This is a genomic window from Herbidospora daliensis (genome assembly GCF_001570585.1).
Taxonomy (GTDB): domain Bacteria; phylum Actinomycetota; class Actinomycetes; order Streptosporangiales; family Streptosporangiaceae; genus Herbidospora; species Herbidospora daliensis.
In genome coordinates, this window is record NZ_BBXF01000003.1 from 35,353 (window position 1) to 91,494 (window position 56,142).

58 protein-coding genes and 1 tRNA gene (1 of these 59 only partly in view) are annotated in these 56,142 nt (G+C 71.0%); 39 read left to right on the top strand and 20 right to left on the bottom strand.

Annotation, left to right across the window (positions count from 1 at the left end; genetic code table 11):
• Nucleotides 1–1,283: tetratricopeptide repeat protein (locus AW274_RS41290; RefSeq protein ID WP_500786071.1), on the bottom strand; the 1,283-nt coding region annotated here is incomplete at its 3' end.
• Between the two features lie 100 nt (nt 1,284–1,383).
• Here AW274_RS41290 and AW274_RS15565 point away from each other — a divergent pair.
• Both AW274_RS15565 and AW274_RS15570 read left to right on the top strand, forming a co-directional pair.
• Complete coding sequence (locus tag AW274_RS15565) at nt 1,384–2,634, top strand: S8 family peptidase (RefSeq protein WP_062432129.1); 1,251 nt, start codon at nt 1,384–1,386, stop codon at nt 2,632–2,634.
• Between the two features lie 55 nt (nt 2,635–2,689).
• On the top strand, nt 2,690–3,142 hold the full coding sequence (locus AW274_RS15570) for a hypothetical protein (RefSeq protein WP_062432131.1): 453 nt from the start codon (nt 2,690–2,692) through the stop codon (nt 3,140–3,142).
• Here the strand turns inward: AW274_RS15570 and AW274_RS15575 are convergent.
• On the bottom strand, nt 3,115–4,686 hold the full coding sequence (locus tag AW274_RS15575) for a dolichyl-phosphate-mannose--protein mannosyltransferase (protein WP_063813380.1): 1,572 nt from the start codon (nt 4,684–4,686) through the stop codon (nt 3,115–3,117). The genes AW274_RS15570 and AW274_RS15575 overlap by 28 nt on opposite strands.
• A 124-nt stretch (nt 4,687–4,810) precedes the next feature.
• On the opposite strand from AW274_RS15575, the gene hisD reads away from it, so the two are divergent.
• Genes hisD through hisF form a run of 9 tightly spaced genes read left to right on the top strand, consistent with a single transcriptional unit; the run spans nt 4,811 to nt 10,771 of the window.
• Complete coding sequence (gene hisD / locus AW274_RS15580) at nt 4,811–6,115, top strand: histidinol dehydrogenase (protein WP_062432133.1); 1,305 nt, start codon at nt 4,811–4,813, stop codon at nt 6,113–6,115.
• On the top strand, nt 6,115–7,191 hold the full coding sequence (locus AW274_RS15585) for a histidinol-phosphate transaminase (RefSeq protein ID WP_062432136.1): 1,077 nt from the start codon (nt 6,115–6,117) through the stop codon (nt 7,189–7,191). Before hisD ends, AW274_RS15585 begins: the two co-directional genes overlap by 1 nt.
• Nucleotides 7,188–7,778, top strand: a complete 591-nt coding sequence (gene hisB, locus AW274_RS15590; protein ID WP_062432138.1) for an imidazoleglycerol-phosphate dehydratase HisB — start codon at nt 7,188–7,190, stop codon at nt 7,776–7,778. Before AW274_RS15585 ends, hisB begins: the two co-directional genes overlap by 4 nt.
• The gene (locus AW274_RS41295) at nt 7,775–7,927 is read left to right on the top strand and encodes a CG2302 family histidine operon protein (RefSeq protein ID WP_169806249.1); all 153 of its coding nucleotides are present in this window, start codon (nt 7,775–7,777) and stop codon (nt 7,925–7,927) included. Before hisB ends, AW274_RS41295 begins: the two co-directional genes overlap by 4 nt.
• Complete coding sequence (hisH, locus tag AW274_RS15595) at nt 7,924–8,562, top strand: imidazole glycerol phosphate synthase subunit HisH (RefSeq protein ID WP_198169300.1); 639 nt, start codon at nt 7,924–7,926, stop codon at nt 8,560–8,562. Before AW274_RS41295 ends, hisH begins: the two co-directional genes overlap by 4 nt.
• Complete coding sequence (locus AW274_RS15600) at nt 8,559–8,894, top strand: hypothetical protein (RefSeq protein WP_062432141.1); 336 nt, start codon at nt 8,559–8,561, stop codon at nt 8,892–8,894. Before hisH ends, AW274_RS15600 begins: the two co-directional genes overlap by 4 nt.
• Before the next feature lie 4 nt (nt 8,895–8,898).
• Nucleotides 8,899–9,621 carry a bifunctional 1-(5-phosphoribosyl)-5-((5-phosphoribosylamino)methylideneamino)imidazole-4-carboxamide isomerase/phosphoribosylanthranilate isomerase PriA gene (priA, locus tag AW274_RS15605; RefSeq protein ID WP_062432144.1) on the top strand — a complete coding sequence of 241 codons (723 nt, stop codon included), beginning with the start codon at nt 8,899–8,901 and terminating at the stop codon, nt 9,619–9,621.
• On the top strand, nt 9,618–10,004 hold the full coding sequence (locus tag AW274_RS15610; protein ID WP_062432148.1) for a RidA family protein: 387 nt from the start codon (nt 9,618–9,620) through the stop codon (nt 10,002–10,004). The genes priA and AW274_RS15610 overlap by 4 nt, the downstream gene beginning before the upstream one ends.
• The gene (gene hisF / locus AW274_RS15615) at nt 10,001–10,771 is read left to right on the top strand and encodes an imidazole glycerol phosphate synthase subunit HisF (protein WP_062432150.1); all 771 of its coding nucleotides are present in this window, start codon (nt 10,001–10,003) and stop codon (nt 10,769–10,771) included. The genes AW274_RS15610 and hisF overlap by 4 nt, the downstream gene beginning before the upstream one ends.
• Before the next feature lie 130 nt (nt 10,772–10,901).
• Here the strand turns inward: hisF and AW274_RS15620 are convergent, their stop codons facing one another.
• The 7 genes from AW274_RS15620 to AW274_RS41305 form a co-directional block, all read right to left on the bottom strand.
• Nucleotides 10,902–12,101 (bottom strand): RNA polymerase sigma factor, encoded by a 1,200-nt coding sequence (locus tag AW274_RS15620; RefSeq protein WP_062434496.1) that lies wholly within the window; start codon nt 12,099–12,101, stop codon nt 10,902–10,904.
• The gene (locus AW274_RS15625; RefSeq protein WP_062432153.1) at nt 12,098–12,451 is read right to left on the bottom strand and encodes a YciI family protein; all 354 of its coding nucleotides are present in this window, start codon (nt 12,449–12,451) and stop codon (nt 12,098–12,100) included. The genes AW274_RS15620 and AW274_RS15625 overlap by 4 nt, the downstream gene beginning before the upstream one ends.
• Before the next feature lies 1 nt (nt 12,452).
• Nucleotides 12,453–13,028, bottom strand: coding sequence for a dihydrofolate reductase family protein (locus AW274_RS15630; protein ID WP_062432156.1), 576 nt, complete (start codon nt 13,026–13,028; stop codon nt 12,453–12,455).
• A 1,018-nt stretch (nt 13,029–14,046) separates the two neighbouring features.
• Entirely contained in the window at nt 14,047–14,211 is a 165-nt protein-coding gene (locus AW274_RS40320) for a hypothetical protein (RefSeq protein ID WP_157520305.1), read from the bottom strand.
• A gap of 200 nt (nt 14,212–14,411) precedes the next feature.
• Entirely contained in the window at nt 14,412–15,248 is an 837-nt protein-coding gene (locus AW274_RS15635) for an NmrA family NAD(P)-binding protein (RefSeq protein WP_062432159.1), read from the bottom strand.
• A gap of 105 nt (nt 15,249–15,353) precedes the next feature.
• Entirely contained in the window at nt 15,354–15,518 is a 165-nt protein-coding gene (locus tag AW274_RS41300; protein ID WP_169806250.1) for a hypothetical protein, read from the bottom strand.
• Between the two features lie 122 nt (nt 15,519–15,640).
• Nucleotides 15,641–15,802: a hypothetical protein gene (locus tag AW274_RS41305; RefSeq protein ID WP_169806251.1), complete on the bottom strand. Its 162-nt coding sequence runs from the start codon at nt 15,800–15,802 to the stop codon at nt 15,641–15,643.
• Between the two features lie 174 nt (nt 15,803–15,976).
• On the opposite strand from AW274_RS41305, the gene AW274_RS15640 reads away from it, so the two are divergent.
• Genes AW274_RS15640 through AW274_RS15655 form a run of 4 tightly spaced genes read left to right on the top strand, consistent with a single transcriptional unit; the run spans nt 15,977 to nt 20,170 of the window.
• Entirely contained in the window at nt 15,977–17,194 is a 1,218-nt protein-coding gene (locus AW274_RS15640; RefSeq protein WP_062432162.1) for an NAD(P)/FAD-dependent oxidoreductase, read from the top strand.
• The gene (locus AW274_RS15645) at nt 17,191–17,808 is read left to right on the top strand and encodes a DUF1365 domain-containing protein (RefSeq protein ID WP_062432166.1); all 618 of its coding nucleotides are present in this window, start codon (nt 17,191–17,193) and stop codon (nt 17,806–17,808) included. The genes AW274_RS15640 and AW274_RS15645 overlap by 4 nt, the downstream gene beginning before the upstream one ends.
• The gene (locus AW274_RS15650; protein WP_062432169.1) at nt 17,805–19,001 is read left to right on the top strand and encodes an SAM-dependent methyltransferase; all 1,197 of its coding nucleotides are present in this window, start codon (nt 17,805–17,807) and stop codon (nt 18,999–19,001) included. Before AW274_RS15645 ends, AW274_RS15650 begins: the two co-directional genes overlap by 4 nt.
• A complete protein-coding gene (locus tag AW274_RS15655; protein WP_062432172.1) occupies nt 18,998–20,170 on the top strand; it encodes a class I SAM-dependent methyltransferase in 1,173 nt (390 codons plus the stop codon). Before AW274_RS15650 ends, AW274_RS15655 begins: the two co-directional genes overlap by 4 nt.
• A 45-nt stretch (nt 20,171–20,215) precedes the next feature.
• Here the strand turns inward: AW274_RS15655 and AW274_RS15660 are convergent, their stop codons facing one another.
• Nucleotides 20,216–20,524, bottom strand: a complete 309-nt coding sequence (locus AW274_RS15660; protein ID WP_062432175.1) for a hypothetical protein — start codon at nt 20,522–20,524, stop codon at nt 20,216–20,218.
• Between the two features lie 79 nt (nt 20,525–20,603).
• On the bottom strand, nt 20,604–21,239 hold the full coding sequence (locus tag AW274_RS15665; RefSeq protein ID WP_062432178.1) for a TIGR03085 family metal-binding protein: 636 nt from the start codon (nt 21,237–21,239) through the stop codon (nt 20,604–20,606).
• A gap of 207 nt (nt 21,240–21,446) precedes the next feature.
• On the opposite strand from AW274_RS15665, the gene AW274_RS15670 reads away from it, so the two are divergent.
• The 15 genes from AW274_RS15670 to AW274_RS15740 all read left to right on the top strand — a co-directional run bounded on the left by AW274_RS15670 (nt 21,447) and on the right by AW274_RS15740 (nt 34,896).
• Nucleotides 21,447–23,216 carry an ABC transporter ATP-binding protein gene (locus AW274_RS15670; protein WP_062434499.1) on the top strand — a complete coding sequence of 590 codons (1,770 nt, stop codon included), beginning with the start codon at nt 21,447–21,449 and terminating at the stop codon, nt 23,214–23,216.
• Between the two features lie 26 nt (nt 23,217–23,242).
• The gene (locus tag AW274_RS15675; protein WP_062434501.1) at nt 23,243–25,036 is read left to right on the top strand and encodes an ABC transporter ATP-binding protein; all 1,794 of its coding nucleotides are present in this window, start codon (nt 23,243–23,245) and stop codon (nt 25,034–25,036) included.
• A 58-nt stretch (nt 25,037–25,094) separates the two neighbouring features.
• On the top strand, nt 25,095–25,445 hold the full coding sequence (hisI, locus tag AW274_RS15680) for a phosphoribosyl-AMP cyclohydrolase (protein WP_062330155.1): 351 nt from the start codon (nt 25,095–25,097) through the stop codon (nt 25,443–25,445).
• Complete coding sequence (locus tag AW274_RS15685) at nt 25,442–25,975, top strand: Trp biosynthesis-associated membrane protein (protein ID WP_062432181.1); 534 nt, start codon at nt 25,442–25,444, stop codon at nt 25,973–25,975. Before hisI ends, AW274_RS15685 begins: the two co-directional genes overlap by 4 nt.
• 66 nt (nt 25,976–26,041) lie before the next feature.
• Nucleotides 26,042–26,644, top strand: coding sequence for a DUF4190 domain-containing protein (locus tag AW274_RS15690; protein ID WP_062432184.1), 603 nt, complete (start codon nt 26,042–26,044; stop codon nt 26,642–26,644).
• A gap of 14 nt (nt 26,645–26,658) precedes the next feature.
• Nucleotides 26,659–27,063, top strand: coding sequence for a DUF2752 domain-containing protein (locus AW274_RS15695; protein ID WP_062432187.1), 405 nt, complete (start codon nt 26,659–26,661; stop codon nt 27,061–27,063).
• A gap of 115 nt (nt 27,064–27,178) precedes the next feature.
• Nucleotides 27,179–27,991 carry an indole-3-glycerol phosphate synthase TrpC gene (trpC, locus tag AW274_RS15700; protein WP_062432190.1) on the top strand — a complete coding sequence of 271 codons (813 nt, stop codon included), beginning with the start codon at nt 27,179–27,181 and terminating at the stop codon, nt 27,989–27,991.
• A gap of 14 nt (nt 27,992–28,005) precedes the next feature.
• Nucleotides 28,006–29,247: a tryptophan synthase subunit beta gene (gene trpB, locus AW274_RS15705; protein WP_083974507.1), complete on the top strand. Its 1,242-nt coding sequence runs from the start codon at nt 28,006–28,008 to the stop codon at nt 29,245–29,247.
• Between the two features lie 13 nt (nt 29,248–29,260).
• Nucleotides 29,261–30,055: a tryptophan synthase subunit alpha gene (trpA, locus tag AW274_RS15710; protein ID WP_062432193.1), complete on the top strand. Its 795-nt coding sequence runs from the start codon at nt 29,261–29,263 to the stop codon at nt 30,053–30,055.
• Between the two features lie 314 nt (nt 30,056–30,369).
• A complete protein-coding gene (locus AW274_RS15715; RefSeq protein ID WP_083974341.1) occupies nt 30,370–30,894 on the top strand; it encodes a MauE/DoxX family redox-associated membrane protein in 525 nt (174 codons plus the stop codon).
• Nucleotides 30,894–31,652 (top strand): thioredoxin domain-containing protein, encoded by a 759-nt coding sequence (locus AW274_RS15720; RefSeq protein ID WP_062432199.1) that lies wholly within the window; start codon nt 30,894–30,896, stop codon nt 31,650–31,652. The genes AW274_RS15715 and AW274_RS15720 overlap by 1 nt, the downstream gene beginning before the upstream one ends.
• Before the next feature lie 89 nt (nt 31,653–31,741).
• A complete protein-coding gene (gene lgt / locus AW274_RS15725; protein ID WP_062432202.1) occupies nt 31,742–32,722 on the top strand; it encodes a prolipoprotein diacylglyceryl transferase in 981 nt (326 codons plus the stop codon).
• Entirely contained in the window at nt 32,719–33,435 is a 717-nt protein-coding gene (locus tag AW274_RS15730; protein ID WP_062432205.1) for a VIT1/CCC1 transporter family protein, read from the top strand. The genes lgt and AW274_RS15730 overlap by 4 nt, the downstream gene beginning before the upstream one ends.
• A complete protein-coding gene (locus tag AW274_RS15735) occupies nt 33,432–34,238 on the top strand; it encodes a hypothetical protein (RefSeq protein ID WP_062432208.1) in 807 nt (268 codons plus the stop codon). Before AW274_RS15730 ends, AW274_RS15735 begins: the two co-directional genes overlap by 4 nt.
• A gap of 88 nt (nt 34,239–34,326) precedes the next feature.
• Entirely contained in the window at nt 34,327–34,896 is a 570-nt protein-coding gene (locus AW274_RS15740) for a hypothetical protein (RefSeq protein WP_157520308.1), read from the top strand.
• On the opposite strand, the gene AW274_RS15745 is transcribed toward AW274_RS15740, so the two are convergent.
• A complete protein-coding gene (locus AW274_RS15745) occupies nt 34,861–36,042 on the bottom strand; it encodes a bis-aminopropyl spermidine synthase family protein (RefSeq protein WP_232320135.1) in 1,182 nt (393 codons plus the stop codon). The genes AW274_RS15740 and AW274_RS15745 overlap by 36 nt on opposite strands.
• Nucleotides 36,043–36,420: 378 nt before the next feature.
• Here AW274_RS15745 and gltB point away from each other — a divergent pair, with 378 nt between their 5' ends.
• The 4 genes from gltB to AW274_RS15765 all read left to right on the top strand — a co-directional run bounded on the left by gltB (nt 36,421) and on the right by AW274_RS15765 (nt 44,542).
• Nucleotides 36,421–40,920 carry a glutamate synthase large subunit gene (gltB, locus tag AW274_RS15750; protein WP_083974343.1) on the top strand — a complete coding sequence of 1,500 codons (4,500 nt, stop codon included), beginning with the start codon at nt 36,421–36,423 and terminating at the stop codon, nt 40,918–40,920.
• Between the two features lie 12 nt (nt 40,921–40,932).
• Nucleotides 40,933–42,399, top strand: coding sequence for a glutamate synthase subunit beta (locus AW274_RS15755; RefSeq protein WP_062432219.1), 1,467 nt, complete (start codon nt 40,933–40,935; stop codon nt 42,397–42,399).
• 111 nt (nt 42,400–42,510) lie between these two features.
• Nucleotides 42,511–44,094, top strand: a complete 1,584-nt coding sequence (locus AW274_RS15760) for a S8 family peptidase (protein WP_083974345.1) — start codon at nt 42,511–42,513, stop codon at nt 44,092–44,094.
• A gap of 58 nt (nt 44,095–44,152) precedes the next feature.
• On the top strand, nt 44,153–44,542 hold the full coding sequence (locus AW274_RS15765; RefSeq protein ID WP_062432224.1) for a DUF2784 domain-containing protein: 390 nt from the start codon (nt 44,153–44,155) through the stop codon (nt 44,540–44,542).
• Here the strand turns inward: AW274_RS15765 and AW274_RS15770 are convergent.
• Nucleotides 44,506–45,228 (bottom strand): hypothetical protein, encoded by a 723-nt coding sequence (locus AW274_RS15770; RefSeq protein WP_062432228.1) that lies wholly within the window; start codon nt 45,226–45,228, stop codon nt 44,506–44,508. The genes AW274_RS15765 and AW274_RS15770 overlap by 37 nt on opposite strands.
• A 217-nt stretch (nt 45,229–45,445) precedes the next feature.
• Between AW274_RS15770 and pyk the strand changes: the two genes are divergently transcribed.
• Nucleotides 45,446–46,882, top strand: coding sequence for a pyruvate kinase (gene pyk / locus AW274_RS15775; RefSeq protein ID WP_062432231.1), 1,437 nt, complete (start codon nt 45,446–45,448; stop codon nt 46,880–46,882).
• A gap of 167 nt (nt 46,883–47,049) precedes the next feature.
• The gene (locus tag AW274_RS15780) at nt 47,050–47,400 is read left to right on the top strand and encodes a hypothetical protein (RefSeq protein WP_198169243.1); all 351 of its coding nucleotides are present in this window, start codon (nt 47,050–47,052) and stop codon (nt 47,398–47,400) included.
• Between the two features lie 8 nt (nt 47,401–47,408).
• Here the strand turns inward: AW274_RS15780 and AW274_RS15785 are convergent.
• Nucleotides 47,409–47,481, bottom strand: a tRNA-Leu gene (locus tag AW274_RS15785).
• A 36-nt stretch (nt 47,482–47,517) separates the two neighbouring features.
• Between AW274_RS15785 and AW274_RS15790 the strand changes: the two genes are divergently transcribed.
• Nucleotides 47,518–48,123: an ANTAR domain-containing response regulator gene (locus AW274_RS15790; RefSeq protein WP_232320136.1), complete on the top strand. Its 606-nt coding sequence runs from the start codon at nt 47,518–47,520 to the stop codon at nt 48,121–48,123.
• 211 nt (nt 48,124–48,334) lie between these two features.
• Nucleotides 48,335–49,630 (top strand): ABC transporter substrate-binding protein, encoded by a 1,296-nt coding sequence (locus tag AW274_RS15795; RefSeq protein WP_062432235.1) that lies wholly within the window; start codon nt 48,335–48,337, stop codon nt 49,628–49,630.
• 172 nt (nt 49,631–49,802) lie between these two features.
• Here AW274_RS15795 and AW274_RS15800 read toward each other — a convergent pair whose 3' ends face one another.
• The 6 genes from AW274_RS15800 to AW274_RS15825 all read right to left on the bottom strand — a co-directional run bounded on the left by AW274_RS15800 (nt 49,803) and on the right by AW274_RS15825 (nt 54,988).
• Entirely contained in the window at nt 49,803–50,192 is a 390-nt protein-coding gene (locus AW274_RS15800) for a hypothetical protein (protein WP_062432237.1), read from the bottom strand.
• A 76-nt stretch (nt 50,193–50,268) separates the two neighbouring features.
• Nucleotides 50,269–51,048: an ABC transporter ATP-binding protein gene (locus AW274_RS15805; protein WP_062432239.1), complete on the bottom strand. Its 780-nt coding sequence runs from the start codon at nt 51,046–51,048 to the stop codon at nt 50,269–50,271.
• Nucleotides 51,045–51,968 carry an ABC transporter ATP-binding protein gene (locus tag AW274_RS15810; protein ID WP_062432242.1) on the bottom strand — a complete coding sequence of 308 codons (924 nt, stop codon included), beginning with the start codon at nt 51,966–51,968 and terminating at the stop codon, nt 51,045–51,047. Before AW274_RS15810 ends, AW274_RS15805 begins: the two co-directional genes overlap by 4 nt.
• Entirely contained in the window at nt 51,958–52,947 is a 990-nt protein-coding gene (locus AW274_RS15815) for a branched-chain amino acid ABC transporter permease (protein WP_062432245.1), read from the bottom strand. Before AW274_RS15815 ends, AW274_RS15810 begins: the two co-directional genes overlap by 11 nt.
• 9 nt (nt 52,948–52,956) lie before the next feature.
• Nucleotides 52,957–54,108, bottom strand: coding sequence for a branched-chain amino acid ABC transporter permease (locus tag AW274_RS15820; protein ID WP_232320137.1), 1,152 nt, complete (start codon nt 54,106–54,108; stop codon nt 52,957–52,959).
• A 490-nt stretch (nt 54,109–54,598) separates the two neighbouring features.
• On the bottom strand, nt 54,599–54,988 hold the full coding sequence (locus AW274_RS15825; RefSeq protein ID WP_198169304.1) for a PaaI family thioesterase: 390 nt from the start codon (nt 54,986–54,988) through the stop codon (nt 54,599–54,601).
• Nucleotides 54,989–55,063: 75 nt separating this feature from the next.
• Between AW274_RS15825 and polA the strand changes: the two genes are divergently transcribed.
• On the top strand, nt 55,064–56,142 hold the start of the coding sequence (gene polA, locus AW274_RS15830; RefSeq protein ID WP_083974347.1) for a DNA polymerase I. It continues 1,597 nt past the right edge of the window; the window shows 1,079 of its 2,676 coding nt (coding positions 1–1,079); its start codon is at nt 55,064–55,066; its stop codon lies beyond the right edge, outside the window.

Below are 56,142 nucleotides of genomic sequence, written 5' to 3' on the forward strand. Positions count from 1 at the left end.
ACCCCCCGCCGCACCGCGGCCGCCGCCCCGCCCGGGTCGCCGGCGGCCAGCCGCCGCAGCGCCTCGGCGTGCCAGCCCCGCACCCGCGACAGCGCCGGGCCGCGCTGGCGGAACCGCGCCGCCGTGGTGAGCAGGTCGAGCGCGCGCGAGCGGGCGTCGGGGCCCGGGGCCGCGTCGAGGATCAGGCGGGCGCCCAGCAGCCGGGCCTCCACCGACGCCGCCGTCCAGCCCGCCAGGGCCAGTTCGTCGGCGATGGCGGCGAACCGGGCCGCCGAGACCCCCGGACGCCCCGCCGCCAGGCGGGAACGCAGCACCGCGAACGTGGCCAGCGCGCGCCACTCGGGGCGCTGCTGGGCGCCGAACTCGCGGGCCGCCCGCCGGGCCGCCTCGACCGCGTGCTCGTGGTCGCCCTCCAGGGTGGCGGCGCGGGCGAGCAGCAGACGTACCTCAGGCAGCACGATCGCCCGGCGGCGGCGGCGCAGTTCGGCGACCGCCTCCTCGGCGGCGGCGCGGGCCTCGGCGGTCAGCCCGACCGACAACAGCAGCTCGGAGCGGTCGCTGAGCAGCCAGCCCAGCTGGTGGGTGCCCAGGTCGCGGAAGCGGCTCTCGGCCAGGTCGAGGTAGCGCAGCGCGCCCGGCACGTCGCCGCGCACCCCCCGCACCCAGCCCAGGTTCAGCCGCACCACGGCGAGCGACAGGTCGAGCCCGAGATCGGCGCACAGGGTCTCGGCCTCGTGGAAGTCGGCCTCGGCGGCGGCGAACTCGTGGCGGTAGCCGTGCACGATGCCCCGGTTCGACAACACCCGCTGGAGCCACACGTGGTCGTGCGCCCGCCGCAGCACCGGCAGGGCCTGGCGGTAGGCGGCCAGCGCGTCGGCGTGCCGCCCGAGATGGTTGAAGATCGCGGCCCGCTGGGCCTCGGCCCGCGCCCGCAGCCCGCCGTGCAGGCCGGGCAGCAGCGCTTCGAGGTCGGCCAGCGCCTGCCGGGGACGGCCCCGCATGCTGGTCACGAACGCCATCCGGATCCGCGCCTCGGCGGCCAGCTCGGGCGACCCGGCCCGGCCCGCCGTGCGGATCGCCGCCCGCAGGTGCCGGGCGGCGGTCGCCAGGTCGTCGAGGTGGACGGCCGCGATGCCCAGCGCCCGCTCGGCCCGCGACTGGGCGGCCAGGTCGCGCCGTTCGCGGGCGCGCGCCGCCACCTCGGCCGCGACGATCACCGCCCGCCCCGGATCGGCCTCGGCGAGCATGAGCGCGGCCCGCGCCGGATCCTGGGTCGTCGTCACCCGTCGCAGTTTTCCACTCCTGATTTCCGCGCGGGATGTATCAAACGGGTGAGTGCCCGCTCATCAATCGGAAGTGGCGAATCACGCGAGGGAGTTCCCCATGCCTTTCACCGACCCGGGCGGCGTCTACCGAAGCGACACCGAGGCCTGGAAGGTCGACCAGCTGGTCGTCGACCGGCGATATCAGACCCTGATCTCCAACCGCCTCACCGACCTGACCGGCCACACCTGGCGGGAGCTCGACACCAGCCCAGAGCTGGGCCTCACCCTCTGCGATCTGCCCGAGCTGGCCGCCATCGAGCAGGCCCTCATGGCGGGCTTCCTCGACGGCGTGCGCCGGTCGCGCGTGGGGGCGTACGACCCCGCCGAGCCGATTCCGGCCCTCGATCTGCTCCTGTACGCCCTCCGCACCGACTTCGAGGAGAAGTACGCCGGCTGGTCGCCCCCGATGGCCAAGAACCGGCTGCTCGACGGCGTCCAGGGTTCGCCCTACACCGGCGGCGGACGGCCCGACGAGCTCGCCCCGGCCGTGCACGCCGAGGTGTCCCGGCTGACCGCCCCCGGCGTCGGGCCGCACGTCGGCATCCTCGACTCCAAGGTCGTCCCCCACCCCGACCTGGAGGGCCGCTTCCTGGCCTCGGCCACGGACATCTACACCGGCGGCGCGCCGCACCCCTCGCCGGTCGGGCACGCCACCTTCGTCGCGGGCGTGATCCTCAAGCACGCCCCGGACGCGGTCCTGGTCATGCGGTCGATCCTCGACAACAGGGGCGTCGAGGTCTCGTCGTGGTCGGTGGCCAAGGCCATGGTCGGCTTCCTGCGGACCGACGTGAAGGTGCTCAACCTGTCGTTCGGCTGCACCACCCACGACAACCGGCCGCCGACCGTGCTGGAGCGGGCCGTGCAGCGGCTCTCGCCCACGATCGTGCTGGTCGCGGCGGCCGGCAACCACGGCCGGCCCACCCAGCGGCGGCGCGCCGCGGGCATCACCGAGGTCACCCCGGTCTGGCCGGCCGCCTGCGCCGACGTGATCGCCGTGGGCGCCCGCGACGCCGAGTTCAGCCCGAAGGTCCCGTGGATCAACGTGCTGGCCGACGGCGTGGCGGTGACCAGCACCTACCTCACCGGCGAGGTCGACCTGGTCGAGCGGCTGCTGACCGGTGAGGAGGTCGTACAGGACAAGATGCAGTTCAGCGGGTACGCCACCTGGAGCGGCACCTCCTTCGCCTGCGCCGCCGTGGTCGGCGAGATCGCCGCCCGCGCGACCGCGCAGCACATCTCGGTCCGCGCGGCGGCCGACCTCATCGTGGCCGAATCCGGCGACGAGGTGCTCGCCGAGCTCACCCTGTAGTGTCCAGACGGGCCGCCCGCCTGCGGCCCGCCCGGACACGAGGGAGGAGAGAGCCATGCGTGACGACGCCCTCATGGAGGAGCTGGCGGCCGCGCTGCGGGCCGCCGACCCGGTGCCTCCCGGGCTGGTCGAGATGGGGCAGGCGATCTACACCTGGCGGCTGGTCGACGCCGAGCTGGCCGAGCTCAGCTCGCTCGGCGGGGCCGGGCCGCTGGTCCGCGCCGACGAGGTGGCCGCGCTGCGCGACCTGGCGTTCCAGACCGCGTCGGGCCTGGTGATCGAGCTCGGCGTCAGCGGCGACGCCCTGCTGGGCCAGCTCGACCCGCCGGCCGAAGGCGAGGTCCGCGTCGTCACCGGCGCGGGGCCGGGCCCGGGGCTGCCCGTCGACGAAGTGGGCGGTTTCCGGATCTCGCCGATCCCGGCGGGCCGGTTCCGGCTCCACTTCCGGGGCGGCGGGGTGAACGTGGTGACCACCCCGATCTACTGGGGCGGCACCCACGACGAGTAGAGCAGCCGGGCCCGCCAGCCCTCGTAGGGGAGCGTGTCGCCGGTGAGGATCGGCTGCAGCCAGGCGAAGTTGGCCAGCACCAGCAGCCCGAACACGCCGACGGCCACCGCGCCCCGCGACCGGCGGGCCGGGCTCGCCTCGCGTTTCCCGAGCGCCAGACCGGCCACCAGGGTCAGCGCCAGGATCATGAACGGCACCATCGGCAGCGCGTAGAACTGGTACATCGTCCGGTCGTCGACGATGGCGTAGTAGAACCACGGGATCCAGCCGGTGGCGTAGCCGAGCAGCACCGCCCCGGCCCGCCAGTCGCGCGTCGCGGTGTACCACGACAACATCGCGACCATCGCCGCCAGCCCCGCGAACCACAGGATCGGGGTGCCCGCCGCGTAGATCGCCGACGAGCACGAGTCGGCCCCGCAGCCCTGCGGCGAGCTGTAGTGCAGCAGCACCGGCCGGAACTGCAGCGGCCACTGCCACGGCTCGGTCGCGTAGCTGTGCCCCGAGGCCAGCCCGGTGTGGAACGACAGCGCCTGGAGCTGGTAGGACACCAGCGACCTGATCGAGTCGAACAGGAAGAACGCCCACCCGTGGTCGGTGGCCTGATCCCAGTTGCGCCCCCACCCGCGCTCGCTGACGAACCATCCCGTGTACGACACCACATAGACCACGACCGGCACGACCCACATCCAGGCCACGGCGAGCGGCAGGTCCCGCTTCCACGACCCGCGATAGGGCCGGCGCAGCCCGATCGAGCGCCGCGCCCCGGCGTCCCAGAACAGGGTCAGCACCAGGAACCCGACGAGGAAGAACGCGCCCGTCCACTTGGTCGCCGTCGCCGCCCCCAGCGCCAGCCCGGCCAGCAGCCGCCACGGCCGCCACCCCAGGTGGGGCCCGAAGTCGCCGGGGATCGCCCGCGCGTGCCACTCGGCCAGTCTGGCCCGCATGTGGTCGCGGTCGGTGACCAGGCAGGCGAACGCCGCCACCAGCCAGAACGACAGGAAGACGTCGAGCAGCGCGGCCCGCGACATGACCAGGTGCATGCCGTCGACGGCCAGCAGGAACCCGGCGAGGCAGCCCAGCAGCGTCGAGCGGGTCATCCGCCGGGCGGTGCGGGCCAGGATCAGGATCGACAACGTCCCGACGACGGCGGCCATGAACCGCCAGCCGAACGGGTTGACGCCCCACGTCCACTCGCCGAAGGCGATCATCCACTTGCCGAGGGGCGGGTGGACCACGTAGTCGCCGCACTCGGCGACCCGCGCGCAGGTCCGGAACACCCCGTCGCCGCCCGCCAGCAGGGCCGGATCGGGCTTCTCGATGCTTTTCGTCTCGACGCCGAAGCGCAGCAGCGACAGCGCCTCTTTGGCGTAGTAGGTCTCGTCGAACATCACCTCGTGCGGTTTGCCGAGGTTCATGAACCGCAGGATCCCGCCGAACACCGTGACGATCAGCGGCGCCAGCCACCCCCACAGCACGCTGCCGGGCTGCGGCGGCACGAGGCGGTCGCGCGCCGGGACCGGGAGGGGAGGGGAGATCGTGGTCACCCGCCTCATCCTATTTATGGCAAAGGATGGGATCGCTCCACCTACTACAATTGCGAGGGGTGCCCCGAATGTCCGCATGATGGACATCGCGGGATTCCGGACCGGCCGTCCGTAGACTGTTCGGGTGATTTCCCGTATCGACCTGCGCGGGCCCCTGCCGGGGAACCTGCGCGACGTGCTGCCCCGCGCCGAGCTCGACGTGGAGACCGCCCTCGAGAAGGTGCGGCCCATCTGCGAGAAGGTGCGCCATCATGGCGCGGAGGGCGTTCGGGAGCTGACCCATCGGTTCGACGGCTTCGACCTCCCCACGGCCCGCGTCCCCTCCGAGGCCCTGCACCGGGCCCTGGAGACGCTCGACCCGAAGGTCCGCGCCGCCCTCGAAGAGGCCATCCGCCGCACCCGCCTGGTCCACCGCGACCAGCGCCGGACCGACGTCACCACGACGGTCGTCCCGGGCGGCACCGTCACCGAGCGCTGGATCCCGGTCGACCGCGTCGGCCTCTACGCGCCCGGCGGCCTGGCCGTCTACCCGTCCAGTGTGATCATGAACGTGGTGCCCGCTCAGGAGGCCGGGGTGCCCTCGATGGCGGTGGCCTCACCGCCCCAGGCGCCCGACGGGCTGCCCCACCCGACGATCCTGGCGGCCTGCGTGCTGCTCGGGGTCGACGAGGTCTACGCCGTGGGCGGGGCCCAGGCCGTCGCGATGTTCGCGTACGGCACCGAGGACTGCCCCGCCGCCTCGATGGTCACCGGGCCGGGCAACATCTGGGTCGCGGCGGCCAAACGGCTGCTCAAGGGCCGCATCGGCATCGACTCCGAGGCCGGTCCGACCGAGATCGCGATCCTCGCCGACGCCTCCGCCGACCCCGTCCACGTCGCCGCCGACCTGATCTCGCAGGCCGAGCACGACACCCTGGCCGCCGCCGTGCTGGTCACCGACTCGACCGAGCTGGCCGACGCCGTCGAGATCGAGCTCAAGGCCCAGGTCGCCCGCACCAAGCACACCGAGCGCATCACCGAGGCGCTGGCCGGCAGGCAGTCGGGCATCGTGCTGGTCTCCTCGATCGACGACGGCATCAAGGTCGTCGACGCCTACGCCGCCGAGCACCTGGAGATCCAGACCCGGCAGGCCGCCGAGGTGGCGTCCAGGATCAGGAACGCCGGCGCGATCTTCGTGGGCGCCCACGCGCCCGTCTCGCTCGGCGACTACATGGCCGGGTCGAACCACGTGCTGCCCACGGGCGGCTGCGCCTGTCACTCCTCGGGCCTGTCGGTGCAGACGTTCCTCAAGGGCGTGCACGTCGTCGACTACAGCCGCGAGGCGCTCGCCGAGGCCGCGCCGCTGGTGTGCGCGCTGGCCGACGCCGAAGACCTGCCCGGCCACGGCGCCGCGATCCGCGCCCGGTTCGATTGGGAGATTCCCGGCTGATGACCACACTCGACGACCTGCCCATCCGCGACGACCTGCGCGGCAAGCACCCCTACGGTGCGCCCCAGCTCAACGTGGCGGTGCAGCTCAACACCAACGAGAACCCCTACCCGCCGTCAGAGGCGCTGCTCGACGACCTGGCCAGGGCGGTCCGGCAGGGGGCCGCGAGCCTCAACCGCTACCCCGACCGCGACGCGGTCGAGCTGCGCAAGGACCTGGCCGACTACCTCGGCCACGGCCTGACCGCAGGCCAGCTCTGGGCGGCCAACGGGTCCAACGAGATCCTGCAGCAGACCCTCCAGGCGTTCGGCGGCCCCGGCCGCTCGGCGATCGGCTTCGAGCCGTCCTACTCCATGCACCCGATCATCGCCGCCGGCACCAGCACCCGCTGGATCGAGGGCGGCCGGGAAGAGGACTTCTCGCTCGACCCCGGGCGCGCGGTCGCCCTCATCGAGGAGCACCGGCCCGACGTCGTCTTCCTGACCTCGCCCAACAACCCGACCGGCACCGCCCTGCCGCTCCCGGTGATCGAGCGGGTGCTGGAGGCCGCCCCCGGCATGGTGGTCGTCGACGAGGCCTACTTCGAGTTCGCCCGGACCGGCACCCCGTCGGCGCTGTCGCTGCTGCCCGGCCACCCGCGCCTGATCGTCACGCGGACCATGTCGAAGGCGTTCGCGATGGCCGGGGCGCGGGTGGGCTACCTGGCCGCCGACCCGGCGGTGATCGACGCGCTGCTGCTGGTGCGGCTGCCCTACCACCTGTCGACGCTGACCCAGGCCGCGGCCCGGGTCGCGCTGGCGTACCGGGGCGAACTGCTCGGCACGGTCGACGCCCTGCGCCAAGAGCGCGACGCGACCGTGACCTGGCTACGGCAACGTGGCCTGTCCGTGGCTGACTCCGACGCCAATTTCGTGCTATTCGGTAAGTTTCCGGATCGTCACGCGGTGTGGGAGGGCGTACTCGACCGCGGGGTCCTGATCCGCGAGACCGGGCCCGCCGGGTGGCTGCGCGTATCGATCGGCACGAGTGAAGAGATGGCGGCCTTCCGGGCCGCCCTGGAAGGGGTCCTCTCATGAGGGTCGGGCGCATCGAACGCACGACGAAGGAGACGTCCGTCCTGGTCGAGATCGACCTCGACGGCACCGGCGAGGTCGAGATCGCGACCGGCGTCGGGTTCTTCGACCACATGCTCAACCAGCTCGGCAAGCACGGCCTGTTCGACCTGACCGTCAAGACCGAGGGCGACCTGCACATCGACGCCCATCACACGATCGAGGACACCGCGATCGCGCTCGGCGCCGCGCTCAAGCAGGCCCTGGGCGACAAGTCCGGCATCCGGCGGTTCGGCAACGCCTCCTGCCCGCTCGACGAGTCGCTCGCCGAGGTCACCGTCGACCTCTCGGGCCGGCCCTACCTGGTGCACAGCGAGCCCGAGAACATGGCCCCGATGATCGGGCCCGACTACGACACCACGATGACGCGGCACATCCTGGAGTCGATCGTCGCCTCGGCCTCGATCTGCCTGCACGTGCGCGTGCCCTACGGCCGCAACGCCCACCACATCGTCGAGGCGCAGTTCAAGGCCCTGGCGCGGGCGCTGCGCGCGGCCACCGAGCTCGACCCGCGGGCGACCGGGGTGCCCAGCACCAAGGGCGTGTTGTGAACTTCTCCTCCAGCGCCATGATCTTCATCGGCCTCTTCCTGATCGGCGGGGTGGTCTCCTTCGCCAAGCAGAAGCTGAAGCTGGCCGCGGTGGTGACGGGCGCGCTGTCCGCGCTGGCCCTGACGGCGGGAGTGATGTGGTGGCAGTGAAGAAGAACGTCGTCGTCCTCGACTACGGCTCGGGCAACCTGCGCTCCGCCGAACGCGCCCTGGCGCGCGTCGGCGCCGAGGTGACGGTGACCGCCGACTTCGACGAGGCGCTGAACTGCGACGGCCTCGTGGTGCCCGGCGTGGGGGCCTTCGCGGCCTGCATGACCGGGCTGCGGTCCGTGCGCGGCGAGCAGATCGTCGCCCGCCGGCTCGCGGGCGGCCGTCCGGTGCTCGGGATCTGCGTCGGCATGCAGATCCTGTTCGAGAAGGGCGTCGAGCACGGCGTCCACACCGAAGGCTGCGGCGAGTGGCCCGGCACGGTCGAGCGCCTCGACGCGCCCGTGCTGCCCCACATGGGGTGGAACACCGTCACCGCGCCCGCCGACTCGGTGCTGTTCGCGGGCCTCGACGCCGAGACCCGCTTCTACTTCGTGCACTCCTACGGCGTGCGCGAGTGGGAACTCGTCCCCCACGACGAGGGGTTCAAGGCGCCGCTGGTCACCTGGGCCACCCACGGGGTGTCGTTCGTCGCCGCCGCGGAGAACGGCCCGCTCATGGCCACCCAGTTCCACCCGGAGAAGTCCGGCGACGCCGGAGCGACCCTGCTCCAGAACTGGCTGAACACCCTCTCATGAGCAAGGAGCGGGCCAGACGCCGGGCCGAGAGGGAGGCCGAGAAGGCCCGCCTGGCGGAGGAACGGGCCCGCCGCGAGGCCAAGACGGCCAGACGGCGGGAACTGCGCGGCCGGATCACGGCCGTGCTGCCCAAGCCGGTCAGAGTGGCCCGGCAGGGCGGAGTGCTGGCCCGGCGCCGCCGCGCCCAGAACGCGGCCATGCTCGTCCTGTTCCTGCTGGTCCAGGTCATGGCCTGGTTCACGCTCGACATGATGGCGCGGCTCGCGGTACTGGGCCTGTCCATCCTGATCGTCCCGGTGCTCGTCACCGTTCTCTTCGACCGGAGGTCCTGAACAGATGTCACTCGTGTTGCTGCCCGCCGTGGACGTGGCCGACGGCCAGGCGGTCCGCCTGGTGCAGGGCGAGGCGGGCTCGGAGACCTCGTACGGCGACCCGCTCGCCGCCGCCCTCGCCTGGCAGGACGCCGGCGCCGAATGGATCCACCTGGTGGACCTCGACGCCGCCTTCGGCCGTGGCTCGAACCGTGAGCTGCTCGCCGAGGTCGTCGCCAAGCTCGACGTCCAGGTCGAGCTGTCCGGCGGCATCCGCGACGACGCCTCCCTGGAGGCCGCGCTCGCGACCGGCTGCCGCCGCGTCAACATCGGCACCGCCGCCCTGGAGAACCCGTCGTGGTGCTCCAAGATCATCGCCGAGTACGGCGACCGCATCGCCGTCGGCCTCGACGTCCGGGGCACCACCCTGGCCGCCCGGGGCTGGACCCAGGAGGGCGGCGACCTCTGGGAGGTCCTCGACCGCCTGGAGGCCGACGGCTGCCCCCGCTACGTCCTCACCGACGTGACCAAGGACGGCACCCTGCGCGGCCCCAACCTCGACCTGCTGCGCGAGGTGTGCGCGCGTACCGACAAGCCGGTCATCGCCAGCGGCGGCGTCTCCAGCCTCGACGACCTCCGCGCCCTGAACGGCCTGGTCGGCCTCGGCGTCGAGGGCGCCATCGTCGGCAAGGCCCTCTACGCCCAGGCGTTCACGCTCGAAGAGGCGCTCGCGGCGGTGAGGGCATGACGACACCCACCCGCATCTCCTCGGGCGGGCCCTGGGAGGAACGCTACGGATACTCGCGCGCCGTCGTCGCCGGGAACCACGTCTTGGTCTCCGGCTGCACCGCCACCATCGGCGGTGAGGTCCAGCACGTCGGCGACGCCTACCAGCAGACCCTGACCGCCTTCGGCGTCGCCCTCGACGCCCTGGAGAAGGCGGGCGCGTCGGTCGCCGACGTCGTCCGCACCCGGCTGTTCGTGGTCAGCCAGGACGACTTCGACGCCGTCGGCGAGGCCCACGGAGAGTTGTTCGGCGAGGTCCGCCCCGCCTGCACGTCGGTGCGCGTGGCCGGCCTGATCGACCCGCGCATGCTGGTCGAGGTGGAAGTGGAGGCCTACCGGTCATGACCGTGGCCGTGCGCGTGATCCCGTGCCTGGACGTCGACGCGGGCCGGGTCGTCAAGGGCGTCAACTTCGAGAACCTGCGCGACGCGGGCGACCCGGTCGAACTGGCCAGGCGCTACGACGCCGAAGGCGCCGACGAACTGACCTTCCTCGACATCACCGCCTCCAGCTCCGACCGCTCGACCATGTACGACGTGGTCCGGCGGACCGCCGAACAGGTCTTCATCCCGCTGACCGTCGGCGGGGGAGTCCGCACCAACGACGACGTCGACCGCCTCCTGCGGGCCGGCGCCGACAAGGTCGGCATCAACACCGCCGCCATCGCCCGGCCGGAGTTCCTCCGCGAGGCGGCCTGGCGGTTCGGCTCGCAGTGCATCGTCCTGTCCGTCGACGCCCGCCGCGTCGTCGACGGCCCGCCGACCCCGTCGGGCTTCGAGGTGACCACCCACGGAGGCCGCAGGGGAACCGGCATCGACGCGGTCGAATGGGCCGCGCGGGGCCAGGAACTCGGCGTGGGCGAGATCCTGCTGAACTCGATGGACGGCGACGGGACCAAAGACGGCTACGACATCGAGATGATCAAAGCCGTGCGCGCCGCCGTGACGGTACCGGTGATCGCCTCGGGCGGGGCAGGGACGCTCGAGGACTTTCCCCCGGCGATCGACGCGGGCGCCGACGCGGTCCTGGCCGCGAGCGTGTTCCACTTCGGCGAACTGAAGATCGGCGACGTGAAGAACACCTTGCGCCTGTCGGGCCACGCCGTCAGGTAGGGCACGTCGAAGAGCCGGGCGTCATGAACGACGCCCGGCTCGGCTTCGGACGTGCAGAACGCGCGCTCGACCAGCCGTCATTTCTTGTACGGAATGCGCGATGCCTGGCCGTCGTACCGGCACCGAGCGGTCACGTCTCCGGAGAGCGGAGTTCGGCCAGCCTCCGTCGCAGGACCTCGCGTTCGGCCGGGTTCTCCGTCCGGGCCAGCGCGTTCTCGTACGCGGCGACGGCCTCAACGGACCGGCCCAGGCGGCGCAGCAGGTCGGCCCTGACGGCGTGGAACAGGTGGTGGCCGTCGAGGTCCAGGCCGTCGAGCAGCCCCAGAGCCGCCGACGGCCCGTCGACCTCGGCCACGGCGACGGCGCGATGGAGGGCCACCACCGGGGTGGGGGCCAGGGCCAGGTGCCGGTCGTAGAGCCGCACCACCTGCCGCCAGTCGGTCGGGGCGTCACTGTGGACGGCGTTGATCGCCGCCTGGATCTGATAGGGCCCCGGCCGGTCGCGCCGCAGGCAGCGGCGGACGAGCTCCTGACCCTCCGCGATGAGGTCCCGGTCCCACAACGAACGGTCCTGGTCGGCCAGCAGCACGAGCGACCCCCCGGCCGTGACCCGGGCGGCCCGCCGCGAATGGATCAGCAGCATCAGCGCCAGCAGCCCCAGCACCTCGGGTTCGTCGGGCATGAGCCCGGCCAGCAACCTCCCCAGCCTGATGGCCTCGGCGCACAGGTCGTCCCGGACCGGATCACCCGACCCGCTCAGGTAGCCCTCGTTGAAGATCAGATAGATCACGGCCAGCACCGACCCCAGCCGCCCCGGCAGGTCGGCGTCGGAGGGCACCCGATAGGGGATCCCGGCGTGCTTGATCTTGGCCTTGGCCCGCACGACCCGCTGGGCCACCGTGGCCTCGCTCACCAGGAACGCACGGGCGATCTCCCCGGTGGTCAGCCCGCCCAGCAGCCGCAACGTCAACGCGATCCGCGCGCTCTCGCCCAGGGCCGGATGACAGCAGGTGAAGATCAGGCGCAACCGGTCGTCGGGCACGGCCCCCTCCTCGGCGGCTTCGCCGGGCGCGTACAGGAGAAGCGCCTCGGCCTGCCGCCCGGCCCGGCCCGCCTCCCGCCGGTTGCGGTCGATCAGCTTGTTGCGGGCCGTCGTGATGAGCCAGCCCGCCGGGCTCGGCGGCGTCCCGTCGCGCGGCCACCGCTCGGCCGCCACCGCGAACGCCTCCTGCACCGCCTCCTCGGCGAGGTCGACGTCCCCGGCCAGCCGGACGAGTACGGCCACCGCGCGGCCGTACTCGTCCCGGAAGGCCCGCTCGATCCCGCTCAGCCGTCGTCCTCCCTCGCGAACGGCCGCACCTCGACGGGCAACGTGGTCGCCAGTGCGTACCGCCGCCCCCATTCGAGCGCGACGTCGAGATCGGCGGCCCGGATGACCACGATCCCGCCGATGTGCTCCTTGCCCTCCGCGAACGGCCCGTCGGTCATCACGACCTCGTTCCCGGAGGCCCGCAGCACGGTGGCGGTGGCCTGGTCGTGCAGCCCGTCGCCGAACACCCACGAGCCGGCCTCCCGCAACTCCCCGCGCAGGCGGCCGACCTCGGCCATGATCCCGTCCATGACCTCCGGCCCGGGGGCGGGACCCTCCGGCTGGTACATGCTGAGCAGATAGTTCTTCACGTCACTCCACCTCGTACGTCGCGATGACCACACCCGTGCCGGTCGGCACACTCTCCACCAGCCGGAACGCGCCCGGTGTCCCGCCGTCGGGAAACAACCGCCGCCCCGCCCCCAGCACGAGCGGATGCACCGCCAGCACCAGCCGATCGACGAGCCCCCGCGCGAACAGCGCCCTGACGAGCTCCCCGCTGCCGAGCACGGCGATGTCCTGCTCGACCTCCTTCTTCAGTGCCGGTACGGCCTCCTCTGTGAGGACCGTCGAGTTCGGCCAGGCCGGCGGGTGGGTCATCGTCCTGGATACGACGTATTTGGGGGTCGCGTCCAGCTTGGGGGTGAACGCATTGCCGTCGTCCCGCCCGTGCCAGACGGCGAAGAAGTCCTCGAACGTCCGGCGCCCGAAGAGCATGGCGCCGGTGGCGGCCATGCCCGCGCCCATGACACGCATCATGACGGGGTCGGCATAGGGCGCGGCCCACCCGCCGTGCCGGAACCCGCCCCGGGTGTCCTCATCGGCCCGGCCGGGCGCCTGCATCACCCCGTCCAGCGTCACACTCTCGGTGACCACGATCTTCCCCATCGCAACAGCCCCTTTCGGTCTCACCTCCTACACGAACGACGACCCCCCGAATCGACACCGCCCGGACGGGATTTCACATCGCATGACCTTTGGGCAGAGGAAGAGCTGTCCACCATCGGCACGTAGGCGCGAAGGCCGCCGATCCTCAATGCCCAGAATCCGCGACAGCCATGAGCGGGAGCCGCAGATGTCCCCTGCGGATGAAATGGCGCGTTATTTCACCGGGTGCGCGATGTATTGGTATCGCCATCGCGGGCGAAGGCCACTATGGCTGCCGGATGGGCGCTTGGTGGAGAGAACTGGTGTCCATCGCTCATGGGTGAGCTTTCAATCAAAGCGTTCCGCAGGCATGCGTCGCAGTGAGTGCGCATCACAATGGGCGCACGTTCCAGCAGGCAGGTGGCTGGCCAGGTATGCCCCCACAGTGAGCGCGCGTCCAAGGAGCGTGTCCAGGGGGCGAGTGGGCAGCGGCGCGTGACTGGCGGACCCTGTCTGGCGGTGCGTCAGGGGCGCGTGTCCAGGGGGAGTGGACAGCGGCGCGTGTCTGGCGGCGAGTGGACAGCGGTGGTGTCTGGCGGATTCTGTTTGGCGGTGCGTGTCCAGGGGGCGCGTGTCCAGGGCGAGTGGACAACGGTGGTGTCTGGCGGATCCTGTCTGGCGGCGAGTGGACAGCGGCGAGTGGACAGCGGCGAGTGGACAGCGGCGAGTGGACAGCGGCGAGTGGACAGCGGCGAGTGGACAGCGGCGAGTGGACAGCGGCGAGTGGACAGCGGCGAGTGGACAGCGGCGAGTGGACAGCGGCGAGTGGACAGCGGCGAGTGGACAGCGGCGAGTGGACAGCGGCGAGTGGACAGCGGCGAGTGGACAGCGGCGAGTGGACAGCGGCGAGTGGACAGCGGCGAGTGGACAGCGGCGAGTGGACAGCGGCGAGTGGACAGCGGCGAGTGTCTCTCGGCGCCCGTGTGGCGGCGCGTGTGTGGCGGCGCGTGTCTAGGGTTCGTTGGAACTGGACCGAGTTTTAGTGGCCCGTGTTCCCGTAGAGGGTGAAGCGGGTGTTCAGGCTGCGCCTGCTCCCGAGTGTGTGCGCGCCGTAGTGGGGGCGTCCCATGGGAAGCACGTCCCAGCGGGGCGCGCGTTCCGGGCGGGTAAGTGTCCGGACCGGCAGGTGGATCCGGAAGGGCATGCGGACAGGCCTGTGTCGCAGTAGGCGCGCGTCTCCACGTGCGCGTGTCCTGACGGCAGCGAATCCAGTCCGGCCTACCCGGACGAGCCCATGTTCACGGCAGCCCGTTCTCCAGGCAAGAACGCGGTAGGCGTGCGTGGCGGGTCGGCGGATTTCAGGAGGCAAGAGCCCCGCGGGGAGGGCCGTAGGGCCGTTCCCGCTCAGGCTCGGAGGACCTGGGCCAGCGACAGCGGAGGGTGCCCCGTCACCTTCTCCACGTGGTCGGTCACCACGTCGAGCTCTCCCGCCCCAACCGCCGCATAGGACGTCACCCATCCCGCCACCGCCCACTCCGGCGCCCCGTACCGCTCCCGCGATGCGTAAGCCTCCTCCAGGCTCTCGTTCTCGAACGCCACAGAGGAGCCGCGCGCCGAAGACAGGATGCGGGCGACGTCGGTCATGGTGAGCAGGTCGGGGCCCGTCAGGTCGTAGGTGACGCCCTGGTGGTCGGCCGGGTCCTGCAGGATCGTGGCGGCCACCGCGGCGACGTCGTCGCGGGCCACGGGGGCGAAGCGGCCGTCGCCCGCGGGGCCGCGGATGACGCCGTCGTCGCCGATCATGTTCTCGAGGAAGTCGAGGTAGAGGCTGTCTCGGAGGAAGGTGAAACCTACTCCGGTCTCCTCGATGTGCCGTTCGGTGTGCCAGTGGTCGCGGCCGAAGGTGAACGTGCACTCGGGCCCCGCTCCGAGAAACGAGGTGTAGACGATGCGGGGGACGCCCGCCGCCACCGCCGCGTCGACCGCCGCCGTGTGGAGGGCGACGCGGTCGGGATTCTCGGTCGCCGAGATCAACATGAGGACCCCGGCGCCGTCGAGGGCCGCCGCGAACGCGGACGGGTCTTCGTAGGGCGCCTGGGTGATCTCCGCGCCGTCGAGGTGGGGAGCCCGGGACGGGTCGCGCACGACCAGCCGCTGCCGGACTCCGGCCTGAGCCAGTCGCCGGGCGATCCGCCCGCCGAGCCCGCCGGTCGCCCCGGTCACCGCGATCAGGTCACTCATCAGACCAGTTTCGCATGGGAGAGTTCGGCCGCCCGGTCAGTGCGCGCCGAAGCCCTCCGTCAGATGATCACGTGGGCGCCGGAAACGAGGGAACCGCGGACGAAGCTACTGGTTGAGCACGCCGTTGAAGAAGGTGGCCAGCGAGTTGGCGCCGGAAGTGACACCGTCAAACACTCCCCTGACAGCGCCGGCCGCGGCTGACGGCTGAGTCCAGAGGTAGAAGGCCACGAACGCAATGCCTGCGTACGTGAGCACTTTCTTGACCTGCATTGGGGGGCCTCCTGCGGTATGTGTCCCGGATTTTTCTACCCGGCGACATCAGTGATCATAACTAGCCGGATAGAGAGGAGGACCTTCCGGCACGCCCGACCGCAGCAAAGGCGAACCCCGGTTCAGGCAAAGAGTGAGTTGAAGAACTGGGCGAGCGAGTCGGCCCCGTCGCCGACGGCGTCGAACACGCCGCGCACGGCGCCGGCCGCCCCCTGGGGCTGGGTGAACAGATAGAAGATCACGAAGGCGATGGCGGCGTACGTGAGTAACTTCTTGGCGTTCATGGCGGTGCTCCAACCGTGTGCAGTGCCATCACTCTGCCGCATCGGTCCCGGCCGTGGGCGTGGTTTGGCGCGAACGTGGTCCCGCCCGCTTGCCCCACGGGTCCCAGTAAAAACTCCGGTTCGCCCCAATCCGAAGGGCCCTTAGCTTCGAAGGACCTCATAAAGGGAGGTCAGGTGCACCGGAAGGTAGCGGTCATCGGCAGCGGCGTGGCGGGGCTCACCGCCGCGCACGTGCTGCGTGCCACACACGACGTGACGCTCTACGAGGCCGACGAGCGGCTCGGCGGGCACGCCCACACCCATGACGTGGCGGGGCTGGCGGTCGACACCGGGTTCATCGTCCACAACGACCGCACCTATCCCCATCTGACGCGGTTGTTCCGGGAGCTGGGGGTGGCCACCCAGGAGTCCGACATGAGCATGTCGGTACGCTGCGACGGCTGCGGCCTCGAATACGCCGGCGGCAAGGGCGTGACCGGCCTGCTGGCCCGTCGCCCCTCGGCGGCCTACCTTCGGCTGCTGGCCGACGTGCCCCGGTTCCACCGGATGGCGCGCGCCCTCCTGGAGACCGACGACGACCGCACCCTCGGCGAGGTCACCGGGCACTTCCCGGCCTACTTCACGCGGCACTTCCTGACCCCGCTGGTGGCCGCCGTCTGGTCGTGCTCGCCCGCGACCGCGCTGCGTTATCCGGCCCGCTACCTGTTCACGTTCCTGGCCAACCACGGCATGCTCAGCGTCTCGGGCAGCCCCCAGTGGCGGACCGTCACCGGCGGCAGCCGCAGCTACGTGGAGAAGGTGGCCAAGGGCCTGACGGCGGTGCGCACCGCGACCCCCGTACGGGAACTGAGAAGGCACGCCGACGCGGTCGAGATCCGCGACGACGGCGACGAGACCGTCACCTACGACGCGGCCGTGGTCGCCACCCACCCCGGGCAGGCCCTCGCCCTGCTGGCCGCCCCCACCGACCTGGAGCGGCGGGTTTTGGGCGGCTTCCCCTACTCGCGGAACCCGGCGGTGCTGCACACCGACGCCGGCGTGCTGCCCCGCGCCGGGCGGGCGCGGGCGTCGTGGAACTACCGCATGTCCGGCTGCGCCGCCGAACCTTCTTCTGTACGCGTCTCCTACGACATGACCCGACTCCAGCGGCTGCCGACCGATACCCGCTATCTGGTCACCCTCGGCGACGACGTGCCCGCCGGACACGTCATCGCCCGGATGGACTACGAGCACCCCGTCTACACCCCCGAGACGGTCGCCCTGCAGAAACTGCTGCCGGGGCTGTCCGACGGCCGGGTGGCGTTCGCGGGGGCCTACCACGGATGGGGTTTCCACGAGGACGGCTGCCGGTCGGGGCTGAGCGCCGCCGAGAACCTGGGGGCACGCTGGTGACACCCGCCCTGTATCGCTGCTCCATCACCCACGTGCGTTCCGCGCCGCTGCGCCACGCGTTCACCTACGACGGCTACCTGTGGCTGGTGGACCTCGACGACCCGCCCCGCGGCTTCGACCCGGACGCCCGCCGCGAGCTCGACGCGTTCCTGGCGGAGCACGGCGAGCGCGCGGGCCAGGTGGTCATGCTCGCCGGGCGGCGCACCCTCGGCTACGTCTTCAACCCCCTGACCGTCTACTGGTGCGACACCGGCGTGGTGGTCGCCGAGGTCCGCAACACCTACGGCGGACGCCACCGCTACCTGCTCCGCCCCGACGCCCACGGCCGCGCCGAGACGGGCAAGGAGTTCTACGTCTCGCCCTTCAACCCGGTCGACGGCCACTACACGCTCCGGCTCCCCCGCCCCGGCGAGCGGCTCGACCTGGCGGTGACGCTGCACCGTCCAGAGGGAAGGCCCTTCGTGGCGACGGTGCGCGGCCGGCGGGTCGCCCCGACGCTGCGCAACCGGCTGCGGCTCGCGCCCCTGCTGGTGGGGGCCCGGATCCGGCGCCAGGGCATCGCCCTCTACCTGCGCGGGCTGCCCGTCGTACCCCGAAAGAGAGAATCGTCATGACGCACGCCATCGCCCTCACACCCCCACGGTCGCCCCTGCGGGTACGGGTGGTCCGGCAGCTGTTCCGCAACGCGGTGGCCCGGTTGCCGTTGCAGGTCCTGATGCCCGACGGGGAGCTGCTCGGCGACCCCTCCGGTCCCCTCATGCGGGTGGTGCGGGCGGAGGACTTCTTCTCCCGGGTGGGCGCCGACGGCCTGATCGGCTTCGGCGAGGCCTACATGGCGGGCGACTGGGAGGCCGACGACCTGGCCGGGGTGCTGACCGTGATGGCGACCCAGCTGGCGTCGTTGATCCCGGCCCCCTTGCAGCGGTTGCGCGGCGTGTGGGCGCGGCGGCATCCCCGCTCCGAGGAGGGGACGGTGGAGAACGCCCGGCGGAACATCCAGCGGCACTACGACCTGTCGAACGACCTGTTCGCGGAGTTCCTCGACCCGTCCATGACCTACTCCGCCGCGCTGTTCCACGGCGAGGCCACCTGGGAGAACCTGGAGGCGGCCCAGCACGCCAAGATCGACCGGCTGCTCGACGAGACCCGGGTCGGGCCCGGCTCGACGGTGCTGGAGATCGGCACCGGCTGGGGCGCGCTGGCGATCAGGGCCGCCGCGCGCGGGGCCACGGTCCGCACCATCACCCTCTCGGCCGAGCAGCGGGCCTTCGCCCTCGACCGGGTGGCCGCCGCCGGGCTCGCCGACCGGGTGTCGGTGGACCTGTGCGACTACCGGGAGGCGGCCGGGTCGTACGACGCCGTGGTCAGCGTGGAGATGATCGAGGCGGTGGGCGAGCGCTACTGGCCGGTCTTCTTCGCCGCCCTCGACCGGCTGCTGGCCCCCGGCGGGCGGGTGGGGCTGCAGGCGATCACGATGCCGCACGACCGGATGGTGGCCTCGCGGTACACGTACACGTGGATCCAGAAGTACATCTTCCCGGGCGGGATGCTGCCGAGCGTGACGGCCATCGAGCAGAACCTCGGGCCGCTGCGCGTCGCCGGGCACCATGAGATGGGCGGCGACTACGCCGAGACGCTGCGGCTCTGGCGGGAACGTTACTGCGCGCGGCGGCCGGAGATCTCCCGGCTCGGCTTCGACGAGATCTTCCACCGGATGTGGACCTTCTATCTGGCGTATTCCGAGGCCGGTTTCCGGTCGGGCTATCTGAACGTGCGGCAGTTCGTTCTGGAAAGGGGTCGGTCGTGACGCTCGTCGCAAGCCGGTTGGCCGATACGGTCGCCGGGCTGTTCGGAGGGGCGCTGCCCGTCGGGCTGCGTACCTGGGACGGCGGTTTCGCCGGTCCCGCCGACGCGCCCGTCGTGGTGCTCAGATCGCCCCTGGCGCTGCGGCACCTGCTGTGGGCGCCCGGCGAGCTCGGGCTCGCCCGCGCCTACGTCAGCGGCCACCTCGACGTCGAGGGCGACCTCGCCGACGGGTTCCGCCGGGTGTGGGCGGCCGGGTCGGGCGGCCCCGGCCTGGCCGAGCTGGCGCGCGGGGCCCGCGCCCTGCTCGGGCTCGGCGTCGCGGGGCCCCGCCCGCCGATCCCGGTGAGCGAGGCCCGGCTGCGCGGCCGCCTGCACACCCGGGGCCGCGACCGCGACGCGATCTCCCACCACTACGACCTGTCCAACGACTTCTACTCGCTGATCCTCGACCCTTCGATGGCCTACTCGTGCGCCAAGTGGGCCGACGGAGACGACCTCGCCTCGGCCCAGCGCCGCAAACTCGACCTCATCTGCACCAAGCTCGGCCTCCAGCCGGGAACGCGCCACCTGGACGTCGGCTGCGGCTGGGGCTCGATGGTCCTGCACGCCGCCGAGTACGGCGCCGAGTCGGTCGGCGTCACGATCGCGGCCGAGCAGCAGGCGTTCGTCCGGGCCCGCGGCGGCGAGGTCAGGCTGCAGGATTACCGCGACGTGTCCGACGGCCCCTACGACGCGATCTCCTCCATCGAGATGGGCGAGCACGTCGGCGAGGAGAACTACCCGGTCTACGCCGCGACCCTCTTCCGGCTGGTCCGCCCCGGCGGCCGGGTGGTGATCCAGCAGATGTCGCGGGGGGCCAACGCCCCCGGCGGCGGGCCGTTCATCGAGCGCTACATCGCGCCCGACATGCACATGCGGCCCGTCGGCCGGACCGTCGCCATGTTCGAGGACGCCGGCTTCGAGGTGCTCCACGTCGAGGGCATGCGGGAGGACTACGCGAAGACCGTCAGGGCCTGGTACGACACCTTCGAGTCCCACTACGAGAAGGCGGTCGACCTGGTGGGGGAGGAGGTCGCCCGGGTGTGGCGGCTCTATCTGGTGGGAGGCGGGCTGGCCTTCGAGTCGGGACGCATGTCCGTCCACCAGATCACCCTCGGCCGCCCCGCGTGACCGGCAGGCGGGCGGCGCCCGGGAGCGCCGCCCGCCCTCACCGGATCAGGGGTTGTCGTAGCCGATCCAGTTGATCTGCCAGCCGTAGCCCTGCGCCTGCGCCGGGGTCAGCGGCGAGGCGTCCCGCCACTGGACGTAGACGCGGAAACCGGTGGCGGTGGGGGAGTAGATCGCGCTCGGGCCGACCAGCGACCACTGGTTGCCGCCCGGCCCGGTGATGGACGTGACGTAGGTGGGCGTGCCGGTGAAGCGGCCCGAGGTGGTGTCGACGTCGATGTAGATGCCGTTGGGCCCGTAGGCCTGCCAGCCCTGCCCGGAGACGGTGTTGCCTGCGGCGACGCGTGCGGTGGGCATGGAGGGGGGATCCTCTCGTGCGGAGACATTGTCACTCTGAGTATGCAAATCACTACAGAGAGTGTCTATGGCCTCCGGGTCACATGCCCAGGCGGGCCCCCATCAGCTTCTCCACCGCCCACGGCTCGCCGTCGAGCGCCACCCGCGCGTGGTCCTGCCGGCCGAACGCGAACAGCAGCAGCTCCTGCGAGGGCCCCGTGACCACCACCGCCGGGTCGGACATCTTGGCCCCCGACTTCTGGCCCGTGCCCGCCCGGCGCAGCACCACCCCCACCGGCGACTTGCGGAAGAACACCCGGGCCCCGGCGGCGACCCGCTTCCACAGCAGGTCGTCGAGGTCGGCGGGGAGCTCGCGGGGTTCCCAGCCCGCCTGGGCGCGGCGCACGTCCTCGTGGTGGACGAAGAACTCGATCGTGTTCACCGCCGAGTCGAGGCCGGGGATCAGGCCGTAGGGCGTCCAGAGGGGCGGGCCCTGGCGGACCTCGTTCACCAGCTCGGCGTAGGGGCGGGCCCTGACCTGGTCCTGCACGTTCCGCGTGTAGGGCGCCAGGAACTTCACGGCGATCCCGGCGGCGGCGTCGATGCGCCGTTCCCGGACCACGAGGTGGGCGGCGAGGTCGGCGGTCTCCCACCCCTCGCACAGGGTGGGCGCGAACGGTCCCAGATCGTCGAGCAGTTCGGTGATGGCGGCACGTTCCGCGCGGGCGTAACTCATGACTCAACCCTAAGCACCCGCCCGCCGGGAATAAGAGCGGTGATCGCCGTGATTTCCCCACGTGGGCTTTCCCGGCCCTACGCCCATGGGCCCGGACCATGGTCAGACCTTGGCCCGATCCGGACTGTCGGCCGTCCTTTGTATGGTCGAACCCGAACCACCCGAACGGAAGGAACCCGAGTGCCCGACAAGGTGTCAACCGCGGTCATGCGCCAGGGGTTCCGCGTCATCGGTCACGCCGTCAAGACCGAGCCGAAGATCTTCACGGGTGCGGTCGTGGCCAGCGCCGTCTACGGCGTGACCACCGTGCTCTCCTCGTGGGCGCTCGGCTGGGCGACCGAGAACGCCGTGCTGCCGGCCTTCCGCGACGGAAACGCCACCGGGGGCGCGCTGGCGCTGGCGGCCACCCTGATCGTCGGGGTCGCCCTGGTCAAGGCGCTCGGGATCATGGGCCGGCGCATCATGGCCGGCATCCACCAATACCGCATGCAGGCCCATTTCCGGCGCTCGCTGGGGCGCCAGTTCCTCCGCCTGCCGCTGTCGTGGCACCACCGCCATCCGACCGGCCAGCTGCTGTCGAACGCCAGCTCCGACGCCGAGGCCGCCTGGGGGCCGCTCGCGCCGCTGCCGATGGCGGTCGGCGTGATCGTCATGCTGGTCGCGGCGGCCGTCGCGATCGTGCTGACAGACCCGGTGCTCGCCGTGGTCGGCTTCCTGATCTTCCCGGCCATCGCCCTGCTGAACCTCGTCTACCAGCGCAGGCTCACCCCGCTCGCCACCCGGGCGCAGGAGCTGCGGGCGTCGGTGTCCGAGGTCGCCCACGAGAGCTTCGAGGGCGCGCTCGTGGTCAAGACCCTCGGCCGCGAAGACGCCGAGTCGGCCCGCTTCGACGACCGGGCCGCCGCGCTGCGCGACGCCAACATCGCCGCCGGGCGGGTGCGCGGCCTGTTCGACCCGCTCCTGGAGGCGCTGCCGACCCTCGGCGTGCTGGCCGTGCTGCTGTTCGGCTCCTACCGCCTCGCCTCCGGCGACGTCACCGCCGGAGAGCTGATCCAGGTGTCCTACCTGTTCACGCTCCTCTCCTTCCCCGTGCGGGCGCTCGGGTGGGTGCTGGGTGAACTGCCCCGCTCCGTCGTGGGCTGGACCCGGGTGCAGGAGGTGCTGCAGGCGGAGGGCTCCATGAGTTACGGCTCCGCCCAGCTGCCGGCAGACCGACCCGCGGAGCTCACCGTCACCGACGTCTCCTTCGCCTACGAGCCCGGCGTGCCGGTGCTGCGCGACGTCGGCTTCACCGTCGAGCCGGGCCGCACGGTCGCCGTGGTCGGCCCCACCGGCTCCGGCAAGTCCACCCTGACCCAGCTGCTGACCCGCCTGGTCGACCCCGACGAGGGCGCGGTCGCGATCGACGGCGTCGACCTGCGCGAGATCGAGCGCGACGGCGTGAGCGGCGCGGTCTCGCTGGTCCCGCAGCAGACCTTCCTGTTCGACGACACCGTCCGGGGCAACATCACGCTCGGCGCCGACGTCCCCGACGAGAAGGTGTGGGCGGCGCTGCGGCTGGCCCAGGCCGACGGGTTCGTCAGCGCCCTGCCCGACGCCCTCGACACCCGGGTCGGCGAGCGCGGCACCACCCTGTCGGGCGGCCAGCGCCAGCGGCTCGCCCTGGCCCGCGCGCTGGCCCGCGAACCCCGGCTGCTGATCCTCGACGACGCCACCTCCAGCGTCGACCCGCAGGTCGAGAAGCGCATCCTGTTCGGCCTGCGCGACCAGCACGCCACCGTCATCGTGATCGCCTACCGCATGGCCACGATCTCCCTGGCCGACGACGTCGTCTACGTCGAGAACGGCACCGTCGCCGACCACGGCCCCCACGAGGCCCTGCTGGCCCGCTGCGCGGGCTACCGCGAGCTCGTGACCGCCTATGAACGCCAGGAGGCCGAGAACACGGCCCTCGAAGAGGAGACCGTGGCCCCGTGACGACAAACACCGTGACGACCAACACCGTGACGACCAACACCGTGACGACCCAGACGCTGCAGAACGTCGAGCGCGGCGCGCTCGAGACCCTCCGCCACGGCCTGCGGCTGTCGCCCGAGTTCCGCCGCGGCCTCGGGCTCACCCTGGTGCTGGCGGTCGTGGCCACCCTGGGCAAGGTGGTCGTCCCGGTCGCCATCCAGCAGGTCCTCGACAACGGGTTCCTCAACGGCGTGCCCGACCTGCCGTTCATCCGCGACGCGGTGCTGGCCTGCGCGGGCGCGATCCTGCTGACGGCGATGGCGGGCTACCTGATGAACGTGCGGCTCTACCGGTCGACCGAGTCGGGGCTGGCGACGCTGCGCGGCAAGGCGTTCCGGCACGTCCACGACCTGTCGGTGCTGACCCAGAACACCGAGCGGCGGGGCGCCCTGGTGTCGCGGGTGACCGGCGACGTCGATCAGATCAGCACCTTCATGCAGTGGGGCGGCCTGCTGATCATCGTGTCGGCGGGGCAGCTGATGATCGCGACCGTGCTGATGGCGGTCTATTCGTGGCAGCTCACCCTGCTCGTGTGGGCGCTGTTCCTGCCGCTGATCTTCGCGCTGCCGAGGTTCCAGCGGATGGTCGCCCGCAACTACCTGACGGTGCGCGAGCGCACCGGCGACACCCTCGCGGCGATCAGCGAGTCGGTCGTCGGCAGCGCGGTCATCCGCGCCCACGGCGCCGAGGAGCGCACCGCCCGGCGCATCGACGCGGCCGTCGACGCGCAGCGGGCCGCCCAGACCCGGGCCCAGAAGATCATCGGCTTCACCTTCCCGATCACCGAGCTGGTCGCCTCGATCGCCATCGCCGGGGTGGTGGTGGTCGGCGTGCTCCTCGGGGTCGACGGTTCGATCAGCAGGGGAAGCCTGGTCGCGTTCCTGTTCCTGATCACCCTGTTCATCGCGCCGCTGCAGACCGCGACCGAGGTGCTCAACGAGGCCCAGAACGCCATCGCCGGCTGGCGGCGGGTGCTGAGCGTGCTCGACACCCCGGCCGACGTCGCCGACCCGGGCGAGGCGGGCGTCGCCCTGCCGCGCGGCCCGATCACCGTGGCCTTCGAGAACGTCGGCTACGCCTACCCCGACGGGCCGCCGGTCCTGCGCGGGGTCGACGTCGTCATCCCGCCCCGCCGCCGGGTGGCCGTGGTCGGCGAGACCGGCTCGGGCAAGACCACCTTCGCCAAGCTGCTGACCCGCCTGATGGACCCGGTCGACGGCCGCGTCACGGTCGACGGCGTCGACCTGCGCGACCTGCGCTTCACCTCGCTGCGCGAGCGCATCGTGATGGTGCCGCAGGACGGCTTCCTGTTCGACTCGACCCTGGCCGAGAACATCCGCTTCGGCCGGCCCGGCGCCACCGACGAGGAGATCGCCGAGGCGCTGGGCGAGCTCGGCTTGGCCGACTGGCTCGACGGCCTGCCCGGCGGGCTGCAGACGGCGGTCGGCCAGCGCGGCGAGTCGTTGTCGGCGGGCGAACGCCAGCTGGTCGCCCTGGCCCGCGCCTACCTGGCCGACCCCGACCTGCTGCTGCTCGACGAGGCGACCTCGGCGGTCGACCCGGCGACCGAGGTCCGCATCGCCCGCGCCCTCGACGGCGTCACCCGGGGCCGCACGGCCGTCTCGATCGCCCACCGCCTGTCCACCGCCGAGGCGGCCGACGAGGTGCTCGTGTTCGACCGGGGCGAGATCGTCCAGCGCGGCTCCCACGCCGAGCTGCTCGCCGAGCCGGGCGTCTACGCCGACCTCTACGCGTCGTGGGCCGGCGCCACCCGGAGCTAGCCGGGCGCGCCGATCAAGGATTTGCCGTTGTCGCTGGTCGCTGCGGCAGAATGGGCATATGTCCCTGGACCCGAAGATCGCAGACCGGCTCAAGCGCACCGGCGACGGGCTGGTGCCCGCCGTCGTCCAGCAGCACGACACCGGCGAGGTGCTGATGCTTGCCTGGATGGACGACGAGGCGCTGCACCGCTCGCTCACCACCGGCCGGGCGACCTACTGGTCGCGCAGCCGGGGCGAATACTGGGTCAAGGGCGAGACCTCGGGCAACGTGCAACACGTCCGGCACGCCGCGCTCGACTGCGACGGCGACACCATCCTGCTCAAAGTCGACCAGCGCGGCCCCGCCTGCCACACCGGCACCCGCACCTGCTTCGATGACGACGTGCTTCCGGTGATCGAGGGTTCATGAACCGCCGCGCGCTCTACGCCTGGCTGATCCTCAGCGCGGCCGCCGGGGCGCTCGCCCTGCTGGCGGGCGGCCGGGTGTGGGCGCAGCTGCTCGCCCCGAGCGGGCCGGCCAACCCGGAGGCCGTCCACGACGTCCCCGGCGCGGAGGTCGCGCCGGTGATCACGCCGGTCGTGCTGGCGGCGCTGGCGGGGTGCGTGGCCGTGCTCGCCACCAAGGGCGTCTTCCGGCAGGCGATCGGCGTGCTGGTCGCGGCGTGCGGGGGAGCGGTCGTGGTCGGGGTGACGCGGGTGTTCGACGACGTCCTGCTGCTGGAGTCGGCCGACCTGCCCGGGGCGTCGGTCGACGTCACCGTGTGGCCCTGGCTCACCGGGGCGGGCGGGTTGCTGCTGGTCGCGGGCGGGTTGTGGGCGGCGGTCGCGGGCGGGAACTGGCCGGGCATGTCGTCCCGGTACGACCGTCCCGACCGGGGCGGCCCCGCTTCGGAGCGGTCGATGTGGGATGCCATCGATCGCGGAGACGATCCCACCTGATTACAACTTGTCCTCAGGTTGCCCTGATTCGATGGGGATGTCGGCGCCCGTCGCTACAGTCGTCGCATGACTTACGGGAACCAGCCCGGCGACACGGGGAACCCGGGCGACTACCCGGGTTACGGTCAGCAGCCGGACTACGGCCAGGGCGGCTATCCCCAGCAGCCCGGCTACCCTCAGCAGCCCGGCTACGGCCAGCAGCCCGGCTACGGCCAGCCCGGTTACGGGACGCAGAACACCCAGCCGGCCGGGGGCTACGGCCAGCCTGACTACGGCTACGGCCAGCAATACCAGCAGGGCTACCAGCAGCCCGGCTACGACCAGGCCTACCAGCAGCCCGGCTACGGCTACGCCGCGCCCCGGCCCACCAACGGCCTGGCGGTCGCCTCGCTGATCATGGGCCTGATCGGCCTGGTGTTCTGCGGCGTGACCGCGATCCTGGGCGTGATCTTCGGCCACATGTCGCTGAGCCGCATCAAGACCAGCGGCGAAGAAGGCCACGGCCTCGCGGTGGCCGGCCTGGTGACCTCCTACATCACCATCGGCCTGTGGGTGATCCTCTGGCTGATCTTCGGCGCGGCCCTGCTCACCCTGGTCGGCGTCATGGAGGCCACCGAGCAGTACGGCAACAGCATCAGCGACTGGCCCACGGAGTTCCCCACCTCCTGATCTACCCTGGGGCGATGACCTCCAGAACCGCCGCGGTGGCGCTGCCGGCGTCCGTCGGCGGCCTGCTCGCGGCGGCGACCGCCTTCGTCGCGGTCGTCGACCCGTCGCGGCCCGGCCACTATCCGCCGTGCCCGTTCCTGCTGGTCAGCGGTTTCTTCTGTCCGGGGTGCGGCGGGCTGCGCGCGGTCCACGCGCTGACCCGCCTCGACGTGGGCGGCGCGTTGTCGTTCAACCCGCTGTTCGTTGCGGTCGCACCGTTCCTGGTGTACCTGTGGGCGAAGTGGCTCTCGTCCGCCTGGCGGGGGAGGCCGCTGCGGACCCGCCTGACGGCACCCGTGGCCGTCTGGTCGTTCGTCGCGCTGGCCTTGTTGTTCGGGGTTTTCCGCAATACGCCGTACGGTGCTTTCCTGGCTCCGTGACCGGCACCCGATGGCGGGCCGACGTCGGCAAGGCCGATACCATCGGCAGGACGCAGTCGACCTGGAGGGATCCGGAGCACGTGAGCGAACGAGCCAGCAAGGGCGGTGAGGTCCGATGACGGTTCTCGACGACATCCTCGAGGGCGTCCGCGAAGACCTCGCCGAGCGGCAGAAGGCCGTGTCGATCGATGAGCTCAAGGAGCGCGCCCGGCGCGCACCCGCTCCGCGTGACGTCCACGGAGCCCTGAAGGCCGACCGCGTCTCGGTGATCGCCGAGGTCAAGCGGTCGAGCCCGTCCAAGGGAGCGCTGGCCGCGATCGCCGACCCGGCGGCCCTGGCCGTCGACTACGAGGCCGGCGGCGCCCACGTGATCAGCGTGCTGACCGAACGGCGGCGATTCGGCGGGAGCCTCGACGACCTCGCGGCCGTCCGCGCCGCCGTCGACATCCCGATCCTGCGCAAAGACTTCATCGTCACCGCCTACCAGCTGTGGGAGGCCCGCGCCTACGGCGCCGACCTGGCCCTGCTGATGGTGGTGTCGCTCGACCAGAACGCCCTGGTCTCGCTGATCGAGCGGGCCGAGTCGATCGGGCTGGTCCCGCTGGTCGAGGTGCACACCGAAGAGGAGCTGGAGCGCGCGGTCGACGCGGGCGCCAAGCTCATCGGCATCAACGCCCGCGACCTGCGCACGCTCGAGGTCGACCGCGACGTCTTCGCCAGGCTCGCCCCGAAGGTGCCCGAGGGCGTCATCCGGGTCGCCGAGTCGGGTGTGCGCGGCCCGCACGACCTGCTCGCCTACGCCCGCGCCGGCGCCGACGCGGTGCTGGTCGGCGAGAGCCTCGTGACCGGCAAAGACCCGCGTTCGGCGGTGAACGACCTGGTCACCGCGGGCGCCCACCCTTCGTCCCGCCAAGAACGGCAGTCGTGACCGGAGACTCGTCCATGTCCATCTCTGAGGGCACCCTCATCACCCCCGCCGACTTCACCGGCGCCGGTTCCGGCGGCGACGTCAGCGAGCGGGGCAAGTTCGGCGTGTTCGGCGGGCGCTACGTGCCCGAGGCGCTGATCCCGGCCCTCGACGAGGTGGCCGCCGAATACGAGAAGGCCCGCACCGACCTGGCCTTCATCCGCGAGTTCGACCACCTGCTGCGCACCTACGCCGGCCGTCCCACGACGATCACCGAGGTGCCCCGGTTCGCCGAGCAGGCGGGCGGCGCCCGCATCCTCCTCAAGCGGGAGGACCTGACCCACACGGGCGCCCACAAGATCAACAACGTGCTCGGCCAGGCCCTGCTGACCAAGCGCCTGGGCAAGAGCCGCGTCATCGCCGAGACCGGCGCGGGCCAGCACGGCGTCGCCACCGCGACCGCCGCCGCCCTGATGGGTCTCGAGTGCGTCATCTACATGGGCGCCGTCGACTGCGAGCGGCAGGCCCTCAACGTGGCCCGCATGAAGCTGCTCGGCGCCCGGGTGGTGCCGGTCACCAACGGCAGCCAGACCCTCAAGGACGCCATCAACGAGGCGTTCCGCGACTGGGTCACCAACGTCGACTCCACCCACTACCTGTTCGGCACGGTCGCCGGTCCCTACCCCTTCCCCGGCATCGTCCGCGACTTCGCCCGCATCATCGGGGTCGAGGCCCGCCGCCAGGTGCTCGAACTGACCGGCGAGCTGCCCGACGCGGTCTGCGCCGCCGTCGGCGGCGGCTCCAACGCCATCGGCATCATGCACGCCTTCATCGAAGACGCGGACGTGCAGCTCCACGGCTACGAGGCCGGGGGCCGGGGCGCCGAGACCGGCGAGCACGCCCTCACCCTGACGCAGGGGTCGATCGGCGTGCTGCACGGCAGCCGCACCTACGTCCTGCAGGACGACGAGGGCCAGACCATCGAGTCCCACTCCATCTCGGCGGGCCTCGACTACCCGGGCGTCGGCCCGGAGCACGCCTGGCTGAAAGACAGCGGCCGCGCCACCTACCACGGCATCACCGACGCCGAGGCGATGGACGCGTTCGCCCTGCTCGCCCGCACCGAAGGCATCATCCCGGCCATCGAGTCCTCCCACGCCCTGGCCGGCGCGCTCAAGCTGGGCCGCGACCTCGGTCCCGACGCCACGATCCTGGTCAACCTGTCCGGTCGTGGTGACAAGGACATGGGGACCGCGATGAAATACTTCAACCTGTAGCCGGAAGCCAGCCATGACGACACTTGCCACGGTCTTCGAGAAGGCCCGCGCGGAGAACCGCGCCGCGCTGGTGGGCTACCTGCCCGCCGGGTTCCCCACGATCGACGGCGCCATCGCCGCCGCGACCGCCATGGTCGAGGCCGGCTGCGACGTGATCGAGATCGGCCTGCCCTACTCCGACCCGCTGATGGACGGCCCGACCATCCAGGACGCCGTCCACCGCGCCCTGGAGAACGGCACCCGCATCGCCGACGTGATGCGCACCGTCGAGGGCGTGGCCAAGTCGGGCGCGGCGACCCTCGTCATGACCTATTGGAACCCGATCGACCGCTACGGCGCCGAACGGTTCGCCCGCGACCTGGCCGCCGCGGGGGGTGTCGGGACCATCACCCCCGACCTCACCCCCGAAGAGGCGGGCCCGTGGCGTGAGGCGAGCGCGTCGGCCGGCATCGACACGGTCTTCCTGGTCGCGCCGAGCTCGACCGAGGAGCGCATCGCGATCGTGACGGAGTGCTGCACCGGCTTCGTCTACGCCGCCTCGCTGATGGGCGTCACCGGCGCCCGCGAGTCGGTCGGCGCGGCCGCCGCCGGTCTGGTCGAGCGCACCCGCCCCCACGCGAAGGTCCCGGTCTGCGTCGGTCTCGGCGTCGGCACCGGCGCCCAGGCCGCCGAGGTCGCGGCCTACGCCGACGGCGTGATCGTGGGGTCGGCCTTCATCCGCCGCCTGCTCGACGCGCCGAACGAGCGGGAGGGCCTGCGGGCCGTCCGCGAGCTCGCCGCCGAACTGGCGGAGGGCGTCCGCCGCTAGATCTTCCTTTGCCAACCCGAACGGCCGGTCACCATCAGGTGGCCGGCCGTTCGCGTTTGAGCGCGGCCGGGCGGCGCCGGGGCGGGGGGAACGGTGACGGAGGAAAAGGCCGGGGATTTACCCGGGCAGCCCTCCCCATACCCGCCTCCAGGTTTCGCCTTACCAGGTGTTTATCGAGGTCATGGTGAGGTGGACTCCAATAGGTTCGGGACCGGTGGCCGTATGGGCGGCCCCGGGACCTGGGAGGAGTCTCCGTGTCTACGCATCGTCGCGGCCCGAGTTCGTCACTCAGTGCATCCGTCGTTGTACCCTGGGTGACGACCGTCGCCCGGCTCGTGCTCGCCGGCGTGCTGATCGTCGCGGGGTGGCTGAAGGTCGGCGCCCCCGCTCTGTCGGTGCAGGCCGTGCGCGCCTACGAACTACTGCCGGACCGGATCGCCACGGCCGTCGGATACGGCCTGCCCGTGCTCGAGATCGTCGTCGGAGTGCTCCTTGTCCTTGGCCTGCTCACCCGCCTGTCGGCGGTCGGCGCGGGGCTGCTCATGGTCGCCTTCGTCATCGGCATCGCCTCGGCGTGGGCGCGGGGGCTGCGCATCGACTGCGGCTGCTTCGGCGGCGGCGGGCCGCTCGCCGAGGGACAGGAGCCCGCGTACTTCTGGGAGCTCGTGCGCGACTTCGGGCTGGTGGTGCTGGCGGGCTGGATCGCCTGGTTCACCCCCGGCCGGTTCGCGCTCGACACGCCCCTGGGCCTGGCCCCCCGCTCATACGCCGAGGAGGAGTCCGGCGATCACGAGCCCGGCGCGAGTGATCACTTGGATGAAGTGAAGGAGAACCACTGATGGGCAAAGGTGCGCGCGAGGCGACGGCCCGGGAACGGATCGCCGCGCTGCGGCAGGCCGACCGCAAGAAGGACCGCCACCGCCGCCTCGCCACGATGGTCACCATCGCGACCGTGGCCGTCCTGGCCATCGGCGGCGGCGCCTGGTACGCCGCCGCCCGCGACACCGCCGAGCAGCAGACGGCGGCCGCCAAACTCGCCCCGACCACGGTCAACGCCGACGGAACGGTCACCATGGCCCGTCCGGGCGTGACCGCGCCGGTGCTCGACGTCTACGAGGACTTCCAGTGCCCGGCCTGCAAGGCGCTGGAGGAGTCGTCGGGGCCGACGATCAAGAACCTGGCCTCCGAGGGCAAGGCCAAGGTCGTGTTCCACCCGATCACGATCTTCTCGATGGAGCCGACCAAGTCCAACTCGGTCCGCGCCGGCGCGGCCTCCCGCTGCGTCACCGACGGCGCGGCCTGGCCGGCCTTCCACGACCGGCTCTTCAAGGAGCAGCCGTCGGAGACCGTCGAGGGCTTCGCGCTGACCGACCTGGTCGCCTGGGGCAAGGACGCGGGCATCACCTCGCCCGGCTGGGAGTCGTGCGTGACCTCCCAGAAGTACGCCCAGACCCAGCTCACCCAGTCTGACAAGGTCCTCCGGGCCGAGAAGATCACCGGCACGCCCACGCTCAAGCTGAACGGCAAGGAGATGGACTCCAACGTCGCCTTCGTGCCGAACAAGCTCCGCCAGGCCGTGCTCGCGGCCGGCAAGTGAACCCTTGATGATGGGGTGATCAACCTGAGACGGGCTCATTGGTGACGAGGGTGCGCGAGTGCGCCTCGGAGGCGGTAACGTCCTGTGACATGCCCCTCGCCTCGATCCCGAGCCCGTCGCAGGGGGTCTGGTACCTCGGACCCCTTCCCATCCGGGCCTATGCGCTCTGCATCGTGCTGGGCGTCGTCTTCGCCGTCTGGCTCGGCGAGCGCCGCTGGCGCGCCCGTGGCGGCCTGCCCGGCACGATCACCGACCTGGCCGTCTGGGCGGTCCCGTTCGGACTGGTCGGCGGCCGGCTCTACCACGTCATCACCGACAACCAGCTCTACTTCGGAGCTGACGCGGAGAACGAGTGGTACCACATCTTCTTCATCTGGAAGGGCGGCCTCGGCATCTGGGGGGCGGTCGCGCTCGGCGCGGTCGGCGTCTGGATCGCCTGCCGCCGGCGCGGCATCTCGTTGTCGGCCGTCGCCGACGTGGTGGCGCCCGGCATCCTGATCGCCCAGGGCATCGGCCGATGGGGCAACTACTTCAACCAGGAGCTCTTCGGCGGTCCGTGTGACTACGCCTGGTGCCTGGAGATCGAGCCCGGCCGCCCCGGCACCGTGCCCGGCGCGCTGACCTACCACCCGGCGTTCCTCTACGAGTTCGTCTGGACCCTCGTGGTGGCGGGCCTGCTGCTCCTCGCCGACCGGCGCTTCTCCTTCCGCCACGGCCGCCTGTTCGCCCTCTACATCATGGGCTACACGCTCGGCCGCTTCTTCATCGAGGGCCTGCGGGTCGACCCGGCCCACGAGATCCTCGGCATGCGCCTCAACCAGTGGACCTCCATCGTCCTGTTCCTCGCGGCGCTGGCCTACTTCTGGGTGACCAGGAACAAGACCACCGAAGAGGTCATCGTGCCGGCCGGCGAGCAGCCGCCGGTGGCCGAGGGCGAGGAGGCCGACCCGGCCCACCTCCACGACCAGGCCGACGACCACGAGACCGACCCGCCGGGAAAAGCCCCGGCTGACGCCGAGCCCGTGAGCGAGACCGAGACAGAGAAGGCCGAGGAGGCCGGTCAGCGATGACCGGCGTCGCCGGTCCCGAACTGCCCTCCCACCACAGCCACCGCGACGTCCAGGGTGGCTGGCTGCGCCCGGCGGTGTTCGGTGCGATGGACGGCCTGGTGTCGAACTTCGCGCTCATCGCCGGCGTGGCCGGCGGCACGGCCAACACCCGCGTGATCGCCCTCGCGGGCGTCGCGGGCCTGGCCGCCGGGGCGTTCTCGATGGCCGGCGGAGAGTACGTCTCGGTGGCGAGCCAGCGTGAGCTGGCCGAGGCCGAGATCGCGGTCGAACGCCGCGAGATGGCCGTCCATCCCGAAGAGGAGGAGGCCGAGCTGGCCGCCCTCTACGAGCGGCGCGGCGTCGACCCCGCACTGGCCGCCGAGGTGGCCCGGCAGATCTCCCGCAACCCCGAACAGGCCCTGGAAGTGCACACCCTCAACGAGCTGGGCGTGAAGCCCGACGACCTGCCGTCGCCGGTGACCGCCGCGCTGTCGTCGTTCCTGTCGTTCGCCGTCGGCGCCGTGATCCCGCTGGTGCCCTACCTGGCCGGGGTGACCCACCTCTGGTTGTCGGCGGCCCTGTCGATGGCCGCCCTCTTCGGGGCGGGCGCGCTGGTGGCCCGGGTGACCGCCCGCAAGTGGTGGTTCACCGGCCTGCGCCAGCTCCTGGTCGGCGGGATCGCCGCCGCGCTGACGTGGGGGCTGGGGTCGCTGATCGGGGCGAGCGGCCTGTGACCCCCGCCAAGTCCTCCCGCGTGAAACGCCGCCCGGCGCCCGACGAGACCTGGGGCAGCGTCAAGCTGGCCGAATGGGGGCTCACCGGCGGCCAGCAGAAGGTCCTGGCGGTGCTGGCCACCGTCGTCGGCATCCTGCTCATGGCGTTCGTGCTGGTCTTCGTGGTCGAGGCGTTCGACGACGACCCGACGCCCGAGCAGCTGTCGGGCTCGCCGCTGGGCCAGGCCCGGCCGGCGGCCTACCGGGCGTGGCCGTCGCTGAAGCAGTTCGCGCCGATCGCCGATCGCGCCGCCGACGCCAAGCCGCTGACCGTCGAAGAGGTCTTCACCACCAAGACGCTGAAGGCCGGCAAGATCACCCTGAAGCTGGGGGAGCGCCGCCTCGACGCCGACTGCGCCGCCACCGTCTGGGGCGAGTCGATGACCGAGGCCCTGGCCTCGGCCGGCTGCACCCAGGCCGCCCGCGCCCAGTTCACCAGCTCCGACGGCCGCTACGTCGCCCAGTACGCCCTGTTCAACCTGGCGTCGGCGGCGGCCTCCGACGAGCTGGTCCAGCAGATCGCCAGCCTCTACCGGGGCGGCTGGTTGCTGCCGCTGCCCTCGGCCCAGCCCGCGCTGACCGGCTTCACCGAGTCGAGCGGCCACGCGATGGGCCACTACCTGGGCCTGGTCTGGATCGGCCGGGCCGACGGCGAACGCCCCGACGACACCGACGACATGGTGACCCTCGGCCTCGCGGTCCGCGAGGCGGAGAAGGTCGTCTACCGGCGGGTGGTCGCGGTGACCGGGGTGCCCGCCGGCTGAGCACCGAAAGGCACCGCCCGCCCACGCTCGGTGTCCGCCTTTCGAGATGTGCGCCCGCCCGTGCCCCGTTCCCCGTCATGATGGTGCGGTGAGGGTGGGACTGATGATGCGGGTGATGACCCTGCCGGTGCTCGCGGCGGCACTGGCCGGGTGCGCCGGCGCCGACGGCGTCGACCGGCCCGGCACCGTCCGGGCCGAGATCAGCTCGGCGATCTACGCGCCGATCGCGCAGCAGAAGGTCGACGCCGCGCCGCTGACCGAGCAGGAGGTCTTCCCGGCCCCGGCGCTCGGCGTCATGAAGAAGGAGTCGGTCACCCTGACCGCCGACTGCGCGGCGGCCGTGGGCGCCGACGTCGACGGGTGCTCCCAGGTGGTGCGGGGCCTGTTCCGTGGGCCCGAGCTGGTCGGGCAGGTGGCGGTGTTCAACCTGGGCGACGTCGCCCAGGCCGACGCGCTGGTGCACCGGTTCAAGGAGGAGCTGTTCCTGACGCCGCTGGCCTCGGAGCGGGCCGGCACGGCGATGGTCAGGGCGATGGGGCACTTCGTGTCGGTCAGCTGGGTGTCGGCCGAGGGCGACGCCCGGCCCGACCTGGCCGAGCCGCTGGCCGCCCTCGACCTGACCTCACGCTTCGTCCAGGCCCGCATCCTCGCGTTGTGAGGCCGCGACCGCCTCGGCCAGGCCGGTCAGGCGGTGGAGCGGCAGTTCGAGCGCGGTCGCGCCGGCCCAGGCCGGGATGCGCGCCCTGGCCTGGTTCTTGGTCAGGCCGAGCTCGGCGACCAGGCCCTCGCGCCAGGTGTTGGCGACCTTGCCGTGGCTGTTGGCGAGGATTCTGCTGGTGATGGCGTCGGGGGCGGGCGGGAGCCGTACCGGAGAGGTGGTGCCGAAGACGCGGACCTCGGCGTCGCGGGCGGCGAGCACCAGGCGCGGGAGCGCGGCGTCGAGGCCGGGGGCGTGTACGGCCACCCGGGAGACCTGGGCGGCGTAGGGCTTGGCGAGCCAGGTCGAGAGGCGGACGCGGGGCACGCCCGGCAGCAGGTCGCGCGGCCAGTCGCCCACGAGCAGGTCGGGGGCGTAGTCGCCGAGGTCGGGGGGCGCGGCCTTGGCCGATTCGACCGCCTGCGGGCCCTGGGTGTAGATCGCGGTGGCCAGCCGGTCGACGCGGGAGGCGACGGCGGGCCAGCTCTTGGTGGTGGGGCGCAGGACGTAGAGGTCGGCGGCGCTGCCGATCGCCTCGGCGCCGTCGTAGCGGTTGAAATCGGGGTAGATCGCCTCGTTGAGCAGCTGGAGGTCGGCCAGGGCGTGCTGGACCTTCAGGGCCAGCATGGGGGTGCGCTCGGACGCGCCGTAGGCGAGCAGGACGCGGCCCTCGTCGCGGTCGCGCAGGCCCTCCAGCCCCCGGGCGACGAAGAGGCCGACGCCGTCGGGGGTGTAGGGCGGGTCGGTGATCGCCAGGTCGCCCCAGCCCCGGGCCGACGGGGGCAGGCCGAGCCGGAGGTCGGCCCAGCGGGTGGTCACCCCGAGATTTTGCTCGTCGATGTACGCCAGGATCCGGTCGTCGATGTCGACGACCATGACCTCGGCCTCGGGATGGATGAGACGGACGGCCAGCGACGTGAGGTCGTGGTCGCCCACGCAGAGCAGCCGCGAACCGGGCAGCCAGAACCGCGCGCCGAGCAGCAGAGCCCGTCTGACCACGGTCTCCGGGGTGGCCGACACGTGGTCGAGGGCCGACCGTCCGCGGGGCGCCTTGGCGATGAGCCCGGCCATCCGCTCGACCACCGATTCGTCCACCAGGTGAGACACCGGGTCCGAAATAGAGGACGATATCGAAATGTTGTAGAGTTTGACCTGTTCAGTTGGGATTCGGACGTGCTGGTCGCGATGCTCAAGGGGGAGCACGCGCATGAGCGCCTCGATCGTCCTGCGGGACGTCGCCGTCTCCCTGACCACATCGGCGAGCGTCCACCAGCGTCCGTCCGACAGGAGAGAGACAGCCTTTCGCAACCGCCGTCCGTCCACACCGGCACGCGCGTAGAGCTCGTCGATCGACATACGCGAAACCTTAGTGGGCCCGGCAGGTGCCATCCGGAAACGGTGGGGTAACCTCTACTCACTACAACTGCAGCAGGGCCAGCGTCGTCCCTCTGTCACCACGCAGAAGATGACGACGGGAGTGATTTCATGCCTGCTGCCCGCCATGGCCGTCCTGGGGACCTTCCCGAGCCTCAGGGCCTTTACGACCCCTCGTACGAGCATGACGCCTGTGGTGTCGCCATGGTGGCCGACGTCCACGGCCGCCGTAGCTACGACATCGTCGAGAAGGCTCTGACCGCGCTCATCAACCTCGATCACCGGGGTGCTCGGGGGAGCGAACCGGACACCGGTGACGGCGCCGGCATCCTGACCCAGATCCCGGACGCCTTCTTCCGCGCGGTCGTGCCCTTCGACCTCCCGGAGGCCGGGAAGTACGCCGCCGGCATCGCCTTCCTGCCCATCGACGCGCAGGCCAGGGCGACCGCACTGCGGATGATCGACGAGATCGCGACCGAGGAGAACGTCAAGGTCCTCGGCTGGCGCGACGTGCCCGTCGACACGCGGCACGCCGGGCCCACCGCCCGCGCCGTGATGCCCCACTTCATGCAGCTGTTCGTGAGCTCCGGCGACCTGTCGGGCATCGACCTCGACCGGGCCGCCTTCGCCTTCCGCAAGCGGGCCGAGCACGAGGCCGACGTCTACTTCGCCTCGCTCTCCAGCCGGACCACGGTCTACAAGGGCATGCTCACCCCGCAGCAGGTCGAGCCGTTCTTCCCCGACCTGTCGGACGAGCGCTACGTCACCGCCATCGCGCTGGTGCACTCGCGCTTCTCCACCAACACCTTCCCGTCGTGGCCGCTGTCGCACCCCTACCGCTACGTGGCCCACAACGGCGAGATCAACACCGTCAAGGGCAACCGCAACTGGATGCGCGCCCGCGAGACGATGCTGGAGACCGGCCTCATCCCGGGCGACCTCGAGCGGCTGTTCCCCATCTGCGACCCCGACGGCTCCGACACCGCCTCGTTCGACGAGACGCTGGAGCTGCTGCACCTCGGCGGGCGCTCGCTGCCCCACGCGGTGCTGATGATGATCCCGGAGGCGTGGGAGAACCACACGGAGATGGACCCGGCCCGCCGGGCCTTCTACGAGTTCCACTCCACGCTGATGGAGGCCTGGGACGGCCCCGCGTCGATCTCCTTCTCCGACGGCACCGTCGTCGGCGCTGTGCTCGACCGCAACGGCCTGCGTCCCGGCCGGTTCTACGTCACCGACGACGGCCTGGTCATCCTGGGCTCCGAGGCGGGCGTGCTGTCCGACATCCCGCAGGAGAAGATCGTCCGCAAGGGCCGTCTCCAGCCGGGCAAGATGTTCCTGGTCGACACCGCGCGCGGCCGCATCATCGAGGACGACGAGATCAAGGCCGAGCTGGCCGCCGCCGAGCCCTACGAGGAGTGGCTGCACGCCGGCCTGGTGCGGTTCGAGGAACTGCCCGAGCGCGATCACGAGCACCCCACCCACGAGGCCCTCGTCAAGCGCCAGCAGACCTTCGGCTACACCGAGGAAGAGCTGCGCATCATCCTCACCCCGATGGCCACGACCGGCGCCGAGCCGATCGGCTCGATGGGCACCGACAGCCCGGTCGCCGCGCTGAGCGACAAGCCGCGCCTGCTGTTCGACTACTTCAGCCAGCTGTTCGCGCAGGTCACCAACCCGCCGCTGGACGCCATCCGCGAGGAGCTCGTCACCTCGCTGCAGTCGACCATCGGCCCCGAGCACAACCTGCTCGAACCGGGCGCGGCCTCCTGCCGCCGCCTGGTGCTGCCCTACCCGGTGATCGACAACGACGAGCTCGCCAAGATCGTCCACATCAACGACGAGGGCGCGCTGCCCGGGTTCCAGCCCCACGTCGTCTCCGGCCTCTTCCACGTGGGCGGGGGCGGCGACGCGCTGACCCGCCGCCTGGCGGAGATCCGCGAGGAGGTCTCGCAGGCGATCGCCGACGGCGCGCGCATCATCGTGCTGTCCGACCGCGGGTCGAACGCCGAGAAGGCGCCGATCCCGTCGCTGCTGCTCACCGGCGCGGTGCACCACCACCTGATCCGGGAGAAGTCCCGCACCCGGGTGGGCCTGGTCATCGAGACCGGCGAGGCGCGCGAGTGCCACCACATGGCCCTGCTCATCGGCTACGGCGCCAGCGCGATCAACCCCTACCTGGCGATCGAGACCGTCGAGGAGCTGTTCCCCGGCAACCCCAAGGCCGTCAGGAACCTCATCAAGGCGTACGGCAAGGGCGTCCTCAAGGTCATGTCCAAGATGGGCGTGTCCACGGTGGCGTCGTACACGGGCGCCCAGATCTTCGAGGCCCTGGGCCTCGGGGCCGAGGTCATCGCCGAGTGCTTCACCGGCACCACCTCGCGGCTCGGCGGCGTCGGCTTCGACGTGCTGGCCAAGGAGGCGCTGCAGCGGCACACCCGGGCCTACCCGAGGGCCGAGAACGCCCACCGGCGGCTGGAGGTCGGCGGTGAATACCAGTGGCGGCGCGAAGGCGAGCCCCACCTGTTCAACCCGACGACCGTCTTCAAGCTCCAGCACGCCACCCGCACGCGGCGTTACGAGATCTTCAAGGAGTACACCGACCTGATCGACGGTCAGGCCGAGACCCTGATGACGCTGCGCGGCCTGTTCAAGCTGCGCCCGGCGGCCGGCGGCCCGATCTCGATCGACGAGGTCGAGCCGGTCTCCGAGATCGTCCGGCGGTTCTCCACCGGCGCGATGTCCTACGGCTCCATCTCGATGGAGGCCCACGAGACGCTCGCCATCGCCATGAACCGGCTCGGCGCCAAGTCGAACACCGGTGAGGGCGGCGAGGACCCCGAGCGCCTCTACGACCCGGCCCGCCGTTCGGCGATCAAGCAGGTGGCCTCCGGCCGCTTCGGCGTGACCTCCGAATACCTGGTCAACGCCGACGACGTGCAGATCAAGATGGCCCAGGGCGCCAAGCCCGGCGAGGGCGGCCAGCTGCCCGGCCACAAGGTCTACCCGTGGATCGCCAAGACCCGGCACTCCACGCCGGGCGTCGGCCTGATCTCGCCGCCGCCGCACCACGACATCTACTCGATCGAGGACCTGGCGCAGCTCATCCACGACCTGAAGAACGCCAACCCGCAGGCCCGCATCCACGTGAAGCTGGTCTCCGAGGTCGGCGTCGGCACGGTCGCGGCGGGCGTGTCCAAGGCCCACGCCGACGTCGTGCTGATCTCCGGTCACGACGGCGGCACCGGCGCCTCGCCGCTGACGTCGCTGAAGCACGCGGGCACCCCGTGGGAGCTGGGCCTCGCCGAGACCCAGCAGACCCTGCTGCTCAACGGGCTGCGCGACCGGATCGTGGTGCAGGCCGACGGCCAGCTCAAGACCGGCCGCGACGTCATCATCGCCGCCCTGCTCGGCGCCGAGGAGTACGGCTTCGCCACCGCGCCCCTCGTCGTGAGCGGCTGCGTCATGATGCGCGTCTGCCACCTCGACACCTGCCCGGTGGGCGTGGCGACCCAGAACCCCGAGCTGCGCAAGCGCTTCACCGGCAAGCCGGAGTTCGTGGTCAACTACTTCGAGTTCATCGCCGAGGAGGTCCGGGAGTACCTGGCCGAGCTGGGCTACCGCTCGCTCGACGAGGTCATCGGGCGCAGCGACCTGCTCGACACCGAGGCCGCCGTGAACCACTGGAAGGCGCAGGGCCTCGACCTGTCGCCGGTCCTCTACCAGCCGGAGCTGCCGCAGGGCACCCCGCGCAAGCAGGTCGTCGCGCAGGACCACGGCCTGGCCGAGGCGCTCGACAACACGCTGATCCAGCTGGCCGAGGGCGCGATCGAGTTCGGCCAGCAGGTCACGCTGGAGCTGCCGATCCGCAACGTCAACCGGACCGTCGGCACCATGCTCGGCCACCACGTCACCAAGAAGTGGGGCGGCGCGGGCCTGCCGGAGAACACGATCGACGTGAGCTTCACCGGCTCGGCCGGCAACTCCTTCGGCGCGTTCGTGCCGAAGGGCATCACGCTGCGGCTGACCGGCGACGCCAACGACTACGTCGGCAAGGGCCTGTCGGGCGGCCGGATCACGGTCACCCCGCCGAGCGACCTGCTCGACGGCCAGATCATCGCCGGCAACGTCGGCCTCTACGGCGCGACCTCCGGCGAGGCGTTCATCCGGGGTGTGGTGGGCGAGCGGTTCTGCGTCCGCAACTCCGGCGCCACGGCCGTCGTCGAGGGCGTGGGCGACCACGGGTGCGAGTACATGACCGGCGGCCGGGCCGTCGTCCTCGGGCCGACCGGGCGCAACTTCGCGGCCGGCATGTCCGGCGGCGTGGCCTACGTGCTGGACCTGAAGCCCGAGCGGGTCAACCGCGAGATGGTCGAGCTGGAGGCCCTCACCGACGAGGACTCCGAGATCCTGCGCGAGCTGGTCGACAAGCACCTGGCCGAGACCGGTTCGCCGGTCGCCAAGGCGCTGCTCGCCGACTGGGAATCCGCTCGGGAACGGTTCGGCAAGATCATGCCGATCGACTACAAGCGGGTGCTCACCGCCAGGGCCACGGCCGAGGCCGAGGGCCGCGACATCGACGAGGCCATCATGGCCGCGGTTCACGGATAAGGGGGTAACGACATGGCCGACCCGAAGGGGTTCCTCACACACCAGCGTGAGCTGCCCGCCCGCCGCCCGGTGGACGTGCGCATCCGCGACTGGCGCGAGGTCTACGTCGACTTCGCCCCGGAGAAGCTGTCCAAGCAGGCCTCCCGCTGCATGGACTGCGGCATCCCGTTCTGCCACAACGGCTGCCCGCTCGGGAACCTCATCCCCGAGTGGAACGACCTGGTCTACCGCGACGACTGGCGCGAGGCCGTCGAGCGGCTGCACGCGACCAACAACTTCCCCGAGTTCACCGGCCGCCTGTGCCCGGCTCCGTGCGAGGCGGCCTGCGTGCTCGGCATCAACTCCGACCCGGTGGCGATCAAGCGGGTCGAGGTCGAGATCATCGACCGCGCCTTCGCCGAGGGCTGGGTCACCCCGCAGCCGCCCGTGAGCAAGACGGGCAAGAAGGTCGCGGTCGTCGGCTCCGGCCCGGCGGGCCTGGCCGCCGCCCAGCAGCTCACCCGCGCCGGGCACGACGTCGTCGTGTTCGAGCGGGCCGACGCCATCGGCGGGCTGCTCCGGTACGGCATCCCCGAGTTCAAGATGGAGAAGCGGCACATCGACCGCCGCCTCGACCAGATGAGCGCCGAGGGCACCGAGTTCCGGACCGGCGTCGACGTCGGCGTCGACATCACCGCCGCCGAGCTGCGCGAGCAGTTCGACGCGGTCGTCCTGGCGGGCGGCGCCACCGCGTGGCGCGACCTGCCCGTGACCGGTCGCGACGCGGTCGGCGTCTACCAGGCGATGGAGTACCTGCCCCCGGCCAACCGGTCGCTGGCCGACTCGGAGATCAACGCGAGCGGCAAGCACGTGGTGGTCATCGGCGGCGGCGACACCGGCGCCGACTGCATCGGCACCGCGATCCGGCAGGGCGCCCTCTCGGTGACCCAGCTGGAGATCATGCCGATGCCGCCGGAGGCGCGTCCGGCCGGGCAGCCGTGGCCGACCTTCCCCATGCTGTTCAAGATGGAGTCGGCCCACGAGGAGCTCGCCGACGGCGGGGGAGCGCGGGTCTACGCCGTCTCCACCACCGAGTTCGTCAAGGACGCCGAGGGCAACCTGCAGGCGATCAGGGTGGTGGACGTCGAGGGCCCGGCGGCCGGCTTCAAGCCGATCCCCGGCACCGAGCGCGAGCTGCCCGCCCAGCTGGTCACCCTGGCGATGGGCTTCGTCGGCCCGCAGCACGCCGGTCTGCTCGACGAGCTGGCCGCGCTGTCGGCCGGGGAGTTCTACGACCCGCGCGGCAACGTCTCCCGCAACCGCACCTACCACTCGGGCGTCGAGGGCGTCTTCGTGGCCGGTGACATGGGCCGGGGCCAGTCGCTGATCGTGTGGGCGATCGCCGAGGGCCGCTCGGCCGCCGCCGCGGTCGACGACTACCTCACCGGGGCGACCGCTCTGCCGGTGGCCATCCCGCCGACGGCACGCCCGTTGGTCTAGTACGTCAAAACGGCGCCCCCTGGTATTCCCGGGGGCGCCGTTTCGTTGTTTTCCGTATCTTGCTCAAGGGCAATTCGGAAATATCTACTTTTGGCGGATCAAGGAGGACCGGTGCGTAAGGCAGTATTCGCAGGGTTGGCGACGGCCCTGCTGACCACGGCCTGCGCGGCCTCCACGGAGACGGCCGCCGTCTCCCACGACTACCTCGTGTTCTACGCGCCCGGCCAGGGCGGCGCCGTGACCGACGAGGTGACGTCCGACGGCGGCGAGGTGCTGTCCGACGACGCCGACCTCGGCTACCTGGTGGCCCGCGCGTCCCGGGTCCCCTCGGGCCCGGCGGTCGTGGGCGTGTTGTCCGACCGGCCGATCGGCGAGGTCACCCGGGCCCGGCCGGCCGCCGGCCCGCGCCGGGCGGCGGTGAAGAACGAGCCGCTCTCCGGTCGCCAGTGGGACATGCGGATGATCGGGGCGACCGCGTCGGGGTCGTACAAGAAGGAGATCGGGAACCACAAGGTGCTGGTCGGGGTCATCGACACCGGGATCGACGGCAAGCACCCGGACATCGCGCCCAACTTCAACCGGAAGTTGTCGCGCAACTTCGTCACCGACCGGCCGAAGGACTCCAAGGGCAAGAACCTCGACGGGCCGTGCGAGTTCAAGGGCTGCAAGGACCCGGCCGACGTCGACGACGACGGCCACGGCACCCACGTGGCCAGCACGATCGCCTCGCCGCTGAACGGCATCGGCATCGGCGGCGTCGCGCCCGGGGTGTCGCTGGTCAACCTGCGGGCCGGCACCGACTCGGGCTTCTTCTTCCTCAAGCCGACCATGGACGCCCTCAAGTACGCCGGCGACAACGGCATCGACGTGGTCAACATGTCCTTCTACGTCGACCCGTGGAACTTCAACTGCCCGGCCAACCCGGCCGACACCCCGGCCCAGCAGTCGGAGCAGAAGGCCATCATCGCGGGCATGACCCGCGCGGTCGCCTACGCCCGCGCCCGGGGCGTGACCCTGGTCGGCGCCATCGGCAACGGCGCGACCGACCTGGGCCACCCGGCCGAGGACGTCGGCAGCCCCGACTACCCGTCGGGCGCCGCCAAGATCCGGAAGATCGACAACACCTGCCTGAACATCCCGGCCGAGCTGCCCGGCGTGATCGCGGTGACCTCGGTCGGCCCGAGCAAGCGCAAGGCGGTCTACTCCGACTACGGCGCCGAGCAGGCCGACGTGGCCGCCCCCGGCGGCGACGCCCTCGACACCGGCACCTCGCTGAAGGGCGCCGCCCGCGAGATCCTGGCCGCCGCGCCCCGCAACGCGCTGCGGGCCGCGACCGCGATCGACGCCAAGGGGCAGCCGCTGACCTCCTCGGTCATCCGGGAGTGCAAGAAGGGCACGTGCTCCTACTACCAATACCTCGAGGGCACCTCGATGGCCGCCCCGCACGTCACCGGGGTCGCGGCGCTGCTGGTGGCCCGGTTCGGCAAGCCCGGCCCGGGAGGGTTGCAGCTCGACCCGGCCCGGCTGGAGAGCCTGCTCTACGCCTCGACGTACGACCGGGGCTGCCCGGCGTCGGGCAGCTTCCGCTACTCGGCCGAGACGACGCACACCTGCGTGGGGTCGGCGTCGCGGAACGGCTTCTACGGAAACGGCATCATCAGCGCGCAGAAGGCGGTCACGATCGCGGGTACCTAGACAGGAGATGAGTAGCCGGACGGATTCCGGCCTTCGGTTCTCTTTCTAGGTTCGAGAGATGATTTATCACGTTCTGTGGCAAACCGTGATGGTCGTGCACTTCCTCGTGATCGCGTACATCGCCCTGGGCGGCTTCCTGGCCTGGCGGTGGCCCCGCCTGATCTGGCCCAGCCTGGGGTTCGCCCTGTGGGGCGCGATCCAGCTGACCGGGGTGGTGGAGTGCCCGCTGACGGCCCTGGAGAACTGGGCCCGTGAGCGGGCGGGCACCCAGCTGCTCAAGCCGGGCGGGTTCATCGACACCTACATCACCGGCGTGGTCTACCCGACGCGGTATCTCGCGGAGGTCCGCATCGGGATCGTGGTGGTGATCGCGATCTCCTGGATCGGGTTCGCGGTCATCCGGTACCGCCGTCACGTGGCGGGGAAGTCGCAGACGTCGATGGCGTAGTCGAGCAGCCTCTCCTGGACGTCCTTGGGCGGGGTGACGATCATCCGGTAGGTCTCCCCGCCCTCGGTGTGCCCCCAGACCTGGAACAGGTAGGCCTGCTTGGCCTCGGCGAAGGCGTGCGGGTCGCAGCGGGTGGGGCGGATCGTGACCGGGATCTCCGCGGCGCCCGGTGCCAGTTCGGCGACCGGGCGCCTCTTCTCCGGCTCCAGCACGTAGTGGGTGGTGCCGTCGACGTCGTCGATCGTCACCGGGCGGGTGCTGGTGACGGTCAGCGTGCCCTTGAGGTCGTCGCCCCTGCGCTCGAAGGGCCCGAAGGCGATCGTGGCCGACCGCTTCAGGATGTGCTCGCCGCACTCGTACTTCACCAGCCGGGTCAGCAGGGGGTCGGTGACGGGGATCGGGAAACGCACCTCTTTGGCCGGGGCGTCGCCGACGGCCATCGTGGCGACGACGTCGGTCGGCTTCACGGGCGGGATCGTGTCGTCGTCGCAGCGGGCCCGGCCGTAGGTGATCGGGAAGTCGGTCCGGGGGGTCTTCGGCAGGGTGGTGTCGACCCGCACCGGGGCGGCGGGTTCGAACGATCCGGAGTCGAGCCGCAGGTCGATGATGCGCAGGGGCGTCTCGGCGGTGTTGGTGACCGAGACCTGGACACGATGGACCGCGACATCCGAACGCCATTGCTGCAACGCGACCGAAACACCGGTAGGGGGCGCGGTCGATTCGGTAGCCTGTCCACCGCACGCGAGGGCGCTCATCAGCGTCAAGACGGCAGCCAACCTCCAGAACCACCCCATAGCGGGACAGGTTAGGACACGTCGGCTATCGCGTGAAGTCATTGACAATTTGGCCACAGCTATGGGCGCCGTCACATTCAAGTGGTCTGGACCAATTAGGCTAGGACTCGTGAGCCGTCGAGCAAAGATCGTCTGTACCCTAGGTCCCGCCACCTCGTCCCCTGAACGGCTGCGGGAACTCATCAGCGCGGGCATGGACGTCGCCCGCTTCAACCTCTCCCACGGCAGCCATGAGCTGCACCAAGAGGTTTTCGACCGGGTGCGGGAGGCGGCCGAGGAGCTGGGCCGCGCGGTAGGCGTGCTGGCCGACCTGCAGGGGCCGAAGATCCGGGTGGGCAAGTTCGCCTCGGGCCCGGTCCGCCTCGGCGTCGGTGACATCATCACGATCACCACCGAAGACGTCCCCGGAGACCGCGACCTGGTCTCCACCACCTACGATGGCCTGCCCGGCGACGTGAAGCCGGGAGACACCATCCTCGTCGACGACGGCCGTCTCCACCTGGAGGTCGACAAGGTCGAGGGCCCCCGGGTGACCACCCGGGTCGTCATCGGCGGCATGATCTCCGACAACAAGGGCCTCAACCTCCCGGGCGTCGCCGTCAGCGCCCCGGCCCTGACCGAGAAGGACGAGGCGGACCTCCGCTGGGCCCTTCGCACCGGCTTCGACATGATCGCGCTGTCGTTCGTGCGCTCGCCGGAGGACGCCGACATCGTCCACCGGATCATGGACGAGGAGGGCGTCAACCTGCCCATCATCGCCAAGATCGAGAAGCCGCAGGCCGTCGACGCCCTCGAGGCGATCGTCGACCGGTTCGACGGCGTCATGGTCGCCCGCGGCGACCTGGGCGTCGAGCTCCCGCTGGAGCAGGTGCCGATCGTGCAGCGCCGGATCATCGAGCTCTGCCGCGAGAAGGCCCACCCGGTCATCGTGGCGACCCAGATGCTCGACTCGATGATGGCGGCCCCCCGGCCGACCCGCGCCGAGGCCTCCGACGTCGCCTACGCCGTCATGGACGGCGCCGACGCGGTCATGCTGTCGGGCGAGACCTCGGTCGGCAACTACCCGATCGAGTCCGTCGCGACGATGGCCCGCATCGCCACCGCCGCCGAAGACTCCACCCTGCACGCGACCCACAACCTCGACCGGCTCCCCGAGTCGACCGGTGGCGCCATCGCCCGCGCCGCCGCCGAGGTCGGCGCCATCGTCGGGGCCAAGGCCCTGGTCGCCTTCACGATGTCGGGCGAGACCGCGCGCCGCCTGGCCCGCTATCGCAGCCCGATCCCGCTGATCGCGTTCACCTCCAACCCGGTGGTGCGCGGCCAGCTCGCGCTGACGTGGGGCGTGGAGACCTTCGAGGTGCCGTTCGTCCACCACACCGACGACATGGTGCGTCAGGTGGAGGCGTCGCTGCTCGCCCTGGGCAGCTTCGAGAAGGGCGACAAGATCGTGATCGTGGCGGGCTCGCCTCCCGGCAACCCCGGGTCGACCAACGCCCTCCGCGTCCACACCATCGGATCGGCCGTGGCCCACCCCAACCTGGGCTGATCCGCATATCGAAAGGGCCGTCACGTACGACGTGGCGGCCTTTCGGCGTTCCCGAGCCAGTCGGCCAGCGCCGTGAGCAGCGAGACCCCAGCGCGGTCAGGCTGGGGCGGGGGCTGCTGCCCCTGCTGGAGGCCGCCAGCCGGCCGGTGGTCGTCAACGTCGCGGGCGTGGGGACCACCCTCGCCTGGGACGATCCGCAGCTCACCCGGGGCTACGGCCTGGTCAGGGCGCAACTGCAGGCCGGGCGGGCCAACGACCTGCTGGGGGTCGCGCACGCCGCCGAGCACGGGGAGAAGGTGCCCTACGTGCTCTATCACCCGGGATTCACCCGCAGCGGCGACGCGTCAGCGCGGCCCGTGGAGGAGTCGGTGGCGGCCGTACACGACTTCATCGACGATCCGCCGAAGGCGCCGCTGACCGCCGTCGACCGGGGAAGGCGGCTGCCGCTCACGCTGAGGACCCTGGACGCGGGCGACGCCGCGCGCCTGGCCGCGATCACCGCGGGCATCAGGGCATGAAGAAAGGGTGCCCCGAGTGGGATTCGAACCCACACTTGATGGATTTTGAGGCCATTGACTCTGCCGTTGGTCTATCGGGGCGTGCGTGGGACCAATCTAGCGGACGTCGGTAACCTCTTGTGCGTGAGTGGAACGCAGCGGCGAGTGGTGATCGCGGAAGACGAGGCCCTGATTCGCCTCGACCTGAAGGAGATGCTGGAAGAAGACGGTTACGCCGTCGTCGGCGAGGCCGGTGACGGCGAGACGGCGGTCAAGCTCGCCACCGAGCTCCGGCCGGATCTGGTGATCCTCGATGTGAAGATGCCCGTCCTCGACGGCATCTCGGCCGCCGAGCAGATCGTGTCGGAGCGCATCGCGCCCTGCCTGATCTTGACGGCGTTCTCGCAGCGCGACCTGGTCGAGCGGGCCAGAGACGCCGGGGCGATGGCCTACCTGGTCAAGCCGTTCACCAAGGGCGACCTGGTGCCGGCCATCGAGATGGCGGTCAGCCGCCACGAGGAGATCGCGGCCCTGGAGAAGGAGGTCACCACCCTCTCCGACCGGCTGGAGACCCGCAAGCTGGTCGAGCGGGCGAAGGGCCTGCTCATGGCCCAGCACGGGTGGTCGGAGCCGCAGGCCTTCCGGTGGATCCAGAAGGCCTCGATGGACCGTCGTCTCAGCATGCGGCAGGTCGCCCAGATCGTCGTCACGGAGGCCGCCGGGCCGCCCGACAAGTCGGCCTGACCGGCGCAGGATCCCTCCGGCTCGCGACCCCGCAGGTCAGGGCCGGAGGGCGAAGTGTGTTGAGGAGTTATTACGACTCCGCATCCAAGTGTCCACAGTTCAGACGCATTCCTGGCAAGGCGTCTGCGAGTTATGTACGTTTCCAGCATTCGAACGGGACGGTGACCTGGTTAAGCCCGGCGTTCCGTTGCATGGATGAAGGAGACACTTCATGATCCGCATTGCCCCCATGGGGCGGGTGCTGGCAGTCGCCGCGGCCGCCAGCCTTGCCCTGACCGCCTGTGGTGGTGGCGAGGAGACGGCAGCGCCGGCCACCTCGGCGCCGGCCTCGACCGCCGCCGCTCCCGCCACGACGGCGGCGACCGCGGGCGACGGTACCCTCACCATCGGCTCGATCCTGCCTCAGACTGGTGACCTGGCCTTCCTCGGCCCGCCGGAGTTCGCCGGCGTCGACCTGGCCGTGGAAGAGATCAACGCCGCCGGTGGTGTCCTCGGCAAGCCGGTGACCAAGATCCACGCCGACTCCGGTGACGCGAAGACGGACATCGCCTCGCAGTCCGTCGACAACCTGCTGCAGCAGAAGGCCGACGCGATCATCGGTGCGGCTTCGTCGGGTGTGTCCCTCACCGTTATCGACAAGATCGTCAACGCCGGTGTGGTCCAGTTCTCGCCCGCGAACACCTCGCCGGAGTTCACGTCGTACAACGACAAGGGCTTCTACTTCCGGACCGCCCCGTCTGACGTGCTCCAGGGCCGTGTGCTCGGCGACCTGATGATCCAGGACGGCGGCGAGAACATCGCCATCATGAACCGCCAGGACTCCTACGGCACCGGCCTCGCGGCCGAGGTCAAGAAGTCCGTCGAGGGCGGCGGCGGCACCATCGCCGGCGAGGTCGCCTACGACCCGGCCGCTCCCGACTTCTCGGCCGACGTCGCGAAGATCAAGGAAGCCAAGCCCGACGCGATCGCGCTGATCTCGTTCGACGAGACCAAGAAGCTCATCCCCGAGCTCGAGAAGCAGGGTCTCGGCCCCGACAAGGTCAAGATCTACTTCGTCGACGGCAACCTGGCCGACTACTCGGCCGACTTCCCCGAGGGCCTGCTCGAGGGCGTCAAGGGCACCCTGCCCGGCGCGGCCTCCGAGGGCAAGTTCAAGGAGAACCTGCTCAAGACCAACCCCGACCTCAAGGACTTCAGCTACGCCCCCGAGTCCTACGACGCCACCATGCTGATCGCCCTGGCGGCGGAGGCCGGCAAGGACGACTCGGGCACCGGCATCTCGAAGAACCTGGTCGCGGTCAGCAAGGGCGGCACCAAGTGCACCGAGTACAAGGCCTGCCTCGACCTGCTGAAGGCCGGCACTGACATCGACTACGACGGCGTCAGCGGCCCGGTGGAGTTCTCCGACGCGGGCGACCCGTCGGAGGCCACGATCGGCATCTACAAGTACGGCAAGGACAACAAGTACACCAACGAGACCTACCTCGCCGGTAAGGTCGACGGCTGATCTTCCCCCGCTCAGCCTGAAGTGACCGAGGCCCCCGCCGTTCGAGAGAACGGCGGGGGCCTCAGCCCGTTTTGAGGGGTTTGTGCCCCGGTTTTGGGGTCGTTCCTCCGGGTGGTCGGTCGCCGGCCGTCAGGAGGGCTCTCAGGGGCGCTGATGCTATGTCACATCGTGTCTACGAACACGCGTCCTCGATCGCCGTGGCCGCCGCCCGCCACTCCTTCAGCGCCGCCACCGCCTCCGCGTGCGGGGTCGCGGCGGGGGCGAGCACCCGGATCGTGCGCTTCAGGGTCGCCGTGTGCTCGGCGAGCCCGGCCGGGAGCTTCTCGCCGTAGCTCAGGATCACGCCCTCGACGTAGGCGATCCGGCCGCGCACGCCCTCGCCGAACTGCTGCGACTCCTCCTGCCCGGCCGGCTCCAGCACGTGCTCGGCGAAGCCGAGCGCCGAGACCACCCGGTCACACGGGTCGTCGGCGGGGTCGGCCCCCGTGACGTACAGGTCGGTGGACCCGCAGGCGGCGAGCAACCCGAGGGCGGCGAGGGAGAGCAGACGGGTGGGCGCCATGAGAGACCCCTTTCCGGTACGGAAGCGGAAAAGGCCACCGGGACGACCCGGTGGCCTTTTCGAGGAAGGGAGGACGTCAGGCGCGGGCCAGCGTCCCCAGGTAGAGCTCGATGACCTTCGGGTCCTTGATGAGGTCCTTGCCGGACGCCGTGTAGGCGTTGCGCCCCTGGTCCAGGACGTAGCCGCGGTCACAGATCTGCAGGCAGCGGCGCGCGTTCTGCTCGACCATGATCACGGTCACCCCGGCCCGGTTGATCTGCTGGGCCTGGATGAACACCAGGTCCTGCAGCTTGGGCGACAGACCGGCGGAGGGCTCGTCGAGCAGCAGGACCGACGGCTCGGTCATGAGGGCGCGCCCCATGGCCACCATCTGCCGCTCGCCGCCCGACAGGGAGCCCGCCCGCTGCTTGCGCCGGTCCTTGAGGGCCGGGAAGATCTCGCAGACGAACTCGAAGCGCTCCTTGAACTTCTTGGGCACCTGGAAGGCGCCCATTTCGAGGTTCTCCTCGACGGTCAGCGACGGGAACACGTTGTTGGTCTGCGGCACGAAGCCGACCCCGCGCTCCACGAGCGCGTGGGCCTTCAGGCCGGTGATGTTCTCGCCCTTGAGGGTGATCGAGCCGGTCCGCACCTCGACGAGGCCGAACAGCGACTTGAGCAGGGTCGACTTGCCGGCGCCATTGGGGCCGATGATGCCGATCAGCTCGCCCTCGTTCACGTAGAGGTCGGCGCCGTTGAGGATGTTCACGCCCGGCAGGTAGCCGGCGAACAGCTCGTCGCAGCGCAGCAGGGCGTTCCCGGCGGCGGCCACGTGCGCGGAGCGGTCGACGATCACGTTCGGGTCGGCGGCGCTCATTCCGTGCTCTCCTTGTCGAGTTCGGCCTCGGCCTCGTGGAGCTGCCGCTCCTCCTCCTCGGCCGAGAGCGGGGCGTCGTGGTGGGCGCCGAGATAGGCGTCCACGACCCGCTCGTCCGACATGACGCTGTCGGGCGGACCCTCGGCGATCACCTCGCCCTGGGCCATCACGATGACCCAGTCGGAGATGTCGCGGACCATGTCCATGTCGTGCTCGACGAACAGGACGGTCATCCCGAGCTCGCGCAGGTTCTTCACGTGGCCGAGCAGCGACTGCGTCAGGGCCGGGTTCACACCCGCCATCGGCTCGTCGAGCATGACCAGCTCGGGGTTGCCCATGAGGGCGCGGGCCATCTCCAGCAGCTTGCGCTGGCCGCCCGAGAGGCTGCCGGCGAAGTCGTCGCGCTTGGCGTCGAGCTTGAAGCGCTCGAGGAGGTCCTCCGCCTTGGCGGTGATCTCGTCCTCCTGGCCGCGCCACAGACCCGGGATGAGGCCGCGGAAGAAGTTCTCGCCCTTCTGCGACTGGGCGCCCAGGCGCATGTTCTCGATCACCGTGAGCTTCGAGAGCGCCTTGGTGAGCTGGAACGTGCGGACCATGCCCTGGCGGGCGACCTTGTAGGCCGAGACGCCGTTCATGTTCCGGCCGTTGAAGGTCCACTGGCCCTCGTCGGCGGTGTCGAAGCCGGTGAGCTGGTTGAAGAACGTCGTCTTGCCGGCGCCGTTGGGGCCGATCAGGGCGGTGATGCTGCCCCGCTGGATCTCCACGTGGTTGACGTTCACCGCGGTCAGACCGCCGAAGCGGCGCACCACGTTGTCGACCACCAGGATCGGGTCGGGCTTGGGGACCCCGGGTTCGGCGGCCATGCCCTCGAACGACTTGAGGGCCGCCGCCTTGCCGGCCGGGAGCGATTCAGCGTGCATCGAGTGAGATCTCCCTCTTGTCCCCGAAGATGCCCTGCGGCCGGTAGATCAGCAGCAGCATGAGACCGAGTCCGACGAGCATCAGGCGGATCGCGCCGACCTGGTTGACCGTGATGAAGGTGATCGCGCCGCTGTTGACGGCATTCTCGAGTCCGGTGCCGATGAAGATGAGCAGCAGCCAGAACACCATCGAACCGACGACCGGGCCCAGGATGCGGGCCGCGCCACCGAGGATCAGCACGGTGTACGCGTAGAACGTCAGGTCGGTCGAGTACAGGTCGGGCTGCACGGCCGACCGGCTCAGGGCGAAGATGAAACCGCCCATCGAACCGATGACGCCGCCGATGACCAGCGCCTGCATCTTGTACGAGAACACGTTCTTGCCGAGGCTGCGCACGGCGTCCTCGTCCTCGCGGATCGCCTTGAGGACCCGGCCCCACGGGCTCTTCATCGCCATGAACAGGATGAACGACGCGACGGCGACCAGCGCCCAGCCGACCGTCAGCACCCACATCGACCGGTTGTCGAAGCCGATGATCGGGGGGATCCCGTACTCACCGGGGGGATACGGGTTCATGTCGTAGAACGAACCCGAGAAGGCCTGGAGGCCGTCGGTGCCGCCGAAGGTGTCCGACAGCGCGACCGACCGCACGACGAGACGGATGATCTCCGCCGCCGCGATGGTGACGATGGCCAGGTAGTCGGCCCGCAACCGCAGGGTCGGGATGCCCAGCAGCAGGGCCATCACGACGGCCAGCAGCAGGCCGATGCCGACGCCCAGGAAGAAGGGCAGGCCGAAGGTGGCGACGGTCACCGCGATGGCGTACGCGCCGATGGCCAGGAAGCCCGCCTGGCCGAAGTTGAGCAGGCCGGTGTAGCCGAACTGCACGTTGAGGCCGATCGCCGCGAGGGCGTAGATGATCGCCTCGGAGCCGATGCCCGCTTCCACGGCCCGGCTGAAGATGAGTGTCCAGTCCATGTGTGCCTCCTAGCCGATCCGCTCGCGACGGCCGAGGATGCCCTGCGGCCGGACCATGAGCACGATGATCAGCACGACCAGCGCGCCGATGGTCTTCATCTCCGGCGGGATCCACAACGTGGAGACCTGGACGAACATGCCGACGACCAGCGAGCCGACGAGGGCGCCGAACGCGGTGCCCAGGCCGCCGAGGGTCACGCCGGCGAACATCAGGAGCAGGATCTGCTGGCCCATCTGGAAGTTCAGGTTCTGGGTGGTGCCGAGCAGGATGCCCGCCAGCGCCGCGATGCAGGTGCCGGCCGCCCACACGAGCCGGATGACCCGGTCGACGTTGATGCCCGAAGAGGAGGCCAGCGCCGGGTTGTCGGCGACCGCGCGGGTCGCCTTGCCCAGCCGGGTGTACGTCAGCGCGAGGCCCACCGCGATCAGCACCACGATCTCGATGCCCATGGCGACGAGGCTCTTGGGCGTGGCCGAGATCGGGCCGATCTGGATGCCGGCCTGGGCGACGTACTGGTCGTAGGACTCGCCGCCGCCGCCGAACAGGAACAGCAGCAGGGCCCGCAGGAACAGGGCCAGGCCGATCGAGATGATCATCATGGAGATCAGGCCGGTCTTGCGGCGCCGCAACTGGCCCCAGAAGAAGCGGTCCTGTCCCCATCCGAGTCCCGCCGCGACCACCAGCGCCAGGGGCGCGGCGATCAGCAGGTGCAGGCCGAGTGTGGTGTTGAAGAAGAACGCGAGGAAGGCGCCGATGGTCAGCAGCTCACCATGGGCGAAGTTGGTCAGTCCGGTCGTACCGAAGATCAGGGACAGACCGACCGCGCCGAGCGCGATGATCAGGCCGAGGTTCAATCCTTCGAAGACGAGCTGAGCGACACGGGCCCAGTAGGAGCTCCCGCCGCCGTCGTCCTGCCCCGCGGGCGGGGCGTTCGCGTCAACCAATCCGAACAGCACATTACGGGCGTTGCCCTCGAAAACCTGGACGGTCAGCGTCCCACGGTTGGGGTCTCGCAGCGCTTTCCCTGCGGGGAGGGTGGCCTGGTCCAGCGTGACCTTGTAGGAACCGGCCTTGTCGACGGCGACCGTCCAGGTGCCGTCCTTCCCGGTCGTGGCCTCTCCGACGGGCGCGTCAGCGTCGGTCGCCACTTTGATTTTCACGCCTTCTACAGGCTGGCCTTGGATTCTGAGTGTGCCTTTGACTTCTTCGCCTTCGGCCGCCCACGCTGTGGACGCTCCGGCCAAGAAGACGAAGATGAGTCCACCCATGAAGGCCGTGAACGCGATCACGGCTCTGCGCAATGGTGCTCCTCGTAGGTCATGACGGGGTTGTGCCTCGCCATCCCGAACACGGGACACCGCGATAGGTCCACGGTGTAATGGCCGGAGCATAGAGCCGAACGCCCGTTTACGGACAGTTCGTCACCAATCGGTGACCTGGCTGTGTCGCATGCGTATCGCATCGTCCCCGCAGGTGGGGGTAGCCGGCGGGGGAATATAGGGAGGGCCCGTGGCCGGCCTTTGGGGCCGTGCAGAGCTTCCCCGGCGCTGCACGTTGTCTACTCAGCCCGCCACGGGCCCCTCAATCACAAGACAGTAGCGACAGCGGTGCCTCCTGTGCAGCCTGATGCCGCTTTGTGATGCGCGGGCGTCACAACCCGGCTTGATCGCGAAGCATGCAGGTCAGCCGCGAGGTGCAGACCCTCCGGCCCTCGTCGTCGACCACCTCGATCTGGTACGTCGCCAGCGTGCGCCCCCGGTGCAGGGGGACGGCGGTGCCGGTGACGTGACCCGACCTGGCCGACCGGTGGTGGGTCGCGCTGATCTCGATGCCGACGGCGGCCCGGCCCTCGCCGGCGTGGAACATCGCCGCGATCGAGCCGACCGTCTCGGCCAGCGCCACCGAGGCCCCGCCGTGCAACAGGCCGTACGGCTGGGTGTTCCCCTCGACCGGCATCCGGGCGACCACCTTCTCCTCGGTCACCTCGAGGAACTCGATGCCCATCCGGTCGGGCAGATGGCCCGTCCCTGCGGCGTTCATCAGCGCGACGAGCTCTTGGGTCAAGGCTCTTCCTTTCCGGGTGGTTCTGTCGTAGGGGGAGACTAGGCTCTGAGCGTGCCGAAGACCGAAGAGACCCCCCGCTTGCTGCTGCTGGACGGCCATTCGCTGGCCTACCGGGCGTTCTACGCGCTGAAGGACGCCAACCTCATGACGACCGACGGCCAGCACACCGAGGCGGTCTACGGCTTCCTGTCGATGCTGACCAACATCATGCGCGACGAGGCCCCCAGCCACCTGGTGGTCTGCTTCGACCGCAGCGAGCCGACCTTCCGGCACGAGGCCTACGCCGACTACAAGGCCAACCGGTCGGAGACGCCCGAAGACTTCCGCGGCCAGATGCTGCTGATCCACGAGCTCCTCGACACCCTCAAGGTGCCCCACCTGTCGCTGGCGGGCTTCGAGGCCGACGACCTGATCGCCACCCTGGCCACCCGCGCCTCCGCCGAGGGCATGGACGTGCTGATCGTCACCGGCGACCGCGACGCGCTCCAGCTCGTCGACCCGAAGGTCACCGTCCTGATGACCCGCCGGGGCATCAGCGACATGACCCGCTTCACCCCCGAGGCCGTCGTCGAGAAGTACGGCCTGACGCCGAACCAGTATCCCGACTTCGCCGCGCTGCGCGGCGACCCCAGCGACAACCTGCCGTCGATCCCCAGCGTGGGGGAGAAGACCGCGACCAAGTGGATCAGCGAGTTCGGCTCGCTCGACGAACTGGTGCGCCGGGCCGACGAGGTCAAGGGCAAGGTCGGCGACAAGCTGCGCGAGCACCTCGGCCAGGTCATCCACAACCGCATGCTCACCGAGCTGCGCCGCGACGTCGCGATCGACGTCGAGCCGGCCGGCCTGACCATGGGCCAGTGGGACCGCGAGGAGATCAACAAGCTGCTCGACAGCCTCCAGATCCGGGGCGAGCTGCGCGAGCGCCTGTTCAAGGTGCTCGGCACCGCCGAGCCCGAGGTCCAGGGCGGCTTCGAGGCCGACATCGTCACCCTGGAGCCCGGCGGCGTGGCCGCCTGGCTCGGCGCCCTGCCTTCGGGCCGCACCGGCCTGGCCTTCGCCGGGTCGTGGGGCAGCGGCACCGGCCGCATCGACGCCATGGCCTTCGCGGCGGCCGGCGGCTCGGCCGCCTA

Excerpts from the sequence above, each read along its gene's own strand:
- AW274_RS41300 (WP_169806250.1), bottom strand. The coding sequence starts at position 15,518 with ATGCAGGTCAAGAAAGTGCTCACGTACGCAGGCATTGCGTTCGTGGCC.
- gltB (WP_083974343.1), top strand. The coding sequence starts at position 36,421 with ATGCCTGCTGCCCGCCATGGCCGTCCTGGGGACCTTCCCGAGCCTCAG.
- AW274_RS15720 (WP_062432199.1), top strand. The coding sequence starts at position 30,894 with ATGGGCAAAGGTGCGCGCGAGGCGACGGCCCGGGAACGGATCGCCGCG.
- AW274_RS15650 (WP_062432169.1), top strand. The coding sequence starts at position 17,805 with ATGACGCACGCCATCGCCCTCACACCCCCACGGTCGCCCCTGCGGGTA.
- trpA (WP_062432193.1), top strand. The coding sequence starts at position 29,261 with ATGACGACACTTGCCACGGTCTTCGAGAAGGCCCGCGCGGAGAACCGC.
- AW274_RS15610 (WP_062432148.1), top strand. The coding sequence starts at position 9,618 with ATGACGACACCCACCCGCATCTCCTCGGGCGGGCCCTGGGAGGAACGC.
- trpC (WP_062432190.1), top strand. The coding sequence starts at position 27,179 with ATGACGGTTCTCGACGACATCCTCGAGGGCGTCCGCGAAGACCTCGCC.
- AW274_RS15800 (WP_062432237.1), bottom strand. The coding sequence starts at position 50,192 with ATGGCGCCCACCCGTCTGCTCTCCCTCGCCGCCCTCGGGTTGCTCGCC.
- AW274_RS15665 (WP_062432178.1), bottom strand. The coding sequence starts at position 21,239 with ATGAGTTACGCCCGCGCGGAACGTGCCGCCATCACCGAACTGCTCGAC.
- AW274_RS15630 (WP_062432156.1), bottom strand. The coding sequence starts at position 13,028 with ATGGGGAAGATCGTGGTCACCGAGAGTGTGACGCTGGACGGGGTGATG.
- AW274_RS15570 (WP_062432131.1), top strand. The coding sequence starts at position 2,690 with ATGCGTGACGACGCCCTCATGGAGGAGCTGGCGGCCGCGCTGCGGGCC.
- trpB (WP_083974507.1), top strand. The coding sequence starts at position 28,006 with ATGTCCATCTCTGAGGGCACCCTCATCACCCCCGCCGACTTCACCGGC.
- AW274_RS15635 (WP_062432159.1), bottom strand. The coding sequence starts at position 15,248 with ATGAGTGACCTGATCGCGGTGACCGGGGCGACCGGCGGGCTCGGCGGG.
- AW274_RS15565 (WP_062432129.1), top strand. The coding sequence starts at position 1,384 with ATGCCTTTCACCGACCCGGGCGGCGTCTACCGAAGCGACACCGAGGCC.
- AW274_RS15660 (WP_062432175.1), bottom strand. The coding sequence starts at position 20,524 with ATGCCCACCGCACGCGTCGCCGCAGGCAACACCGTCTCCGGGCAGGGC.
- AW274_RS15585 (WP_062432136.1), top strand. The coding sequence starts at position 6,115 with ATGACCACACTCGACGACCTGCCCATCCGCGACGACCTGCGCGGCAAG.
- AW274_RS15670 (WP_062434499.1), top strand. The coding sequence starts at position 21,447 with ATGCGCCAGGGGTTCCGCGTCATCGGTCACGCCGTCAAGACCGAGCCG.
- AW274_RS15765 (WP_062432224.1), top strand. The coding sequence starts at position 44,153 with ATGATTTATCACGTTCTGTGGCAAACCGTGATGGTCGTGCACTTCCTC.
- lgt (WP_062432202.1), top strand. The coding sequence starts at position 31,742 with ATGCCCCTCGCCTCGATCCCGAGCCCGTCGCAGGGGGTCTGGTACCTC.
- AW274_RS41305 (WP_169806251.1), bottom strand. The coding sequence starts at position 15,802 with ATGAACGCCAAGAAGTTACTCACGTACGCCGCCATCGCCTTCGTGATC.
- hisB (WP_062432138.1), top strand. The coding sequence starts at position 7,188 with ATGAGGGTCGGGCGCATCGAACGCACGACGAAGGAGACGTCCGTCCTG.
- AW274_RS15690 (WP_062432184.1), top strand. The coding sequence starts at position 26,042 with ATGACTTACGGGAACCAGCCCGGCGACACGGGGAACCCGGGCGACTAC.
- AW274_RS15810 (WP_062432242.1), bottom strand. The coding sequence starts at position 51,968 with ATGCACGCTGAATCGCTCCCGGCCGGCAAGGCGGCGGCCCTCAAGTCG.
- hisI (WP_062330155.1), top strand. The coding sequence starts at position 25,095 with ATGTCCCTGGACCCGAAGATCGCAGACCGGCTCAAGCGCACCGGCGAC.
- AW274_RS15795 (WP_062432235.1), top strand. The coding sequence starts at position 48,335 with ATGATCCGCATTGCCCCCATGGGGCGGGTGCTGGCAGTCGCCGCGGCC.
- AW274_RS15685 (WP_062432181.1), top strand. The coding sequence starts at position 25,442 with ATGAACCGCCGCGCGCTCTACGCCTGGCTGATCCTCAGCGCGGCCGCC.
- priA (WP_062432144.1), top strand. The coding sequence starts at position 8,899 with ATGTCACTCGTGTTGCTGCCCGCCGTGGACGTGGCCGACGGCCAGGCG.
- AW274_RS15695 (WP_062432187.1), top strand. The coding sequence starts at position 26,659 with ATGACCTCCAGAACCGCCGCGGTGGCGCTGCCGGCGTCCGTCGGCGGC.
- AW274_RS15815 (WP_062432245.1), bottom strand. The coding sequence starts at position 52,947 with ATGGACTGGACACTCATCTTCAGCCGGGCCGTGGAAGCGGGCATCGGC.
- hisF (WP_062432150.1), top strand. The coding sequence starts at position 10,001 with ATGACCGTGGCCGTGCGCGTGATCCCGTGCCTGGACGTCGACGCGGGC.
- AW274_RS15755 (WP_062432219.1), top strand. The coding sequence starts at position 40,933 with ATGGCCGACCCGAAGGGGTTCCTCACACACCAGCGTGAGCTGCCCGCC.
- AW274_RS15825 (WP_198169304.1), bottom strand. The coding sequence starts at position 54,988 with ATGAACGCCGCAGGGACGGGCCATCTGCCCGACCGGATGGGCATCGAG.
- AW274_RS15730 (WP_062432205.1), top strand. The coding sequence starts at position 32,719 with ATGACCGGCGTCGCCGGTCCCGAACTGCCCTCCCACCACAGCCACCGC.
- AW274_RS15600 (WP_062432141.1), top strand. The coding sequence starts at position 8,559 with ATGAGCAAGGAGCGGGCCAGACGCCGGGCCGAGAGGGAGGCCGAGAAG.
- AW274_RS40320 (WP_157520305.1), bottom strand. The coding sequence starts at position 14,211 with ATGCCCTTCCGGATCCACCTGCCGGTCCGGACACTTACCCGCCCGGAA.
- AW274_RS15805 (WP_062432239.1), bottom strand. The coding sequence starts at position 51,048 with ATGAGCGCCGCCGACCCGAACGTGATCGTCGACCGCTCCGCGCACGTG.